Here is a 57,022-nt window from a genome sequence, read left to right as displayed (position 1 = left end):
ACGGGGCCTCGCTGGCGTATCTGGCCTTCCATCCGCGGCGCCGGGAACAGCGGGAGCACCCACGGGACCACGGGCTGCCCTGTACGGAGCTGAAGGTGCCCTTCGCGGCGCGGAAGCACCTGGACACCTGGCTGTGCCCGGCGTCCTCCGAGAAGGTGGTGGTGCTCGGGCACAGCATGGCCACGGCGAAGGACCACAGCCTGCGCCATGCGAAGTTCCTGCACGACGCCGGGTACACCGTCTGTCTGTTCGACCACCGCAACCACGGGGCCAGCAGCGACGACCGGGCGCTGTTCGGGCTGGGCGACCGGTTCGCGAGCGATGTCACCGCCGTGGTGTCCCATCTGCGCGACCAGCGGGGGTACGGCACGGCGCGGATAGCCTTCTACGGCTTCTCGTTCTCGTGCTTCTCGTCCATGTGGGCGCTGACGCACGACGGATTCGAACTTGACGCGCTGGTATGCGACAGCGGGCCGGGGCACGACGTCCCGCCGCTGCTGCGCAAGTTCCTGGAGGCGGAGGCGCTGCCGCTGCCCGCTGTGCTGAAGGGCGAGCCGGCCCGTTCGGTGGTGGCGCGGACGCTGTGCGCGGTGGGCCCGGCCATGCTCCGGGCCCAGTGGCCCCCGCCCGCGACGGGCAAGTTCGCCAAGATCCCCCTGTTGTTCATGTCGGGCGAGCACGATGCGATCGTGCCGCCTTCCTCGGTGGACGCGCTGGCCGAGCGCTATGCACAGGCCGAGACGCACGTCCTGCCGGGAGCCGAGCATCTGCTCGGGCTGGAGACCGATCCTGAAGGCTACGCGAGCGTGGTGCTGGATTTCCTCGAGCGGGCCCTGGGGTAGCAACCTTGACCGTCCCTCCCGGGACGGAACTTTTCGGAAGAGGAAAGAGAGAGCATGCAGAAGGTGCTCATCGCCAACCGTGGCGAGATCGCTGTCCGTGTTGCCCGTGCCTGCCGGGATGCCGGGATCGCGAGCGTAGCCGTCTACGCCGATCCGGACCGGGACGCATGTCATGTGCGCGCGGCCGATGAAGCCTATGCGCTGGGCGGTGACACCCCGGCGGCCAGCTATCTCGACCAGGCCAAGGTCCTGGCCGCGGCCGCCGAATCCGGCGCCGACGCCGTCCACCCCGGCTACGGATTCCTCTCCGAGAACGCCGAGTTCGCCCAGGCCGTCCTGGACGCGGGCCTGACCTGGATCGGCCCTCCGCCGCACGCCATCCGCGACCTGGGCGACAAGGTCGCCGCCCGCCACATCGCCCAGCGCGCCGGCGCCCCGCTGGTCGCCGGCACCCCCGACCCGGTCTCCGGCGCGGACGAGGTCGTGGCCTTCGCCGAGCAGCACGGCCTGCCGATCGCCATCAAGGCCGCCTTCGGCGGCGGCGGCCGCGGCCTGAAGGTCGCCCGCACCATGGAAGAAGTCCCCGAGCTCTACGACTCCGCCGTGCGCGAGGCCGTCGCGGCGTTCGGGCGTGGGGAGTGCTTCGTCGAGCGCTACCTGGACAAGCCCCGCCATGTGGAGACTCAGTGCCTGGCCGACACCCACGGCAACGTCGTGGTCGTCTCCACCCGTGACTGCTCCCTCCAGCGCCGCCACCAGAAGCTGGTCGAAGAGGCCCCGGCCCCATTCCTGACCCAGGAGCAGAACGACCAGCTCTACGCCGCCTCCAAGGCCATCCTCAAGGAAGCCGGCTACGTGGGCGCCGGCACCGTCGAGTTCCTCGTGGGCAACGACGGCACCATCTCCTTCCTCGAGGTCAACACCCGACTCCAGGTGGAGCACCCGGTCACCGAAGAGGTCACCGGCATCGACCTGGTGCGGGAGATGTTCCGCATCGCGGACGGGGAGAAGCTGGGGTACGACGATCCGCCGATGCGGGGGCACTCGTTCGAGTTCCGCATCAACGGCGAGGACCCGGGCCGCAACTTCCTGCCCGCCCCCGGCACCGTGACCTCCTTCGTCCCGCCCGCCGGGCCCGGTGTCCGGCTGGACGCGGGCGTGGAGTCCGGCAGCGTCATCGGCCCGGCGTGGGACTCGCTGCTGGCCAAGCTGATCATCACCGGTGCCACCCGCGCCCAGGCCCTCCAGCGCGCCGCCCGCGCCCTGGCCGAGTTCCAGGTCGACGGCATGGCCACCGCCATCCCGTTCCACCAGGCCGTGGTGGTGGACCCGGCGTTCACCAGCGAGCCGTTCACGATCCACACCCGCTGGATCGAGACCGAGTTCACGAACACGATCGCCCCGTTCGCTCCGACCGGAATGGACGAGGTCGACGAGCCCACCGCCCGCGAGACCGTCGTGGTCGAGGTCGGCGGCAAGCGGCTGGAGATCTCGCTTCCGGCGGTCCTCGGCCTGGCGGTGTCGCCCGGGGAGGTCGCGGGGACCAAGAAGCCGAAGCGCAAGGCGGTCAAGAAGTCCGGCTCCGCCGCCTCCGGCGACGCCCTGGCCTCCCCGATGCAGGGCACCATCGTCAAGGTCGCCGTGGGCGAGGGCGACACCGTGGCCGAGGGCGACCTCATCGTCGTCCTGGAGGCCATGAAGATGGAACAGCCCCTCAACGCCCACCGCGGCGGCATCGTCAAGAGCCTGAACGCGAACGTCGGCGCCTCGGTCAGCGCGGGCGCCGTGATCTGCGAAATCAAGGACTGACCCGGCGCGATGACACCCTTACGGCGGGCTCCGAGCGGAGCCCGCCGTCACGGTCAGCCCTTGGGCCGGTCCTTGAGACCAGCCCGCAGCTCAGTCCTTGAGCGTCCGCTCCAGGAAGCCCAGGACCGTCTCCGCGTAGGTCTCCGGCTGGGTCTTGATCCCCTGCAGATGCTCGGTGTCCGGCAGGGTGTGCACCTCGGCCAGCGGATAGCGCTCGGCCAGCGCCCGCACCCCGGACGCGGGGATCATGGTGTCGAGCTCACCGGTCAGAAAGAGCATCGGGGTGCGCTCGTACGCGCCGCCGAGCGGCGGCGGCCACTGCACCCGCAGCATCGCCACGGCGGCCGACGAGGCGACCGTCTCCACGACCGCGCGGGAGGGTCCGGTGCCCAGCGGGCCGGGGATGGGCACACCGCCGGCCGCGACGAAGTTCCGGAACAGCGGGGCCAGCTCCAGCGCCGGACCGCTGTCGAAGATCACCGCGTCGACCGGGCAGTCCTCCCTCTTGAGCATGTAGAAGGAGGGGAAGGTCGAGATGGAGAAGCCGTAGATCGCGATGCGCGCCGTGGCGTACGCGTCCATCGACCGCATATGCCGCACCACGGCGACCACATCGTCGGTGTGACGGTCGCTCATGCCCCAGCCCGCCCGGTCCGCGACGCTCTTACCGTGGTTGCGGTGGTCGAACATCGCGACCGTATAGCCGGCCTCGCTGAGCAGCCGCGCCTGCGCCAGGCTTGCGGACTTGCTCAGCCCCAGGCCGTGTCCGAGGACCACGACCCGCTCGGTGTCGCCGGGGATGAGCCAGACATGCAGTCCGCGCCCCTGCTGACCGTTCAGCGGAACGTTGACATCCGTGCTGGTCAGCCCCAGGTCGGCGGGCTTCTTGTGATGTGGCCTGCGGGGCGGGTGGTAGATCATGTACGAGAGGAAGGCGCCGTACAACGGTGCCACCGGGAGGGTCACCGCCGAGGCCGCCTTGGCCAGGAATCCCGTCGCCATGGTCGTCAAACCCCTATCACCGCTCGTGCCCGGACGTGCGCGATCGTAGTGCGGACGGGCAGGTGACCGCGTCGGCCGGGAGGCGAACGTGGCCGAAGTCACCGGGTGCCCGTGATCGGCAACGCCGCCGCGCGGCAAGGGCGTTGGGGGCGCGGGAACCGGCCTTGGAGGCGCGTTCGGACGGCGGGGGGTCCACGGCGCGCCGCGCGCGCCGCTGTACCGTCAATACGTCCACAGCGAGCGCATCATCGGCCGATAGCACGGGGGAAGCGAACAGTGTCCTTCACCAGCCCGGTTCAGCCCGCACAAGAACCCCGGCGATGGGCCCCGGTCGGCGCCCTGCCCACTCCCGGAGACCGCCCCGGCCCCGGTGAGGTGGCCGTATGGCTGCTGCGGATACCGCCCTATGCCGCCGCTGCCACCGCAGTCGCGGAGGGCGTGCTGGACGAGCGGGAGCGCGAGCGCGCGGGGAGGCTGCGGACCGACCTGCTGCGCGAGCGCTATGTGACCTCCCATGTGGGGCTGCGGACGCTGCTCGGCGGCTATCTCGGCATCGCCCCGGCCGAGGTCGCGTTCGTCCGGGAGACCTGCGGAATGCCGGACTGCGACAAGCCGCACGGCCGCCCGGCCCTGGCGGGCGAGGACTCGCTGCACTTCTCCCTCTCGCACTCCGGGGACGCCGCCCTGTGCGCCGTCGCCGGGGTGCCCGTGGGCGCCGATGTCGAGGAGCGGGACCCCGAGCGCACCGGGACCCGGCTGACGGGGCTGATCGGGCAGCTGCACCCGGAGGAGCGGGCGGCGATCGACGCGCTTCCGGAGGAGCTGCGGGCGGAGGCGTTCCTGGGCTGCTGGGTCCGTAAGGAGGCGTACCTCAAGGTTATCGGCACCGGGCTGCCGGGCGGGATCAGCGCCCACCATGTGGGTCTCGCCGAGGGGCTGGCCCCCGCCGGCGCGCCGTCCGGCCCCAGCGGCTGGGCCTTCGCCGACATCGAGGCACCGCCCGGCTACCACGCCGCGGTCGCCGTACGGAACGAGGCCGCGCCCGGTGGCCCGGCGCGGCCGGTGGTGACCGTGGCCGGTCTGCCCCTGGGCTGAGCGGCCCGGGTACAGTCGGCGCCATGCCGCATCTCGAGGTGGAACTCTCGGCAGGCACCGTCGAGTACGAGGACACGGGAGGCGAGGGGCCCGTCGCGGTCCTGTTGCACGGGGTCGCCATGAACGGCTCGCTGTGGCGCGATGTGGTTGCCGCGCTGGGCCCCGACATCCGCTGTGTCGTCCCCACCCTCCCCCTGGGGGGACACCGCCGCGCGATGCGGCCCGACGCGGATCTGTCGGTGCTCGGGGTGGCCCGGCTGGTCGCCGAGTTCCTGGAACGGCTCGACCTTACGGACGTCACGCTGGCCATGAACGACTGGGGCGGTGCCCAGGCGCTGATCGCCGACGGCCGCGCCCAGCGCATCGGCCGCCTGGTGATCACCTCCTGCGAGGCGTTCGAGAACTTCCCGCCCGGGCTGCCCGGCCGGAATCTGGTGATGGCCGCGAAGCTGCCGGGCGGGCTCAACGTCGCCTTCAAGCTGCTGAAGATGGAGCCCCTGCGGCGGCTTCCGATCACCTGGGGGTGGATGACCAAGCGCCCGGTGGACCGGAAGGTGATGGATGCCTGGTTCCAGCCGCTGTGGACCTCCCCGGAGATCCGCCGTGACCTGCGGAAATACGTTCTCGGGGTGCCACCGGTGGACGAGCTGCTCCGCTGGGCCGACGCGCTGCGCACCTTCGACCGCCCCGCCTTGGTGGCCTGGGCGTCCGAGGACCGCGTCATGCCCCCCGAGCACGGACTGCGCCTGGCCGGTCTGCTTCCGCACGGCAGCCTGGTGGAGATCCCCGACAGCTACACCCTGATCCCCGAGGACCAGCCGGGGCCGCTGGCCGACCTGATCCGCGCGTTCGTCCTGGGCGGCGCGCCCACGGCCTAGGGGTTGTCGGATCCCCGGCGTACCGTCGTCAGTATGTGCAGATCCATCAAGACACTCCGCCCGCCGTACGCCGAAGTGGTCACCGAGGACGATATGCGCGCCGCGGCGCTGCAGTACGTCCGCAAGATCTCCGGCTTCCGCCGGCCGGCCGCGCATAACGCGGAGGCGTTCGACAAGGCCGTCGAGGCGATCGCCGCAGCCACGGGCGAGCTGCTGGACTCGCTCGAGGTGCGGGGCGGGGCGGCACGCTGAATGGCCCGGGGCTCTTGAGCACCCGGGCCATCCGCTTGATCAGTTGTGCGCCGCCAGGGACTCGAACCCCGGACCCGCTGATTAAGAGTCAGCTGCTCTAACCAACTGAGCTAGCGGCGCCTGCTGACGAAGTAAATACTACCTGGTCCGGGAGGGTGGTTTTGACCATCGCTCTGCGGGGCATGGCGGGGCCCTCCGAGCGGCCGGGGCTCCCTCCGGGGGCGGCTGGGGCCGGGAGCGGGGCTCAGATGGAGAGGGAGAGCAGCATCGGGGCCGCCTCACGGTTGAGGGCGTCGGCGGCCTGGCGCAGCCGGTGGGCATGGGCCAGGGGGAGGGAGAGGGCCAGACACCCCACCGAGCGGCCGGCGCTGACCGGAACCGCCGCACAAACCGTGCCGATCGCGTATTCCTGCAGGTCAAGCACGGGCACAGTGGCGGGCTGGCTGTCCAGCTTGCGGAACAGTACCTTCTCGTTGGTGGTGGTCCGGGAGGTGAGCCGCACCGTCTTGTGGCGGGCGAGGTGATCGCGACGGCTGTCGTGGTCGAGCTGGGTGAGCAGGCATTTGCCGAGCGCCATCGCATGGGCGGCGGAGCGGAAGTCCACCCACTCGTTGACCTTGGGCGTCCGCGGTCCGTCCGCATACTGCGTGATCTTGATTTCGCCGTCCACATAGCGGCTGAGATAGACCGCCGCGCCCACCGAGTCGCGCAACGCGGTGAGGGAGCGCTGGAGCTTGTCCTGGACGGCATGGCCGCGGTCGGGGCCGGCGGAGCCCAGCAGGGCCAGGGAGATCCCGCCGACATAGGCACCGTCGGCGATCTGCTCCACATAGCCCTCACGGCGCAGCATCAGCAGCAGATCGGCGAGCTGGTGGGCCGGCAGCCGGGTCTCCCGGGCGATCATGATGTCGCTGACGCCGGACGAGTGTTTGGCGACGACCTCCAGGATCCGGAGGGCGTGCTGCACCGAGTGGAACGGTGCGGTCGGCTCGGGCCTGAGCGCCACGATTTCCCCCCTCGCAGGTTGGCGTGGCTTTGTATCACGATAACCGCCAAGGGGCTTATCCGGATCGGCTGTTGAGGATATTGCCAAGGTGCCGCACCCCGGCCAGCAGGGGCGTATATCCACGGCATATGACATAGGCATGCCCCCGCGGGTGGGTCGCGGGGGCAGTGCCGACAGGGGCCGGGTGATCTACCTGGCAGGGGGCGGATGATCTAGAGAACCGCGCTCAGGAACTCCCTCGTCCGCTCGTGCTCCGGCTCGGTGAAGATCTTCTCCGGCGGCCCGGACTCGATCACCCGGCCCGCGTCGAACATCAGCACATCGTCGGAGATGTCCCGGGCGAAGTTCATCTCATGCGTCACGCACAGCATGGTGATGTCCGTCGTATGAGCGATGTCGCGCAGCACATCCAGCACCCCGGCCACCAGCTCCGGGTCCAGCGCCGAGGTCACCTCGTCCAGCAGCATCACCTGCGGCCGCATCGCCAGCGCCCGGGCGATCGCCACCCGCTGCTGCTGCCCGCCGGAGAGCTGCGTCGGGTACGCGTCGCACTTGTCGCCCAGCCCGACCAGGTCGAGCAGCTCCCGGGCGCGGGTCTCGGCCTCGTCCTTGCTCAGGCCGAGCACATGCACCGGGGCCTCGGTGATGTTCCGCAGCACCCGCATATTGGGGAAGAGGTTGAACTGCTGGAAGACCATCCCGATCTTCTTGCGCACCTCACGGGTGTGCTTCTCGCCCGCCGGGACCAGCGAGCCGCCTCTGTCCTCATGGGTGAGGTAGTCGCCGTCGACCTTGATCGTGCCCTCGTCCGGCTTGATCAGCGTCATCAGCAGCCGCAGGATCGTGGTCTTGCCCGATCCCGACGGGCCGATCAGGGTGACGTGCTTGCCGGAGGACACCGAGAAGTCGAGGTTGTCCAGGACCGTATTGCTGCCGAAGCGCTTGGTCACCTGGTCGAAGCGGATCAGTTCACTGCCGTCCACGGCAGGATTCGTGTGGTCGGTTTCAGTGGCCAAGACGACGCTCCAGGGCTCGCATCAGAAGGGAAGCCGGATAGGCGATGACGATGAAGGCGATGCCGACCATCGTGTAGGGCTCGATGTACTGGAAGGACGACGCGCCTTCGGCGCGCGCCTTCTGCAGCATGTCGACGACGCCGATCAGCGCGAGCATCGGGGAGTCCTTCAGCATCGCGATGACGTAGTTGCCCAGGGCGGGCACCACCCGGCGGATGGCCTGCGGCAGGATCACCGCGGTCCAGGTACGGCCGCGGGAGAGGCTGAGCGCGGTCGCCGCCTCCCACTGCCCCTTGGGCACACCGTCGATACCGGCCCGGTAGACCTCGGCGGTGTACGTCGAGTAGTGCAGGCCGAGCGCGATCACGCCGGTGGTGAGCGCCGAGAACTTGATGTCCCAGGTCGGCAGCACGTAGTAGAAGAAGAAGAGCTGCACCAGCAGCGGGGTGTTGCGGATGAACTCCACGACCGCCGCCACCGGCCAGCGCACGAAGCGGGTCGGCGAGCGGAAGGCCATCGCCCACACCAGGCCGAGCGCGAACGCCAGGACCGAGCCCAGCGCGGTCGCCTCCAGGGTGATCAGCAGTCCGCGGCCCAGCTCGGGGAGGAAGTCCTTGGCCACATCCCAGTTCCAGGTCACTGGGCACCTCCCGTGATGATGTTGGACGACTGCTCGGACTCCTGGCGCGCGGACAGCTTCCGGGTGACCAGCGGGCCCTTGTCGGACTTCACCGGAGCCTGGCCGATGCCCGCCTTGGCGCGCCGTTCCAGCAGCCGCATCAGCCGGGTGAGGACGAAGGCCAACACGAAGTAGAGGACCAGGATGATCGCGTAGATCTCCAGGCTGTCGCCGGTCGCCAGCCGCGAGAGCTGGGCGGCGAAGGTGATGTCGGCGACGCTCACCGCGGAGACCAGGGCGGTCGCCTTCAGCAGCTCGATCAGCAGATTGTTGAAGGGCGGGATCATCTCCGGGATCGCCTGCGGCAGGATCACCCGGCGCATCCGCTGCGCGGGGGTGAAGCTGAGCGCGATGGCCGCCTCACGCTGCGCCGGGGCCACCGAGGCGATCGCGCCGCGCACGATCTCCGAGCCGTACGCCCCGTAGGTGAGGCCCAGCGCCAGCACCGCCGCCCACATCGACACCAGTTGGTACCCGAAGGCCAGCGGCATCACGAAGAACAGCCAGAACATCAGCACCAGGGCCGAGGTGCCGCGGAAGATCTCCACATAGAAGCCGGTCAGAAAGCGGACGATCCACAGCCGGGAGGTGCGGGCGATCCCGATGCCGAACGCCACGGCGGCCGCGAAGACCGCGCTGAACAGGGTGAGCTGGATGGTGATCCAGACGCCCGGAAGAAGCCAGTTTTCCCACAGTCCGGCCGTCATGAGCACAGCTCCTTGGCGGTCAGATCGGTCATCTCTTCCTTGGTGAAGCCGAAGGGCCGCACGATGCGCAACAGCTCGCCGCTCTTCTTCATCTTGTGCAACTCGACATTGAAGGCGTCCCGGAGCTTGGTCTCCTCCGGCCGGAAGGCGAAGCCGCCGGCGCCGATGTCCGGTTTGCCGTCGACGTACGCCTGGAACGGCTCGGTGGCCTCGGCCCGCCGGCTGTTCCGCTGCTTCACCACGTTGTGGACGGTCACGGTCGTACCCGCGAAGACATCGGCCCGGCCCTGTTCCACGGCCAGCAGCCCGGCGAGCTGGTCGGGGAGGATCAGCATGTCGCTCTGCTTGATCCCGACGGCCTCCGCGTAGCCGATCTCGGCATATGCGGTACCGGTGGCCATTTTGGCCTTCTGCTTGACGATGTCCTCGTAGTTGTGGATGTTCTTGGGGTTTCCCTTGCGCACGATGAACGCGTCACGCATGCGGTAGTCGGGGTCGGAGAAGATCACCTGGGCGCAGCGGTCCGGGTTGATGTACATCCCCGCCGACACCACGTCGAACTGCTGCGAGCGAAGGCCAGGGATGAGCGAGCCGAACTCGGTCGGCACCGGCTGGACCTTGGGCACCCCCAGCCGCTTGAAGATGACCTTCGCGATCTCCGGCGCCTCGCCGGTGAACTCACCGTTTTTGTCGATATAGCCGAATGGGATCTCCCCCGCTATTCCCAGTCGGACCGTGCCTTGCGACCGCAGTCGCTCCAGCAGATTGCCCCCGTCCTCGGCGCCGGAGCCGGACACCCGGCTGCAGCCGGCCGCGCCCAGCAGACCCAGGGCCGCGCCGCCGGCGAGAAGAGAGCGGCGGCTGGGTCCCATTTTCGCTATTTCTCTGCTATCGGTGTCTTTCTCACGTGGTGGAGCCATGGGCGCGCGGCTACCCGACTCCAGCAAATGTATGCAGGCTGTTTCCGGCCCTTGATACAGCCGATGCCTGGGTAGGCCCCCTACGGCAGGACTGGTTCCGAAGCGACCTGGAGGAAAGTCGATGGTTGACCGAGCCGACCGGTTCATCGAGGTCTCGCTCGAGAAGCGCGGGGTGAGCTGCACGGCCAAGCTCCTCGACGAGCGTGCGCCGATCACCTGCGAGGCGGTGTGGAACGCACTACCGCTGGGGGGTGACGTATATCACGCGAAGTACGCGCGCAATGAGATCTATGCGCTGCTGCCCCCCTTCGCGCCCGAGGAGCCGCCCCTGGAGAACCCGACGATCACCCCGATCCCCGGTGACCTGTGTTACTTCACCTTCACGGACACCCAGCTCGGGACCACGTCGTACGGATACGAGACCGACGCCAAGCACCAGGGGCGGCGGCAGGTCGTCGACCTGGCGCTCTTCTACGAGCGGAACAACCTGCTGATCAACGGCGACGCGGGCTGGGTGCCCGGGATCGTCTGGGGCTCGGTGGTCGACGGCCTGGACCGGATGGCCGACGCCTGCCAGGACCTGTGGCGCGCCGGGGCGCTGGGGGAGACCCTCAGCTTCCGCCGGGCGTAGCTCTCGGTTTCCGCCGGGCGGAGGCCCTCGGTTTCCGCCGGGCGGGGCCCTCGGCTTCCGCCGGGCGGAGAGCTTCGGCTTTCGCCGGGCGGGGCCGTTGGTTTCCGCCGGGCGGAGAGCTTCGGCTTTCGCCGGGCGGCGGCCCTCGGCTTCCGCTCGGCGTAGCGCACGGACCGGCCCGGGGCGGCTCCGCCCCGGGCCCGGCCGCGCGTGCCAGGCGCCTCAGGCCGCCGCGGGGCGCACCGCGTCCGCCAGCCCGGCCTCGAACAGCGCATGCGCCGCCCGGAGCACCAAGGCGTCCGCGTGGCGCGCGCCCACGAGCTGCACCCCGATCGGCAGGCCCGCGCCACTGAGGCCGCACGGCACCGACGCCGCGGGCTGCTGGGTCAGGTTGAACGGGTAGGTGAACGGCGTCCAGCCCGTCCACCGAGTGTGCTCCGAGCCCTTGGGCACCTCGACCCCCGCCTCGAACGCGGTGATCGGCAGCGTCGGGGTGACCAGCAGGTCGTACGCGGAGTGGAACCGTCCCATGGCATGGCCGAGGGCCATCCGCACATCCACGGCCGCCAGATAGTCCAGCGCGCTGTACGACGCCCCCTGGGCGCAGATCTCGCGCAGCCCCGGATCCAGCAGCTCCCAGTCCTCCGCCCCCAGCGGCTGCACCACCCGGGCCGCGCCGCTGAACCACAGCGTGTGGAACGCCTCCACCGGATCCTCGAACCCCGGGCCGATCTCCTCGACCACCGCGCCCAGCTCCGCCAGCAGATCCACCGCCCGCCGCACCGCCGCGGCCACCTCCGGGTCGACCACGGCCGTACCGCCGAGCGAGGGGCTGTAGGCCACCCGCAGCCCGTCCACCCCGCCCCCGCCGGGGGCGAGCGCCTCCTGGAAGCCTCCCCCGGAGGGTGCCAGCTGGGACCAGTCGCGCCAGTCCGGACCGGAGATCACATCCATCAGCAGTGCCGCGTCCGCCACGTCCCGGGTCATCGGCCCCACATGGGCCAGGGTGCCGAAGGCGCTCGCCGGATAGAGCGGAACCCGCCCATAGGTGGGTTTCAACGCGAAGATGCCGCAGAAGGACGCCGGGATACGGACCGAACCCCCGCCGTCCGTCCCCAGGCTCAGCGGACCCGCGCCCAGCGCGACCGCGGCCGCGCTGCCGCCACTGGAGCCGCCCGCGGTCCGCTGAGGGTCGTACGGATTGCCGGTGACCCCGTAGACCGGGCTGTCGGTGACACCCTTCCAGCCGAACTCCGGGGTCGTCGTCTTCCCCACGAACACCGCGCCGTGCTCGCGCAGCCGCGCCACCGAGGGCGCGTCCTCGTCCCACGCCTGGCCCTCGGGCCGTACGGTCCGCGAACCGCGCAGCGTGGGCGCGCCACGCAGCAGCAGGATGTCCTTCACCGACACCGGAACGCCGTCCACCAGGCCCGCGGGGGCCCCGCGCCGCCACCGCTCGGCGGACTCCTCCGCCTGCCGCAGCGCGCCCTCGGCGTCCACCCGGCTGAAGGCGTTCACCTCCGGCTGTATCTGCTCGATCCGGTGGAGGACGGCACGGGTCGCCTCGACCGGGGAGAGCTCGCCGGAGGCATAGCGCTCGATGAGTTGAACGGCTGTCAGGTTGTGAATGTCCGTCATCCGGCTCTCCGTTCAGGTCCTGCGATCAGTCCACCGGTACGTACCCGAGGCGTTTGTCGACGATGTTGAGCAGTGGCTCGCCCGCGCACCAGCGCTCGTAGTTGTCCTGGAACTGGTCGGCCAGATGGTCGCGCCACCCGACCGTGTCGCCGCTCATATGGGGTGAGATGAACAGCCCCGGCACGTCCCACAGGGGATCGTCCGAGGCCAGCGGCTCGTGTTCGAAGACATCCAGGGCCGCGCCGCCGATCCGACGGGCCACCAGGGCCGCCGTAAGGTCCTTCTCGACGACCAGGGGGCCGCGGCCGACGTTGATGAACCGGGCGGTGGACTTCATCCGGTCGAAGATCGTCCGGTCGAACATGCCGCGGGTGGCGTCGGTGAGCGGCGCTGCGCACACCACCCAGTCGGCCGAGGGAAGCAGCTCGGGCAGCTCGTCGCCGCCGCGCACGCCCGGCCGCGCGGTACGGCCGACCAGGTCGACCACCACGCCGAGCGAGGCCAGGGCGGTGTCGATCGCCCGGCCGATGGGGCCCGCGCCCACGACCACGGCGCGCGTACCGGCCAGCCGCATCGTCTCCCGGTGCTGCCAGCGGCGCTGCCGCTGCAGCTCCCAGGTGCCGTGGAAGTCCTTGGCCATGGAGATCACCAGGCCGGCCACATACTCGGCGATCGGCTGTTCGAAGACCCCTCGGGCATTGGTCAACACCGTGTCGGACGTGACGAGTTCGGGGCAGAGCAGCCGGTCGACCCCGGCGCTCGCGGTATGGACCCAGGCCGGCCGGGGGCCCTCACCGGGCCAGGCGTCGCGGACCGCGTCGGAGGTGAAATCCCAGACCAGGAGCACATCCGCGGCAGGGAGTGCCTGGGGGAGCGAATTCTCGTCGCAGACAAGTACCTTCGCCCGGTCGGCCACCCGGTCCAGGTGGACCGGCGGCCGGTCGCCGAAGACGACAACTGTGCTTTCGGACATAGGCGGGAAACCGTTTCGAAACGTGGATGGGTTTGCCTGAAGAAGGAGGGGGCAGGCGCCTCAGTTTGAGGATTGACCACGCTAGGCAGCGGAAACTACCGTCGTCAACAACGGCATCTGTCCCGGCGTCCCCGGCAGTAGGCCGGTCTCTCTCCATCGCAACCTCTGGCCAATGGTCCAGTCCCTCCGTTCCGTATTGGGGCTCGCTTTGGACGTCTCTTTTCTGGGTGGCCCACAGCCGCAGCGCGGCGTGGGTGTGGTGGCACCGTTCGACTTCGCACTCGATCGTGAACTATGGCGCTGGGTACCCGATGAGGTCTCCCTGCACCTCACCCGTACCCCGTTCGTACCCGTCGAGGTCAGCCTCGACCTGGCCCGGCTCGTGAGCGAGCACGAGACCTTGCACGACGCCGTGCAGGCGCTGGCGGCCGTCGCTCCGGAAGTGGTGGCGTACGCCTGCACCTCGGGCAGCTTCGTCGGCGGTGTGGCCGGTGAGCGCGCGATGTGCGCGGCCATGTCCCAGGCGGGTGAGATCCCGTCGCTGACCACCTCGGGCGCGCTGCTGGAGGCGCTGCGGGAGATCGGCGCCCGGCGGATCGCGGTGGTGACGCCGTACACCCGGTCGGTCACCGACTCGCTCGAGGAGTATCTCGCCGAGGGCGGGATGACCGTCACCGGACGGGCGTACCTCGGCCTGACCCGGCACATCTGGAAGGTGCCGTACCGCGACGTGGTCGACATGGCCCGGCAGGCGGTAGTCGGGGCGACCGACGCGCTCTTCATCAGCTGCACCAATCTGCCGACCTACGACGTGATTCCGCAGCTGGAGGCGGAGCTGCGGATGCCCGTGCTGTCCGCGAACCAAGTCACCATGTGGGCGGCGCTGCGGGCGATCGGCGCCGAGGCCGTCGGGCCGTACCAGGCGCTGATGGACCCGCTCGCCCGGTCCGGTCCGGCGGGGATGTCGGTGTCGCCGATGCGCCGCCCGCTCCCGGTGACGGACCCCGTCGTCGAATCGGTGATCGAGGCCGTGGAGGCGGTCGAGGCCGCGGTGGACGAGCCGGAGGCGGCGCTGGCCGGGGCGGCGTCGCCCGGGCTGGACGGCGATCCGGCCGACGGGCTCGACCCGGGCTTCGGAACCGGCCTCGGCGAGGGCCCCTACCTCGACGATTCGGGCGGCCCGTCGCCGGTGTGACGGCCGGCCCGTCGCCGGTGTGACGGCCGGTCTGTCGCCGGTGTGGCGGGCCGGTCTGTCGCCGGGCCGAGGGGCCGGTCTGTCGCCGGTGTGGCGGGCAGGTCCCTCGCCGGTGCGGAGGGCAGGTCCGTCACCTGCGCGAGGGGAGTTGTCCGGCGGGTGGGAACCCGCCGGGCCTCCGCGGTGTAGGAGAAGTAAGAGCAGTGCAGGGGGCGGCGCTCGCGGGGGCCGCCAGTAAGGAGGCAGTCATGGTGGACTCGACGCGCCCGGCCCCGGACACGGTCGGCTTTCTCTACCCCGGATACTCCGCCGAGGACGAATACCCCCGCCTGGAAGGCATGCTCGGCGGCGACAGCGGCGATGTCCGGCTTCCCCTCGTCCATACCGACATCGGGGAGGACGCCCATCGGGTGGACGCCCTGCTGGAGATGGGTTCCGCGGCCCGCCTCGCGGCCGGGGTCGCCGAGCTCGCCGAGCGCGGGGCCCGGGCTGTGGTCTGGGCCTGCACCAGCGCCAGTTTCGTCTTCGGCTGGGAGGGCGCGCATGAGCAGGTGCGCGAGCTGGGCGAGACGGCCGGATTGCCCGCCTCCAGCACCTCCTTCGCCTTCGCCCACGCGGTTCAGGCGCTCGACGCCGAGCGGGTGGCCATTGCCGCCACCTATCCGGAGGATGTCGCCGACTACTTCAGGGCATTTTTGAAGGCGGCGGGCGCCGAGGTGGTCTCGATGCGTGGCAGCGGGATCATCACGGCCGCGGAGGTCGGCACCTGGGGCCGGGAAGAGGTGCTGGAGCTGGCCCGCGCCGGGGACCACCCCGAGGCCCAGGCGGTACTCCTTCCGGACACCGCCCTGCACACCGCCGCCTGGATTCCGGATCTGGAGGCGGAGCTGGGCAAGCCGGTGCTCACGGCCAACCAGGTCACGGTCTGGGAAGGGCTGCGGCTGCTGGGCCGCGATCCGGTCCATGACCGGCTGGGCACGCTCTTCGCCCCGAGCGGCGGATAGCGGCGGCTGGTTCGGCCGCGCAGGGGCGCGGCACGGTGGCCGGGGGGCCGATGACGGAGAGCTGAATCCCGGCGGAATTCCATGTCGCTCTTTCGCCATCAGGGCATTCCGCTTATCGGACTGCGCCTAGCATGCAGCCGTGCGTCGCCAACATCTCTCCCCGGTCCCGCCGGCACGTTATCTGCTGGTCGCCGGTGCGGTGACAGTGGCCACGGCCGTCGGAATCGGCGTGCTGGCGGTCGGCGGGGACTCCTCGGACGGCCCTGGTGCGACCCCCTCCACGAGCGGAAGCGCGCCCGCGAAGGCATCGGACGGGCTTCGGCACACCTCCGTCGAGGTGTCCGAGGGCGGCTGCGGCCGTGGCTGGACCGATCCCACCCGTGGCAAGCAGGTCTTCGATCTGCGGAACACCTCCAGCAGACCGGCCGAGGTCTATCTCACCGATCCGGCGAACGGCGCCGTCTACGGAGAGGTGGAGGGCCTGGGCCCCGGCACCAGCAGACCGCTGAGCGTCACGCTCGGCGGCGGCTCCTACGCCTTCGTCTGCCTGCCCGAGGAGGTGGACGCGGTCACCGGACCCACCGTCACCGTCCCCGGACCGGCGCGGGGCGGTGGACCGGCCGCGGTTCCGGTCGGCCAGCAGGATCTGATCCCGCCGACCATCGCCTACCAGAAGTGGGTGACGGGCCGGATGGACGAGCTGGTGCGGCGCACGGACGCGCTGCGCTCGGCCATCCGCTGCGGTGATCTGGCCACGGCCCGTGCGGCCTGGCTGCCCGCCCATCTGGTGTACGAGCGGATGGGCGCCGCCTATGGTGCCTTCGGCGATGCCGACGGGGCCATCAACGGCACCACGGCGGGGCTGTCCGGCGGGGTCCATGACCCGGACTTCACCGGATTCCACCGCCTCGAGTACGGCCTGTGGCACGGCCAGTCCGCGAGCTCCCTGCGCCCGGTCGCCGACCGGCTCGTCAGGGGCGTCCGAGGGCTGCGGGACGACTGGCCGCAGGAGCGGATGGACCCGGCCGACCTGGGCCTGCGGGCGCACGAAATCATGGAGAACACCGTGCAGTTCGAGCTGACCGGCCGCACCGACTACGGCAGCGGCACCAACCTGGCCACCGCGCGGGCCAACCTCGACGGCACCCGGGCCGTGCTGACCCGGCTGGAGCCGCTGCTGAAGCCCCGTGCCCCGTGGCTGCCCGAGCTGAAGAGCGATCTGGACCGCACCGAGCGGACCTTGGAGCGCTCGCACCACGGGGACCGCTGGACCCCGCTGGACCGGCTGAGCCGCACCGACCGCCAGCGGCTCAACGCGGACGCGGGCGCGCTGGTGGAGCGGCTGGCGCAGGTGGCGGCGCTGATGGATGTGCGGAGGACCCGGTGAGCGAGGTGCTGCGCAGGGGCTTTCTGCTGGGCGCGGCCGCGGGCACGGTCGGCGCGGTGGCGGGCGTGGCCGGGGGCACGGCGGCCGCGAAGGAGGAGGAGCCGGGGAAGAGGCCCACCCGCGTTCCCTTCCACGGCGCCCATCAGGCCGGCATCCTCACCCCGCCCCAGCGGGCCACCGCGCTCATCGCCTTCGACGCCATGGCCGAGGGACGCGAGGAGCTGGCCGACGCCTTCCGTACGCTCACCGAGCGGTGCCGCTTCCTCACCACCGGAGGCACCCCCGACCCGGTCGGGATCACCGCGCCGCCCGCCGACTCCGGCACCCTGGGCTCTCAGGTGGCCGCCGACCGGCTGACCGCGACGGTCGGCGTGGGCGCCTCGCTCTTCGACGAGCGGTACGGGCTGCGGGACCGCAAGCCCCGGCGGCTGACCGCGATGCGGTCCTTCCCCGACGACGATCTCGACCCCGACTGGTGCCATGGCGATCTGAGCCTCCAGCTGTGCGCCGACAGCACGGACGCGGTGCTGCACGCGCTGCGCGACATCGCCCGGCACACCCGGGGCGCGCTGCAGATCCGCTGGCGCGTCGACGGCTTCGTCAGCCCGCCGCGCCCGTCCGGCACCCCGCGCAACCACATGGGGTTCAAGGACGGCACCGCCAATCCGGACACCGATGACGCCCGTGCGATGGACCGTCTGGTGTGGGTGGGCGCCCACTCCGCGGAGCCGGCCTGGACGACCGGCGGCAGCTATCAGGTGGTCCGGCTGATCCGGATGCTGGTGGAGTTCTGGGACCGGGTGTCGATCAGCGAGCAGGAGCGCATGTTCGGCCGCAACCGGGACTCGGGCGCCCCGCTGGACGGTCAGCACGAGTTCGACACCCCGCGCTACGCACAGGACCCCAAGGGCGACATCATTCCGCTGGACAGCCATATCCGGATGGCCAATCCGCGCACCGCCCGGACCGAGGACCAGCGCATACTCCGCCGTGCCTACAACTACGACCGGGGCATGGACGCCAACGGCAACTTGGACATGGGGCTGCTGTTCTGCTGCTATCAGCAGGATCTCGCGCGCCAGTTCGAAACGGTGCAGAAACGTCTGGCGGGGGAGCCGCTGGTGGACTACATCACCCCGTTCGGCGGCGGCTATTTCTTCGCGCTCCCCGGTGTGAAGGACCGCTCCGACTGGCTGGGACGGACCCTTCTGTCCTGACACCGCCCCACCATCCGGTCAAGAACACCTCAAGAGTTCCTTGGATTCTTCTGACCCTCTATTCACTCGGCCGCCTCCATGGATTCCATCGGAGAGTCCTGCCCGCGGCACAGGATCAGGCGCAGGCGTGAATCGCGAATCATGTGGAGGCATGGGATGGGCGGCACCGCAGGATCCGAAGGCGGCCGACGGCGTGGCCGGGTCGCGCGCTGGGGTGCCCTGGCCGGCGCCGCGGCCCTGGCGACCGTGGGCGGGGTGGCCCCCGCATGGGCCGCACCCACGAAGGGCGGCGACACCGCGACCCCGGTGAAGCATGTGGTGGTGATCTTCGACGAGAACATCTCGTTCGACCACTACTTCGGCACGTACCCGAAGGCGGCGAACACGGACGGCACGAAGTTCACGCCCTCCAAGCACACGCCCAAGAACATCGACACCCTGGCGCACGCCGGGCTGCTGAAGAAAAACCCCAATCTCTACAAGCCCAAGCGGCTGGCCAGTGACCAGGCCATGACCTGCGACCAGAACCACTCCTACGGACCCGAGCAGTACGCGGCCAATGGCGGCAAGGCCGATAAGTTCGTGGAGAACACCGAGGTCAGCAAGTGCACCGGGCTGTTCGGCGAGCCCGGCCTGGTGATGGACTACTACGACGGCAACACCGTCACCGGCCTGTGGAACTACGCCCAGCACTATGCGATGAGCGACCGCTCCTTCAGCTCGGCCTACGGTCCCTCCACCCCCGGAGCGCTGGAGCTGGTCTCGGGCCAGACCCACGGCGTGATCTCCACCGACCCCAAGTCCTCCACCGAGAATCCGAAGCAGACCGACAAGCCGGACGCGTACGCGGTGGCCTCGCCGGATGCCAAGGGCGTCGGCACGATGATCAACGACCCTGATCCGGCCTTCGACGACTGCTCCAACAAGGACCACACCAGCGCCAACGCCCTGGCCCGCATGCAGGGCAGGAACCTCGGCGATCTGCTCAACGCCAAGGGTGTGACCTGGGGCTGGTTCCAGGGCGGCTTCCGGCCCAGCACCGCCTGGGACGGCGAGCAGGACCACTACGCGAAGTGCTCCGGCACCACCCATAAGAACGTCGGCGGCGCCGAGTCGGTGGACTACAGCCCGCACCACGCGCCGTTCCAGTACTACAAGTCCACGGCCAACCCGCATCACCTCCCGCCGAAGAACGTCCAGGAGATCGGGCACAGCGGCCGGGCCAACCACAACTACGACCTCACCGACTTCGACGCGGCGCTCAAGACGGGCCATCTGCCGTCCGTCAGCTTCCTGAAGGCCGCCCAGTACCAGGACGGCCACGCCGGCTACTCCGACCCGGTCGACGAGCAGCACTTCCTGGTCAAGCAGATCAACGCGATCCAGAAGTCGCCGCAGTGGAAGGACACCGCGGTCGTCGTCGCGTACGACGACAGCGACGGCTGGTACGACCACGCCTACGCCAAGCCGCTCAACGGGTCGAAGGACAAGACCGCCGGCTCCAACGGCGAGGCCACCGACAGCCCCGCCTGCCAGTCCGGCCCCGAGCCCGCCGCCGGCTACCAGGACCGCTGCGGCCCCGGCCCCCGGCAGCCGCTGCTGGTGATCTCCCCCTTCAGCAAGGCCAACAAGGTCGACCACACCCAGACCGAGCAGACGTCGATCACCCGCTTCATCGAGGACAACTGGCACACCGGCCGGATCGGTGACGCCTCCTTCGACAGCCGGGCGAACACCCTCTCCGGGCTGTTCGACTTCCGCCACCCCAACAACACCCAGGTGCTGCTGAAGTCCGACGGTTCGGTCGCGTCGGTGCACAAGGCCGGTCACTACACGACCTCAGCACTGGCCGCCCACGCCCCGATCGTGAACGCGGCGGCCGCCAACGCGCTGACCACCCGGCGTCTCGCCGATGACCGGGGCGCCTCCGTCGCCCTGCCCATCGGCCTCACGGCGGGTGTGCTGGTGCTCGGCGGCGCCGGTACGGCGCTGGCCCTCCACCGCCGCCGCACCGTGCGGACCGCGGGCTAGGCCCGTCCGCGCGAGCACGGCACACCGCCGTCGGGTCCGCCGCCACACCTCCTCCCCAGGTGGCGGCGGACCCGGCCGTATACCGGGGGCGGGGAACCAGAGGTGGGACGTAGAGGGGAAACAGCGGCGGGGAATAAAGCGGAGCCTTTCTCCGGTTGAATGCACGCGGTAGACGTAGAGGCGTACCGAGACAGACGTACGCGCACCGCAGTGCGACCAGGGAGGCGGGCCACCGTGGCCGATGAGCAGGACCGGCGAGACGACCAGCACGACCCCATCCGGGCCCGGGCCCTCGGCAGCGCACCGGTGCCCCTGTCGGTGCTGGACCTCGCGACCGTCGGCAGCGGGGTGACGGCCGCCGAGGCGCTGCGGACCACCACCGAGCTCGCCCGGCTCACCGAGCGCCGGGGCTTCCACCGCTTCTGGGTCGCCGAGCACCACTCCATGCCCGGGGTCGCCAGCACCTCCCCGGCGGTGATCCTCGCCCACCTCGCCGCGTACACTGAGCGGATCCGGCTGGGCTCGGGCGGGGTGATGCTCCCCAACCACGCCCCGCTGGTCATCGCCGAGCAGTTCGGCACCCTGGAGGCGCTCGCCCCCGGCCGGGTGGACCTCGGCCTCGGCCGCGCGCCCGGCACCGACGGGGCCACGGCCGCCGCCCTGCGCCGCACCGAACGGCTGCGCGAGGGCGCCGACGACTTCCCCCAGCAGCTCGCCGAGCTGACCCGCTTCCTCGACGACGACTTCCCCGACGGCCACCGCTACGCCCGTATCCACGCGGTGCCGGGGCCGGTGCAGGGCACCGTGCCCGGCGGGGTCCAGTCCGCCGACCGGCCCTCGATCTGGCTGCTGGGCTCCAGCGGATTCAGCGCCCGGCTCGCCGGGATGCTCGGCCTGCCGTTCTCCTTCGCCCATCACTTCTCCGCGGCCAACACGGTCCCCGCGCTCGACCTCTACCGCGAGACCTTCCGGCCGTCCGCCGCGCTGGACCGGCCGTACGCCTCGATCGGTGTCTCGGCCTTCGCCGCCGAGGACGAGAAGGAGGCCCACCGGCAGGTGCTCACCGGCGCCCTGGCCATGATCCGGCTGCGCACCGGACGCCCCGGTCTGGTGCCGACGCCCGAGGAGGCGGAGGCGTACGAGTTCAACGAGATCGAGCGCGACTTCATCAACAGCTGGCTCGCCAACGTCGAGTACGGCACTCCGGACCAGGTCCGCGAGGGGCTCGACGGGCTGATCAAGCGCACCGGAGTGGACGAAATCAAGATCACGGCCAATGCGCACGGCCGTGACGCCCGTCTGCGCTCGTACGAGCTGATCGCGGACGCCTACGATCTCCCGACGGCGCAGACGGAGGCGTAGCCCCCACCGAGCCAGTCCTCACCGGCCCAGCCCTGACCGGCGTAGCCCTAACCGGACGCCGGGCAGGTGATCATCGTCTGTATGCGGTCCGGCGGCACCGGACGGGAGTAGAACCACCCCTGTCCGGTATCGCAGCCGATCCGCCTCAGCCGCTCCGCCTGCTCGGCGCTCTCCACGCATTCGGCCGTCACGGTCAGGCCCAGCCGGTGCGCGAGCTGCACCAGCGCCTCGACGATGGTCTCGTCGGCCGGATTCGGATGCTCCTCCGCCCGGAACCCCTGGACGAACGAGCCGTCCAGCTTGAGCGTGGAGACCGGCAGCCGGCTGAGATAGGCGAGGTTGGAGTAGCCCGTCCCGAAGTCGTCGATCGCGATGGGCACCCCCATATCGCTGAGCCGCTGCAGCGCCTGCAGTGGACGCCCCGTCGACCCCATCACCGCCGACTCGGTCAGCTCCAGTTGCAGCAGACGCGGCGGCAGCCCGGTCTCCGCCAGGATCGTGCCGACATCGGCGACCAGGTCGGAGTCCCACACCTGGCGGACCGCCACATTGACGCTGACCACCAGCGGATGGGTCGGATTGGCCAGCTGCCAGGCGCGGGCCTGGCGGCAGGCGGTGCGCAGCACCCACCGGCCCAGCGGCACGATCGCGCCGTTCTCCTCGGCCAGCGGGATGAACCGGTTCGGCGACAGCCGCCCGAACTGCGGATGGTCCCAGCGCACCAGCGCCTCCACCCCCCGGACGACCCCGTCGCCCAGCCCCACCAGCGGCTGGTAGTCGAGCACGAACTCGTCCCGCTCGACCGCCGGGCGCAGGGTGCTGGACAGCGCCTGCCGGGTCATCCGATGGGCGTTGCGCTCCGGGTCGAAGAGCGTCCAGCGCGCCTTGCCGTCCTCCTTCGCCCAGTACAGCGTGGTGTCCGCGGCCTGCATCAGCCAGGTGGTGTGGGTGCCGGCCGCGGGCCGCTCCACCACGCCGATGCTCGCCGACACCGACAGCCGCTGCCCGCCCACGTCGAACGGTTCCTGCAGGGCGGCCAGCAGCGTCCGGGCGAGGTCGCAGAGCTGCTCGGTGCCGGTGGAGTTGCGGACCAGCAGGGCGAACTCGTCCCCGCCGAGCCGCGCCACCAGATGGCCGCCGGGCGCGGCGCATTCGGTGAGCCGCTGGGCGACCGCGCCGAGCAGCCGGTCGCCGACCCGGTGGCCGAGGGTGTCGTTGACCGCCTTGAAACCGTCCAGGTCGAGATAGCAGAGCCCGATCCGGCCGGTGCCCCCGTGGTCGTAGGTGGCCGCCTCCAGCGCCGAGGTCATCCGCTCGAAGAACAGGCTCCGGTTGGGCAGCCGGGTGACCGGATCGTGCATCTGCAGATGGCGCAGCCGCCCCTGGAGATCCCGCTGATCGCTGATGTCGGCCATCGACAGCAGCAGACTGCAGCTGTCCGGCGCGGGCTCGATGGTGATCTCGGCCCACAGGGCGTGGCCGTCGGCGCGCAGCAGGCGCCGGGTGCGGCGCAGCCGCGCGAGACGGCCGCCCAGCACGTCCCGGTACTCCTTCCAGGTGCGCGGATCCTCGCGCAGATTGGCCAGATCCGCCGCGCTGCGGGTGGTCAGCAGGGCCGGATCGGTGCCGAGCAGGGCGCCGAGCGCGGGGTTGGCGTCGCGCACTCTGCCCTCGCGGTCGACGACGGCCATGGCGAGGCGCGCCACATTGAAGGCGGCGCGGTAGTCGCCGGGCGCGGGGCCCGGGGCCGGGCCGGCGCCCGGGGGCGCGCCTGGCGCCGAGGGCGCCTCCGGCGGTGGGGGCGCGCCCGCGACCGACGGCGCGTCGATGGCCGGGCGAGGTGCGCCGGCGTCCTCCGCAACGGGGAGGACGCTGGGGGCAGCATCACGCTCTGTGATCGTCGGCAGCGTCGCGCCCAGGGCGCGGCCCTGCCCGTCAGGGATTCCGCTCACCGCTCGCTCCCGCGTGGCGTTCGTTGTGTCCAGGTTGTTCGTACGCATCTTGTTGTCTCACACCGGGTGCCGGGCAGACCGTAATTTCCTGCCTGAAGGGGGATTCCCCGCTGGACATGTGCCGATCATAGGGGCTCGTACTCCGGGCGTTTCATCGACGTCATCGCGCTCACCGCCGCCTTGACAATGTGTTTGGTCGTATCTGTTCGACTCTGCGCGGGCCAACAGCCGCTCTGACCGATTGTGACCGTCTGTTACGTACCCGGATCGCGGCCTCTTCACTCGACCAGCCCATCCCAACAGGGCGTACCCCGCCAATTCACCTCAGGGTGGAGTGGGTGTTCGGACTACGCCCGGGAGGTCGACATGGTGCGTCCTCAGGTACCCGAGGGGGTGCACCGGCAGCCTCGGTTGCGTCGGACCGGGGCCCTGCTGACCTCGTTGAGCGCGCTCATCGCGACCACCGTGGTGGCGGGCCCCGCTGTCGCGGCCGGCCCCGGCGGCCCCTGTGACCTGGAACGTACCGACGCCCACCACTCGGAGGGCCTGGACACCTGGAACTCCCGCTATCCGCGCCCGGTGCGCCGATTGGACGCGGCGATGGTCTTCCTGTCGTTCCCGGACGCCAAGCCCAGAGTCACTCCGGCCCGGCTGGCCGCCGACCATGTCCCCGCGACCCCCGACTTCTTCAAGCGGGCGTCCTACGGGAAGTTCGCGCTGCGGGTGCATCCACTGCGGCGCTGGCTCACCATGCCCCAGCGCTCCACCGCGTACGCCATACAGCGCGACTGGAACGCCAAGCGCCGCGCCGCGTATCTGCGCGACGCCATCGCGTCCGCCGATCCGCACCTCGACTTCGGCCACTATGACCTCGTCTATCTGGTCGCCGACCCCGATGCGCCAGGTGTGGACGCCGACGCGACGAAAGTGGTCAACTTCGAAAAGCCACTGCGCGCCGACGGTGTTGATCTGCGCCGCCTGGTGACTGTTTTCGAACACCATCCGCCGGACCGCAATGTCCTGGCCCATGAGACCGGCCATGTCTTCGACCTGCCCGACCTCTACCACCGGCCGAAGGACACCGACGCCAGCGCCGAATGGGACACCTATGTCGGCGACTGGGACCTGATGGGAAGCCAGTTCGGCATGGCACCCGATCCGTTCGGCTGGCACAAGTGGAAGCTGGGCTGGCTCGGCGCGCGCCAGGTGGCCTGCGACCGCGCCCTCGGTCCGCGCCGATACACCCTCCACCCCCTCGCCGCCCCCATGGGACGGGGCAGGCCCGGCGCCGACACCCGCACCCGGCTGGTCGTCGTCCGCACCGGACCCACCACCGCACTGGCCATCGAGGCGCGCGGCGGCCGCGGCAACGACGCGGGCACCTGCACCGAGGGCGTGCTGGTCTACCGCGTGCACAACGACAAGGCGTCGGGCGACGGCCCCGTCCAGGTGCTGGACGGCCATCCGGCCACCTCCGCCTGCTGGAACGAGTCGGTCTACCCCGAACTCGCCGACGCCCCGCTCGGCGTCGGCGACAGTCTGTCGGTCAAGGAGGACTCCGTACGGATCACGGTGGCCGGCCGCGCCGCCGACGGGGGCTGGACCGTCCGGGTCAACCGCCGGGCGCGGTGATGACGGTGCAGCGCCGATCTCCTACGACCGGTCGGGCCGCTGACGAAGCCCCGCAGACGACCAGGTCGGGCCGCTGACGAAGCCGCGCCGATGGCCGGGGCGCCCTCCCGGACCGATGCCGAGCGCACCGCCTCGATCGTCCATGACGCCGCCGTGGACCTCGTCCTCACCGAGACCGCCCACGCCACCGAGACCTCCCGCAGGCTCTCCCGGGTCGGCCGCGCCGGTCTGACCTGCCTCGCCGTCGACGGACTCCGCCCCGACGGGTACGCCGGCGCGCCCCGGCAACCCGTCCGCACCACCGCCGACAGCCTCGCGCTGCTCGCCTACGACGCCGGGCCCGTCACCGCCCCACGCGGCGCCCTGCTCACCCATGGCAGCCTTACGGCGGCCATGGCCGGGCTGCGGCGAACGCTCGGCACCGACCGCCACTCCCGGATCGGCGGCTGGCCGCCCCGCCGCCACACATCGGGCTGATCGGGCAGGTGCGGCATCCGCTGTGGCTGGGCGCCACCGCCGTGACGCTTCCGGCGGAGCCGTTCCGCACCGATCCGCTCGGCTGGCTGCGGGCCATCAGCCGCCATGGCATCACCGAAACCGTCGCGCCCGACATCCTCCACGCCCGCTGCGCCGCCCTCCTCGGCGACGAGCCACCGGCCGGGCTCGACCTCTCCCGCTGGCGGACCTCGCTGAACGCCGTGGAGCCGGTCTCGGCCGGAACCATGGCCGCCTTCCCCCACCGCTGCGCGCCTCTGGGGCTGCGCCCGGGCACCCTGGCGGCCGGCTACGTCCCGGCCGAAGGGGCCCCGGTGGCGCCGGCCACGGGGCGCGCACCGGTGCCGGGTGCGGACTTCGCCGTCGTGGACCCGCTGACCGGGCGCCGGCTCCGTGACGCCCTCCTGGTGGACGGCCACACCCTGCATCCACAGGACGCGGAGCGCGAACTGCTGCGCTGCGCACGGGCGCTGGGGTGGGCCCGGGTGTTCTGCGCCGGGCCCGGTGCGGGGGCGCTGTGGTCGTCCAGGAGGTCGTCCGTACGGTCGGCGGGGCGCGCACCGGGCTGCCCCGGCTGGCGGCGCGGATCCGTGCCCTGATCGCGGAGGAGTTCGGTGTCATGACCGGCGCGCTGCTGCTGGTGCGCCCCGGCACCGTGCGCGGGGCGGGAACCGCCAAGGTGCGGCGCGCCCTGCTGCGCGAGCGCTATCCGCGGGGTGAAGTACACGCCCTGCACGCGGAGTTCGGGCCGGAGATCGGTGAGCCGTGCCGGGGTGGTGCGGCATGACAAGGGGGCGCGCGGTCGCGCTCGCGCAACGAGATATGCGTTCGACGGGCGCATTTGCCCGCGAATCTATGGAAAGGCCGGGAGAGCGGGGGAATAATCGGCATGCGGGGTGATGACGGGGCCGGGGAAAGCAGGGGGCGGGATGGTCAGGGTGCTGATCGCGGAAGACATGCATATGTTGCGCAAGGCCCTGGTCGCCCTGCTGGAGTTCGAACCGGACATCGAGGTGGTGGCCGAATTCTCCAGCGGCGCCGATATCCTGCCGCGCGCCCGTGAGCTGCGCCCGGATGTCGCGGTGCTCGATATCGATCTGCCGGGTATGGACGGGCTCACCGCCGCGGCCGAGTTGAGCACCACCGTTCCCGAATGCCGCACCATGATGCTCACCAGCCTCGGCCGCCCCGGAAATCTGCGCCGGGCGCTGGCGGCCCATGTCTCCGGCTTTCTGCTCAAGGACAGCAGCCCGGACAAGCTGAGCGACGCCATCCGCGCCGTCGCCCGGGGTGAGCGGGTGATCGATCCACAGTTGGCGCTGGCCGCGCTGGACGACGGTCCGCAGCCGTTGACCCCGCGTGAGCTGGAGGTCCTGCGGTTCGCCGCGAAGGGGGAGGAGTCCGCGCAGATCGCGGCCAAGCTGTTTCTGTCGGTGGGCACGGTGCGCAACTATCTGACGTCCGCCGTGACCAAGCTGGACGCCCGCAACCGGGTCGACGCCATCCGGATCGCCCGCGAGGCGGGCTGGCTGTAGAGCGCGTCGGGCCCTCACCCCCGTCCCGCCGTCACGCCCCTCATGCCGTCACGGTCGGCCCCGGGCCGTACTCCTCCTTCGAGTCCTTGTCCTTCGAGTCCTTCGAGCCGCGCTCCCGGCCGCTCCGCGGCGGCGCGTCCACGGACACATCCAGCTCCGCCCGTAACTCGAACCAGCCGTCCGACCGCACGCCCGCGCGCAGCCGCCCGCCGAGGTTCTCCACCCGGACCCGGAGGTTGCCGATTCCGCTGCCGCCGTCCGTGCTGTCGGTGCGCAGGATCGTGGACGGCCGTCCGACCCCGTCGTTGACGAGGGTCAGCCACACCTGGCGCCCGCTGCGCCGCGCCTCGATCGCGCAGTGGTCGGCCTTGCTGTGGCGCAGCACATTGGTCAGCCCCTCGCGCAACACGCTGGCCAGCACCGTGTCCACCAGCTCCGGCAGCGGTCCGCAGTCGATCTCGGACGTGGCGCTGATACCCGCCGCGGCCAGCATCGAGCGGGCCGTCGCCGACTCCGCCGACAGCGACATCTTGCGGTAACCGCTGGCCACCGCCCGTACGTCGGCGAGGGCCTGACGGGAGGTCTGCAGGATCTCCGAAAGCTCCTGCTGGGCCCGGGAGTTCTGGCGGGGCACCAGCCGGTGCACCAGCTCGCATTTGAGGGTGATCGTGGACAGGCTGTACCCGAGCAGATCGTGCACATCCCGGGAGAACCGCAGCCGCTCCTGGGCGACCGCCAGCCGGGCCAGCTCCGCCCGGGACCGGGACACCTCGGCGACCAGCCCGGACAGCCGTGAGAGCCCGAAGACCACCAGCCCGGTCAGCGCGGTGGAAACCGAGGTGTACGCGACCTGGCCCCAGCCGAAGCCGACCTGGAACAGCAGCACATCCGTGCACAGCAGGATGGCCGCGAACGCGGGCCACGCCAGCGCCGGTGCCAGCACCAGCAGCGAGGAGCCGGCCAGAAAGCCCGGCATGCCCAGCCAGGCGTGCTTGAAGACCGCGAAGGGGGCGAAGGTCAGCACCGCCTGGAGCGCCAGCGTCCGGCGCCGTGCGCCGCTGAGCCGGGGCGCGAGGCCGGGGAAGGAGTGCAGCATCTGGAGGCAGAGCAGCATGGTCATCGGCAGCAGCGCCAGCCCGAGCATCGCCGCGTCGATCGTCCTGCCCGAACGATTGCCGTCGACCACATAGGTGACGGCCACGGCGAAGTAGCCCACCAGTACCAGGACCGTGATGACGACGGCCAGGCGCGGCGCCAGATTGTCGTGGTGGCGCGGTGAGTGGTTCCCGGCATCGTCGGGCAAGAGGCTCCCCTGCACTCGTCCTCCGGATGGTCGGGCCGGATTGGGCGGCTTGCCCGAGAGTATCCGATCTTTACTCGGGGTGGAGAGGCCACGTGAAAGGCTCATGGTGTACGCAGAGTTACGCGTTATCACGGGGGATCACAGGAAAAACGGAATCGGGTTGAGATCCGCGTAGGGCGTGGGCCCCGGCAGCCGTCCGAGCGCGACCGGGACGTCGAAGAGCCGGCCGGGCGCGAACCGGGCCCAGTGCGGGCGCATTCCGGGCACCAGCACCTTGGCCACCGGCAGCCCCACATCCGGCCGGGTCTGGTCCAGCACCAGCAACTCCATCCCCCGCTGCCGCACCAACTCCCTTACGGCGGCCAGTGCGCCGCCCTCCGGGGGCCCGGATATCCCCGGGGGCGGTACGGCGGCCGGATCGGGCGTCAGATACGGGTGGTCGGCCAGGGTCGCGGTACGGAACCAGCGCAGCGCCTCGGGCTCGGCGGTGCCGTAGCCCCCGCCGTCGGCGCGGGCCTCGACCACCGCCGGGAGCATCTGGTTCAGCTCGGCGAAGGCGTGGCACAGCGCGGTGTGCCGGTCGAAGTGGGCGCCGAAGCCGAGGGTGATGTCCTCGGCGGGCTTGTCGAGGCGCCGGGAGAGCGCGGCGACCACCGGGATGCCGAAGTCCGTGGCGAGGTCCAGGGCCCACACCTCGCGCCGCAACCCCCGGTGGGCGGTGCGCACTTCGGCCAGCCACGGGTCGTCGAAGGCGTCGAGGGCCACGGCGGGCTGCCGGGTGCGGTTGTACCACCACAGGGCGACCGCGTCCCGCTCCACCAGCTCCAGGAAGCCCCGTACGACGGCGTCGGCCAGCGTGCCGCCCGCCGCCGCGCCGTTGGAGTCCGCCCGGCAGCAATGGCGGCCCGGGGGCTGCGGGGCGCCGTAGTACAGCAGCGCGGTGGGCAGCAGCCGGTGGCGCTCGGCGGTGAGTGACCACACCGGGGTCCAGTCCAGCTCCGCGCCCTCGTCGAACGGATCGTGGATCCGGTGGCGCGCGGGGAGGGCGGGGTCGCGGAACTGGCGCGGGTCGAAGAGTTGGACGGTGTCCGGGTGCACCGTGTCGTCCGGGTGCAGATCGCGGTAGCGGGCGCGCTGCCGCGGCTCGTCACCCTGGAAATGGCCGCTGTAGTGCTCCAGGGCCTCGCACAGCGCGCTCGCCCGCGCCTGTTCGGCGGTGCGGCCCTTACCGTGGGCGGCCGCCCGCAGTCCCGCCCTTACGGCGTCCAGGCCGCCGTGGGGACCCGCTCCCGCGTACGAAGGGTGGCGGGCGTGGAAGCAGTTGAGGACGGCGGGGCCGCGTGGATCGCGCCGGATCTCGGTGACCAGCCCGGTGACCGGGTCCACCAGATGTCCGTAGCGCTCCATGATCCGGCGCGGGGAGGTGTCGGTGCCGCTCTCGGCCAGCGGATCCCGTGGCGACGGCAGCGCCAGGGGTGCCCGTATCCGGGCCGCGACCAGCGCCGGATCGCCGCAGCCGGGGCACTGCGGGCGGCGGGAGAGCGGATGGCGGTCCACGGTGGCGGTGAGGCTGTCCAGGGTGCGCAGCTCCCTCTGGCCCGGATGCCGGTGCCCGGCCAGCCACTTGGCGGCCTCCAGGGCGGCGAGCTGGAGCGCGGCGGCGCGGCTCGCGGGCAGGGAGGCGGGTGGGCGCGGCACCGGTCCGGGCCGGCCGAGCCGGCGTTGGAGATAAGCCTCGGCCTGCCGTCCGCGCCACAGCCGGTCGGCCAGACAGACCCAGCAGGGGTCGTCGGGGGCGCCGAGGAACGGGCCCAGCCACGCCTGGGTGCCCACCGGTTTGACGGGGAGCCAGCGACGGCCGGCGGCGCGGTGGGCGGCGTCCACGGCGGCGAGCCGCGGATCGAGGTAGTCATCGCACACCACAAGGGTGAGTTCTGCGTCGTCATGTTGACGGGGGGTGATTTGACATATTTCTCGCCGAGGGCTAGGGGCCCCGGAAGCCGGATCGCCATCCGCCGCCTCGCCGTCCGTCGCCTTCCCGTCCACGGTCCTCAGGTCCGCGATCCGCAGCCCCGCGGCGCGCAGCGCCCGGACCACCTCGCCCGGGTCGGCCGAGCCGAGGACCAGCGGGGCCACGGCGGGGCGGGACGGCGGGGGTGCGGAGGGCGGGGCGGAGCCGCCCGCGGTGTGCAGCCCGGCCAGCTCCCAGTACGCCTCCTCGGGGGTCCAGGCGTGGTCCCGCTCGGAGACCAGCCCGGCCGCGCGGAGGCGGGCGATCACGCGCTCGGCCTGCCCGGCCGGGACCGCACCGGGCGGCCCCGCGGCGCCGGCGGGCGCGGCGGCCTCGGTGAGGATGTGGGCGAGGTCCCGCGACCCGTCGAGCAGCGGCGCAAGCGCGGCGATCGCCCGCCCGTGCAGCGCCGTGACCCCGTGCTCGGAGACGAGATACACGGCCTCGCCCGGCACCGGCTCGACCCGCAGATGCGGTGTGAAGCCCAGTTCGCCGGTCATCGGCCGGTCATTCGGCGCCGACGGTGCAGATGCAGATGGCGGGCGTGCCGAGGGGCCAGGCGGCGTCGGAGAGGTCTTCGATGACCAGGTCGTCGTCCTCGGTGGGCGGCTGAACGGCCTCGGCGGCGGTCCCGGCGGCCCCGGCGCGCTGGGGGATCCTGGCGCGCTCGGTGATCTCGACGACCCCGGTGACCCCAGTGACCCGGGTGACCTCGGTGTTCTCGGCGGAATGAGTCAGGACGGCGGGGCTCGTGGACTCATGTGGGACGGGCGTATCGGTCATCGCGGACTCTCTCATCGCCAGGGTGTGAATTTGTCATGGTGCGGCGCTCTGGAACTCATATCGAGCTCGTTACTCCGGCACTGGCCGCACAGGTCGCCCACAAGCGAGGCTCTTAAATGCCTCGGTGGCAGGCCGCGCGGCCAGGAGGCACTTGACGGACCGTTGACGGAGGTACACGACCATGGACATCAAGGTGTTGGGGCCGCTGAGCGTCGAGGCGTGCGGTCAGTCGATCGTGCCCAGCGCGGGCAAGCCGCGCCAGATCCTTGCACTGCTTTCCGTCTACGCCAACCAGATGCTGCCGGTGCCCACTCTTATGGAGGAAATCTGGGGCACGCAGATGCCGCGCAGCGCGCTGACCACTTTGCAGACCTACATCCTGCAGCTGCGCCGCAGGCTGGCCACGGCCTATGGCCCGCAGGCCCCGCAGGCTTCCAAGGACGTCCTGGCCACGCGCTACGGCGGATATGTGCTGGAGGCCCAGCCGGGCGCGGTGGACATCCATGAGTACGACCGGCTGGTGGCCGCGGGGCGGGACGCGCTGGACGCCGGCGACGATGTCCAGGCGTCCCTGCTGCTGCGCGAGGCGCTGGCCGTCTGGCGCGGCCCCGCGCTGGTGGATGTGAAGGTCGGGCCGGTCCTGGAGATCGAGCTGGCCCGTCTGGAGGAGAGCCGGCTCGGCGTCCTGGAGCGCCGTATCGAGGCCGATCTGCGGCTGGGCCGCCATGCCGAGCTGCTCACGGAGCTCACCGAGCTGACCGCTCGTCATCCGCTGCACGAGGGGCTGCACGCCCAGTGCATGGCCGCTCTCTACCGCGCGGGCCGCCCCTGGCAGGCGCTGGAGGTCTACCAGGGTCTGCGCGCCAGACTGGTCGAGGACCTCGGGCTGGAGCCGTCGCCGCGGCTGCAGAAGCTCCAGCAGGCGGTGCTCGCCTCCGATCCTGCGCTCGATCTGGACCTGGACGGCCACTGGCGCCGCCCGGTGCTGGACCTGTTCGCCGCATAGACCAACGGCCAACAGCCCACAGTCCACAGCCCACAGCCGATAGCCCCACAGTCCCGACACCGCCCCTCGACCGGAGCCCCGTAAGTTCCCCGACCAGCCCTCCCCGTCCGGCGAACCATCCCCCCAAGAACGCCCGGCGCCGCCCTTCAGCCGGGCTTGCTACGGCTCCGCTGCCCGATCCCCCCGCGCGGGCAAGCGGAGCCGTAGTGCGTCCAGGGGAGGTCACAGGCGCCCGATGCCCATGCCCCGGAGCTCGACCAGCAGGAGGCGCGATGACGCGCGAGATCGACACCGATGTGTGCGTCGTCGGCGGCGGCCCGGCCGGTCTGGTGCTGGCACTGCTGATGCTGCGGTCGGGGGCCCGGGTGACCGTGGTGGAGTGCGCCCGCGCACATCAGCGCGTGTTCCGCGGTGAAATCCTCCAACCCGGCGCGATGGCGCTGCTGGACGCGCTCGATGTGCTCGTCGGCGCCCGCGCCCGCGGCGCCCATGAGCACGACCGATTCCTGGTGATCGAGGGCGAGCGAGTACTGCTGGAGGCCGACTACCGGCTGCTCGCGGCCCCGTACGACCACCTGTTGAGCGTTCCGCGCCCCCATCTGCTGGATGAGCTCCTCGCCCGCTGCCGCCGCTCGCCCGGCTTTCGCTATCTGCCCGGACGGCGGGCCGGGGCGCTGCTGCGGCGGGAGCGGCGGATCGCCGGGGTCATCGCCGAGGGACCGCCGGGCCGCTGTGCCGTACGGGCCCGGGTCGTCGTCGGCGCGGACGGCCGGTTCTCGCGGATCCGGCGGCTGGCGGGCATCGGGGCGGGCCGCGCCGACGCGTTCGCCCAGGATGTGCTGTGGTGCACGCTCATCGCGCCCCGGGAAGAGCCGCCGCTCCGCGATGTGCGGGTGTTCCGCACCGGCGGCGGCCCGGTGCTGGTCCACGGCTCCTGGCCGAACCGGATCCAGATCGGCTGGACCCTGCCGCACCGGCGCTACGGCCATCTCGCCGCCCTCGGCCTCGACCATGTCAAGGAGCGGCTGGTGCGTGCCGTGCCGGGGTACGCCGCGCTGATCCGCGATCAGCTCCGCACCCCGGCCGACCTCGGCGCGCTCGAGGTCTTCTCGGCACGGGCCGAGCGCTGGGTCGCCGACGGGCTGGTGCTGATCGGCGACGCCGCCCACACCCACAGCCCGATCGGCGCCCAGGGCATCAACCTCGCGGTGCAGGACGCGGTGGTGCTGCACCCCCTGCTGGCCCGCGCCCTGGCCGAGGGCGACACCAGCGCCGAGCGGCTGGCGGAGTTCGAGCGGCGGCGCGGGCCCGATATCGCGGCGGTGATGCGGATGCAGACCCTGCAGAGCCGGGCGATCCTCTCGCAGGGCGCGTTCACCACCCGGGTGCGCCCCCGACTCGCGCGGGCCCTGCGTCGTACGCCGCTCTACCGCAAGATCCTGCAGCGCATGGCCTACGGCAACCCGTCGATCCGCATCGCCGACGCCGGAGTGTGCGGCCGGGCATGACACCCCCGGAGCGGGATGGCTGGAAATAACCTCTGCACCGGCTTCTCGCCACCCCGGCTTCGACCCCGTATGCCGCACCGCCTAGGTTGAGGCCATGCACACTGTCGTGATCCTGGCGCTGGACCAGGTGGTCCCCTTTGATCTGGCCACCCCGATCGAGGTGTTCAGCCGCACCCGGCTGCCCGACGGCCGGGAGCCCTACCGGGTCCGGGTCTGCGGCCCCGCCCCCAGCGTGGACGCCGGGGTGTTCGCCCTCCAGGCCCCGTACGGGCTCGAGGCGCTCGCCGAGGCCGACACGATCGTCGTGCCCGGCCGCAGCGACGCCCTGCTCCCGGTTCCCGACGAGGTGATCGACGCGCTGCGGAACGCCGCCGACCGGGGCACCCGTATCGCCTCGATCTGCTCCGGGGCCTTCGTCCTCGCCGCCACCGGGCTGCTCGACGGACTCCGCGCCACCACCCACTGGCTCGCCGGTGCGCTGCTTTCCGAGCTCCATCCGAAGATCCAGGTCGACCCGGATGTGCTCTATGTGGACAACGGTCAGTTCCTCACCTCGGCGGGCGCCGCGGCCGGGCTCGATCTGTGTCTGCATATGATCCGGCGCGACCATGGCTCCGCCGTGGCCGCCGACGCCGCGCGACTGTCCGTGATGCCCCTGGAACGGGAGGGCGGGCAGGCCCAGTTCATCGTCCACGACCAGCCGCCGGTACCGCGCGGATCGCTGTTCGAACCCCTGCTGAGGTGGATGGAGGACAACGCCGGACGGGACCTCACCCTCAACGAGATCGCCGCCCACATCGGCATGAGCACCCGCACCCTCAACCGCCGCTTCCGGGAGCACACCGGCACCACCCCGCTGCAGTGGCTGCACCGCGCCCGGATCCGGCAGGCGCAGTATCTGCTGGAGGCCACCACCCACCCGGTCGAGCGCATCGCCAGCCAGGTCGGCTTCGGTTCGCCCACCTCCTTCCGGGACCGCTTCAAGCGCGTCGTCGGCACCAGCCCGCACAGCTACCGCTCCGCCTTCCAGCGAAACGCCGGATAGCCGCCGAGCGGTCCCCTGGGCAGCCTCGGGCGCGGGTCGAGGCGGACTCGAGTCACGGCGGCGACCATGTCCTTCTCAGTGGGAACGACCGCGAGGAGCGCCCATGCTGGACCTTGGCCTGGAGGGGCGCACGGTCCTGGTCACCGGGGCCACCGGGGCCATCGGCCGGGCCGCCGCACGCGCCTTCGCGGAGCAGGGCGCCCGGGTGGCGCTCGCCTTCCGGCACCAGCGCGAGGCCGCCGAGGCGCTGGCCGCCGAGCTGTCCGGACCGGACGGCGGCAGGGCCTTCGCCGTGCCGTACGCCCTGGACGACGCCGCGTCGCCGCGCTGGGTCGTGGCCGCCGTGGAGGAGCACTGGGGCGGGCTCGACGTGCTGGTGGCGGCCGCCCGGCGACGGGGCGCGCGACGCGATTCGCACACCCGGTTCGAGGACGTACCGGAGGAGCATTGGCGTCCGCTTGTCGCCGACGGCTTCGTGCCCGCGGTCCGCACCGTCCAGTGGGCCGTCGCCGGGATGCGCAAGCGCGGCTGGGGCCGGATCGCGCTGGTGGCCTCGGCGCAGGCACCGGACGGCGCGGCCGACGGGGAGTTCCACGCGGTGGCGCGGGCCGGGCTGCACGGTCTGGTCCGCGGTCTGGCGGGCGAAGTGGGCGGCGACGGAGTGCTGATCAACGCCGTGTGCCCCGGGCCGACCCCGCCCGACCGGCCGCCGACTGTGTCCGACCGGCCGTCCACCCCGCCCGGCCGGCCGTCCACCCCGCCCGGCCGGCCGTCCACCCCGCCCGGCCGGCCGCCTACTCCGCCCGACAGACCGTCCACCTCGCCCGACCGGCCGCCCACCACCCCCGAGGACATCGCCCGCGCCCTCCTCTTCCTGTGCTCGGCGGCCAACGGCACGATCACCGGCGAAGCGCTGACGCTCGCGAGGTGCCGCTGAGCCCGGCGAGGGATGCGAGGGGGCGGCTCGGTGTCATGTCCATCGGCCGGACGGGGCGATCCGGCCGGCTCGACCTCTGCGGGAGGGGAACCGTGCGCGTCCTGTTCACGACCTGGGCCTCCGGCGCCCATCTCGTTCCCATGGTGCCGCTGGCGCGCGCCCTGCTCGGGGCCGGGCACCAAGTGCGGGTCGCGGTGCCGTCCGAATGCGCGGCGGCCGTCGCCCGGACCGGCCTGGTGCCGGTGCAGATCGGTGCCCTGCCCATGGCGGTGGTCAGGGCGCCGGAGGCGACGCGGCGCCCGCGCGGCATCTGGCCGACGGACTGGCCGGTGCGGCCGGCCGCGCTCACCCCGGAGCAGCACGGCGTGCTGCGCGCGTTGGGCGATCGGCAGGTGCGGATCGCCGAGGCGATGGCCCAGGGCCTGGTGGCGTTCGCCCGCTGCTGGCAGCCGGAGCTGGTGGTGCATGACGCGAGCGCGTATGCGGGCACGGTGGCCGCGGGGGCGCTGGGGGTGCCCGCCATCGGCCAGCTGTGGGGGAGCGCGGCCGTGCTGCGGCTGGACCGGCAGCGGCTCGAAGGCCCGCCGCTGCCCGGCTACGCCCGGCTGATGCGGCGATACGGCGCCGACCCGGCACGCGAGCCTGACCTGTGGCTCGACCCCTGCCCGCCGAGCCTCGCGCTGCCCTCGCGGGCGCGGCGGCTGCCGGTGCGCCTCGTTCCGCAGGACGGGCCGTCGCCGCATGAGACGCCGTCGCCTTACGAGGCCCGCCGCGCCGGGCCGTACCCCGTGCGCCAGGCCGCCGCGTCGAACGGGCGGCGCGGGCCGGGCGGCCCCAGGCGCTCCGGGCCGGTGCGGGTGTGCGCGGCCTGGGACGACGCCAGTGGTCCGCCGGACGCCGTAAGGGCCGCACTGTGGGCCGCCGAGGCGCGGGGCGTGGAGGTCGTCCGGGTCGGCAGCGCCGCCGAGGGCCGCCCGCCCGCCGGGCCGCTGCACCGGGTGCTGCCGGGCTGCCGGGCCCTGCTCCACCAGGGCGGGGGCGCGGCGGTGCTGGCCGCCGCCACGGCCGGGGTGCCGCAGTTGGTCGTCGCGCCCCGCCTCGAGCAGCAGCTGAACGGGGCGCGGCTGGCCCGGGCGGGCGCCGGGATGTATCTGCCCGCCGACGCCCTCGACGGCACCCGGCGCGGGGCGCGGGCGGTGGGCGGCCGGCTGGCCCTGGACCTGTTCACCCTGCTGGAGCAGCCCTCGTACGCGGCGGCGGCGCATGCCCTGCGGCGGGAGGCGCTGGCGATGCCCGGCCCGGACAAGGCGGTCCTGGCGGTCACCCGGCTCACGGGCCCGGCGATGTGAGGGCCGTCGTACGCGGAGGGCCCCGTCCTGGGGAGAAGGCCACGCGAAAGGCCCCCCACCGAAGTGAGGGGCCTTTCGCTGTCTGTGCGCCGCCAGGGACTCGAACCCCGGACCCGCTGATTAAGAGTCAGCTGCTCTAACCAACTGAGCTAGCGGCGCCTGCTGACGTAGGAGACCTTAGCACCCGGACGCCACGGAGTGAAAATCGATAACTTTCAGCCCGGAAAAACGGCGGGTGTGCTGGTCACAGCCGTGCCGACAAGATCACAACCGGCGGCGCGGGCCGCCCTCACACAGGCCCACAGCAGCACCTCGGGACCGGGCAGCCAGGGCTTGCGGACATCGGGCGCGACCAGCCAGCGCGGCGACGGCACGGGGGTGGACTCGCGGGCGCCGGTCTCCGGGGTCCCGGTCTCCCGGGCCTGGTGCTCCAGGGGCGCCGCCTCCGGCTGATCGGGGTCCGGCGGGAACAGCGGCGGCACGGTCACCGCGTCGCCCCGTCCGTAACAGAGCAGCGGGGGAGCGGTCGCGCCCCACTCCTCCCAGCCGAGCAGCGCCGGCAGCCGCTGGGCGGTCCCCGGGGTGGCGAAGAGTAAGACGCGGCCGCCCCGGGCCGCGACCGGCCCGGTGCCGGGGCCGTCGGTCCATAACCGGCCCACCACCCGGCGGCCGAAGAGCGCGTCCATGCTGATGACGTCGAACGCCGTACCGCACGGCAGCGTCACCGCGGCGGTCGGGGCCCCGGCCCACAGGGCCTGCACACCGCGCGGCGAGGCGCTGGCCGAGGCGAGCCAGTCCGCGCCCGCCGGGGTGACGTAGGCGGCCGTGTGAAGTGCGTCCTGCGGCGTTCTGGTCATGTTTCCACCTTTACCGTCGGCGATGACGGTGTAGAGAGATGCGGCGAAGCCGGGACATCGGGTGTTGGCATCGGGTATCTTCCGCCCGCATATGCCCCAGGCTCACGCCTGCCGTCAGTCCGGCAACTCGCCGCTCCGCATCAGCTCACGGCCGAACTCGACCATCTTCTTGGCGTAGTCCTCGGTCCACTCGGCACGCTCGGCGATCACGGCGGGGGTCAGCCGATCGAACCGCCTCGGGTCGGCGAGCTGGGCGGCCGCCATCGCCTGGAACTCCATGGCCCGGTCCGTCGCCGCGCGGAACGCCAGCACCAGCTCCGTCGAGCGGGACAGCAGCTCACGCGGGTCCTCGATCGACTCCAGGTCGAAGAAGTGCGCCTCGTCCGAGGCGGCGGCGGCCGGTTCGAAGAGCAGGGGCGCTGGTTTCAGCCGCCGGGGCGCGGAGCCGTGCCGGCCTTGAGCCGAATCCGGCTCGGGCATGTGATCTCTCCTCCTGGGTCGTGAGGCACCTACGGTTCGCGGTGGTCCTGTTGTCTCCATTGTCGCGCGTAGGGCAAGGGCGCCCCCGCCGTACGCCGCCGACCTGGGGTCTCTCCCCACCCCACCGCCCCCTGAACCATGGCCGGACCGTCCTCCCTGGTGACGCACCGTACGGCCACCGGTGACGCGTCGCCCTTACGGCCGCCATCGACACGCCGCCACGATCGCCGCACAAGCCCTTACGGCCGCCATCGACACGCCGCCACGACCCGCGCCGACAAGCCCTCACAGCCGCCGCCGACCCGTCGTGACGACCTTACGGCGGTCACCGATTCGCCCTTACGGCAGCGCCGAAACGACCCTTACGCCAGGCCAAGGCGCCCCCCAACGCGCCCATGCGCCAGCCAAGGCCGCCGCCAACGCGCCCCTTACGGCCGCCATGTCACGCGGTGCTCGGCCAGATGCGCCAGCACCGCGTGGTTGGCCTCCCAGCCGTCCGGGAACTTCACCGTCACGCCGAGCTGCACCGGCTCCGTGGACGGATGCTCGTCCAGCAGCTCGGCCACCCCCGCCCGGCACACCACCACGCATGCCTGCCGGTGCCGCGACGTCAGCACGCACAGCCGCCCCGTCTCCAGATGGAAGGCCGTGGCGTCCGGCCGCCCCGACAGCGGGTGCAGAACGACCGTGACCTCGAACTCACGCCCTTGGAGTCGATTGGCGGTGTCGACGGTGACGCCGGAGACCCCGAGCCCCGTCAGCGCCGCCCGGACCGCCGCCGCCTGGTCCCGGTGGGCCGTGCCCACCGCGATCCGGTCCGCCGCGACCGGCAGCGGTTCGTCGGACCGCTCGCTGACCGCCACCGCGCCCCGGTCCAGCAGCCGCCGCACCACCTGGGCCACGGCCGCCACCGCCTCCGGGTCGGTGCGCGGGGTGCGCCGGGCGGGCAGCTCCAGCAGGCCCCAGCCGGACGCGGCAGCCTCGTCCAGCACCCGGTCCGGCCCCGAGCCGTCGGAGGCCACCCCGAAGCTCAGCCGCCGCTCGCCGTGGCCGGTGCCGCTGCGGAAGGGGGTGTACGGATAGAACGCGTCCGAGACCAGCGGCGCGGCCGAGGCCGGCAGCCGCCAGGACACCGGCAGCCGGTGCTGCGGAAGCCGCGGATTGTGCGCGAGCAGGGTGGTGACCGCGCTCGCCGAGGGGTCGTACGAAAGCCCCGCCCACTGGTCGGCGCCCACCACGCTGAACGGGTCAAGCTGCCCCGGGTCGCCCACGAACAGCGCCCGCTCGAACAGCCCGGCGACCGCCAGCAGCGCGTCGGAACGCATCTGGTACGCCTCGTCCACGATCGCGTGCCGCCACGGCTCGACGTTCTTGATGTGCGCCCACTTCGCGGCGGTGGAGACGACGATGTCGAGCCCGGCGAGGTCGCCGATCTTCGCGGAGGCCCGGACCGACGCATGACCGTCGAGCACCGGGTCGTAGGGATGCGGATCGCTGCTGTGCAGCCGCCCCACCGGAAGCTCGGGGTCCGCCGTGGCCAGCCGGTCCACCAGATCGTCCACCTGGGCGTTGGTCTGCGCGACCACCATCAGCGGCCGCCCGGCGGCCGCCAGCTCCCGCGCCGCCCGCACCACCAGTGTCGACTTGCCCGCACCGGGCGGGGAGTCCACGACGACGCCGCGGTCCGCTCCGTGCAGCGTGTCCCGCAGGATCGCCTCGGTCGCGCGCGCCGCCGCGGCCGAGGCGTCGAACGGCTCGCCCGCTCGGGCGCGGCCGGCGTGGGCCGCGCCGGCGGCCGGGTCCGCGGCGATCACAGATAGTCCTCCTCGGTCATCGGGTCGGGCTCGGGGCCCTGGGCCGGCGCGGCGGCGTCCGGCGGGCCGCCGTGGGTCCACGGAGTGCTCTCCGCGTCGGGCAGCTCCGGGCCGCCGCGCGGGGCGTGCTCGAACAGCGTCCAGCACACCCGGTCGCCCTTCTCGGGCACCGAGCCCGGCTCCGGCTGCTTGCCGCGGCCCATCCCGCCGGTCAGCCGCACCACCAGCGCGTGGGCCGGGTCCTCCGGAGAGCCCGAAGCGTCCGCGCCGCCGACTCCGCCAACCTCGTCATCTCCACCCGCCTCGTCGGTGTCCGCGAAGCCGGCGAACTCCCCGCTCTGCGCTCTGCCGTCGGCCATGACCCGGTGCAGCTTGACGCGCTCGGCCAGATGCGGACGGTCCTCGGTGCGGACCGTGACCAGCGGGCGCGGACGGGGCACCTTCGTGTCCGACCAGGCCATCTCCACATCGATCACCTCGCCCGCGAACGCCTCACCGGCCAGCCGCCGCCCCGCCATGACCAGCGGATCGTCCAGCGCCTCATGGGCGTCGAGCTGGGCCTGCGCGGTCTCGCGCGCGGCGAGCTTCTGCGCCGCCGTCACCGCGTCGTCCCGCTTGGGCTGCGGCGGCTCCCCGGCCCGGACCCGGTCCCGGTGGCCGGTGTAGGACCAGCGGTCCCGCTTCCAGCGGTCCGCCACCCGCGCGCCCTCCGGGAGGGAGCGCAGCAGATCCACCCCGCGCCACAGCGCGTCCCAGGTGGGCCGCAACTGCGACTCGATCAGCCCGCGCAGCTCCGCCTCGGCGAGCCGCAGCCGCGCCTCGCCCCGGCCACGCCCTGGGACGTCTCGGCACGCGCCGCGTCATAGCGGGACATCGCCGGTGCCAGCAGCTTGTTGTCGAAGGCGGGGTCGGTGGCCGGACCGGCGGGTGGGCAGCGCAGCCGGCCGTCCTCGTCCCGCTCCGACTCCGCCCGCAGCGCCGCCTCCGCCCCCGACAGGCCCTCCGGGGGGTCGATCCAGGCCAGCAGCGAGCCCAGGTGCTGATCCTCCAGATTGCTCTGCCCGGTCGCCCAGTGACGGCTCAGCAGCTCGGTGAGCGACAGCAGCAGACATGAGCCGGGCACCCGCGACCGCTCCCCGTAGTGGGTCAGCCAGCGGCCGAGCAGCGGCACCCGCGCGGGCGCCGGGAAGGGCGTCTCCGGGTCCTGCTCGGCGGTCCGCCGGAACCGCATCGACCGGCCCAGCAGCCGGACGAACGCCACGCCCGCGGCGCTGGGCACCAGCAGCTGCGGCGCGTCCTCGCACAGCTCGACCTGGACCGGGACCTTCTTACCGGTCTCCGGATCGGTCTCCTTGCGCTCCTCCAGCTCGACCTGGTCCGCGTACGAGTCCAGGTACGGCTGGATCTCCTCCGCGAGCGCGGCGAGGAACGCGAACCGCAGATCGCGGTCGCGCGGCTGGGCCACGATCAGCAGCCGCGGCGCCTCCCGGTCGGTGCCCACCAGCGCCCCCAGCGGCGCCCCCGCCTCACCGGCGGTGGTGAGCGGGACGAACGCCAGCGGGCGCTCCGACAGATGGCGGTGGCGCACGGTGGTCAGGGGCTGGGCCCGCCCCTCCCGGACCGCCTCCATCCGGGCCAGGGTGGTGATCAGCGACATGCCACCGCCTCGGGCCGGGACGCGAGTGCCTCGGCGCGCAGGGCCGCCGCGCGGCGCAGGGCGTCCACGGTGGGGTCGCCGGTGGGGGTGTCGTCGGCGGGACGTCCCATGGCGGCCGTAAGGACGGCGTCCATGGTGGTGAGCCCGCCCAGCTCGCCGCGGACGCCACGGCCCAGCGCCTCGACCCGGCCCGCGGCGCGGGATCGCGTCCGGCAGTGGGCGGCCAGCTCGCAGGTGGACAGGCACTCCGGGGCGTACGCCGCGTCGACCGCCTCGACGGCGGCCGTCAGCTCCTCGACCGGCCGGGTCGGGGTCCGGCCGTCGTCGGTGAGCCGCAGGTCGAAGGTGGTGCCCTCGGGGAGGGCGGCGGCGATGTCCTCGATCCGGGTCAGCCGGTCGAGCTGCCGCCGGGTGACCGCGAGCTGCTTGCGCACATCGACCATTTCGGCGGTCGGCAGGTTGGAGAAGTCCTTGGGGCAGACGAGCAGCACATGATGGCGCACCCGGGCCCACACGGAAGCGCCCTTTGCCGGAGTCGCCGAGCCCTCCCGCGCCGCCGTGTCGTCCCCGCCCTCCGGCGGCCGGCCGATCATCGACGCCACCCGCTCCAGCGCCAGGGTGTAGACCGCCGACTGGCGGGCGGCCGCGCCCACCTTGGCCGGGTCGGCGGAGCCGTCCACCATGGGGAAGGACTTGATCTCCACGACCGTCCACGACCCGTCGGGGTGGACCACGACCGCGTCCGGCTCCAGGAAGGCGGGCGAGCCCGCGACGTCCAGGCTCACCATCGGATGGTCCAGCAGCGCCCAGCGCCCCGCCTCGGTGGCCTCGCGCAGCGCGAGCGCCGTTCGGGCCGTGCGGCCCTGCGGACCGGGCGCGGTCAGATCGGGGGTCGCCACGGTGCCGGGACCGGGCGCCTCCGAACCGTCACGCAGCCGCTCGTGCAGCAGCCGCACCAGATCAGCGCCGCCGTCCGCCTTGACCCGGGCCTCGAAGGAGTTGCCGCGCTGATGCGCGAACTGCGACTGCCCGAAGTTCGCGGGAGCCCCCAGCGCCGACGCCAGCGCGCCCTTGTCGACCCCGGCCCCGTCCAGCAGCGCGCGGCGGCGGCAGCCCGGGTTGGCGGCCAGCGCCGCCAGCGCGCGGGCGTCCATCGGATGGGGAACGGTGGCCGGGCCGCGCAGCTCAGCGAGCCGCTGCCGCAGCCTCGTCACCTGCCGCGGGGGCCGAGCCGCCCGCAGTGGCTCCCCGGCCGCCTCCGGCACTGGCACCGGCTCCCCGGCCGCTGGTACCGGCACCGGCTCCCCGGCCGCCGTCGTCCGCGGCACCCTCGGTGCGTTGCCTGTCCGCGCCCCTGCCCTGCTGTCGGGGGATCCGTTCCCGTTCACGCGCCGAAGTCTCGCACTTGTCACCGACATTCGCGGGCACACCCGCGTTTCGGGAGGCGGTGACGGTCTCGCGGGCCGGACGCAGGCGGCTGCGCAGCGACTCCGCGAGCCGCAGCGCGGGCCTCGTCAGCAGCGCCCCGAGCGCCATGGCGGCGGCGCCGGCGACCGCGTCCAGGAAGTAGTGGTTGGCGGTGCCCATCACCACGAGGGTGATCGCCAGCGGATAGCCGACCGCGCCGACCTTGGCCCAGGTCGAGCGTCCGTGCCGCCACAGGGCGACCCCGCACCACAGCGCCCATCCCACGTGAAGGCTGGGCATCGCCGCGTACTGGTTGGTCAGCCCGCCCAGTCCGCGCGGTGCGCTGGCGTCCCCGCCCCACCAGCCGTATGAGCGGTACTGCGCCATGGTGTCGACGAAGCCGTGGCCCGCCTCCAGAAGCCGCGGCGGGCAGGTCGGCAGCAGCGTGAAGCCGATGAGCCCGATGATCGTGGAGACGAGCAGCCAGGTGCGCAGAAAGCGGTAGTCCGACGCCTTACGGCGCTTCCACATCCACAGCAGGATCGCGGGGTCAGGACGTAGTGCAGCGAGGCGTAGGCGAAGTCCGCCGGTATGCCTATCAGCGCGTGGGCCGTGAACAGATCGTTCAGCGGCGACTCGAAGTCGATGTTCAGACGCTGTTCGAAATGGAGGATCGCCAGACCATGATCGACGGCGGTGGACACGTCGCCGCGGGCCAGCAGCCGACCGGCCGAGTAGGCGGCGTACACCACCGCTATGAGCGGCAGTTCGGTCCACCAACGGGGCCGACTGCCCTGTGCTGCTCCGGCACGGGGCACCGTATGGGGCATTCGGACGCTCTCCAAAGTTCAGGCGGCCACGAAAAGGCGCGCGGTCAACCGTACGGTGTAGGCGAAGCGACCAACGCACCGCCCCCGTCCGCGAGCGGCGCCCACTGTCGGAACCCCTGGCGGACCCGCGCGCAGACAGGAAGACGCCAGGAGTGACCCGGAGGTTGCCTGCCGATCACATGCGCGATGATGGAGGGATGGCGATCGGCCATGTGCCGGTCCTGAAGAGTGCATGAAACCGCAGGCAGCGGCGTGTAATGGCGCACGGCGGCGCAGCGGTGCGAAACCGGTGAAGGAAGGCAGTACGCATGCCCCCACGCATCCTCCTGGCCCGGCACGGACAGACGCGGTGGTCGCTCTCCGGGAAGCACACCGGCCGTACGGACATCCCGCTGCTGGACGAGGGGCGGCGCGGCGCCAAGCTGCTCGGCGAGCGGCTGCACCACGGCCCCTGGGCGGGCCTTCCGGACGCCGAGGTGTGCACCAGCCCGCTGTCCCGGGCGAAGGAGACCTGTGGGCTGGCGGGCTTCGGCGACCGGGCGCGGGAGTGGGACGCGCTCCTGGAGTGGGACTACGGCGCGTACGAGGGGATGACCCCCGCCGAGATCAAGGCCACCCGGCCCGACTGGCTCATCTGGCGCGACGGGGTGCCCGAGGGCGAGTCGATCGCCTCCGTCGAGGCGCGGGCCGACGAGGTCGTGGAGTGGGCGCGCTCGGCCGACCGCGATGTGCTGGTCTTCGCCCACGGCCACATCCTGCGGACGCTGGGCGCCCGTTGGCTCGGCCATGACGCCTCCTTCGCCGCCCGGATCCGGCTCGATCCGACGTCCCTGTCGGTGCTCGGCTGGGCTTACGGCGAACCCGCCATCGAGCGCTGGAACGACACCGGCCATCTCGACTGAGAGCCGAACCGGCGTCAGACCGGGCAGGCGCGGCCGGCCGCCTCAGGGTGGGTGACGGCCGCCTCATGGCGGTCGAGGAAGTCCGCGACCGCCTCATCGCGACCGTAAGGACGCAGTATCCGGGCCGTGTCGTCGAGCATCCGGCGGATCCGCGACGACTTCACCTGGTCCAGCAGGCCCAGGGCCCGGCCGGCCGCGGCGGCGGCCGCGTCCGGCGCGCCGCCGGCCACCAGATCGCTCGCCAACTCCGTGGTGAACAGCGCGATATTGCGCGTGAAGTGCGGGTTCTGGAGGGCGACCGCGCGCCGGGCGTGCTCCACGGCGCGCTTCCAGTCGCCGAGCGCCGACCAGCACTGTGCCTCCAGCCCCTCCAGTTCGGCCTCCCCGAAGAAGCTCATCCACTCGGGGTCGGCGTCGCAGGGCCCGCGCCCGAACTGCGTCCGGGCGCGCAGCAGCGCCCGCTCACAGCCGCCCCGGTCAGGCAGCCAGGCGAGTCCCCCGGCCTCGCGCAGCGCGAGCAGCGACATCAGTCGCGGCGAGGCGAGCCGCTCGGCGACCCGCTGGGCCGCCTGCGCCGCCCTTACGGCCTCGCGGGGGCGGCCGGCGTCGCGGGCGAGGAAGGCGGTGTTGCAGAACGCGTGGGTCTCCAGGGCGGCGTCGCCGGAGACCCGCGCGGTGGCCAGGGCCTCGGCGTAGTGGGACCGCGCATCGGACAGCCGCTCGGAGTCATGGGCCAGCCAGCCCACCGAGATGGCCAGTTCACCGGCGCCCGCGAAGAGCCGCTCGGCGATCGAGCGGCTGTAGCCGCCCGCGTCGAGCAGTGCGTAGGCGGCGCTCAGTGGCTTGGCGGTGTGCGCATAGAGGGGATCGGCGCCGTGCCGGTCGTCCAGTAACCGGATCCGCCGTACGGCCTCCTCCACGGCGGCGGCCTCGGCCTCCCCCACCCGTCGCCCCGCCCGCCGGGGCGGCGTTCCGGTCCGGGGCGCGGCGGCCACGGCGGCGGCCGCCGCCCCACCGGCCATGAACGAGCGCCGTAGCAGTTCGCTCTCCTCGAAGATGTCGACGGTCCCCCTGCCCTGGGGCCCGGGAGGCCCGGGGCGCGGGCCGGGAACGGATACGGGGACCGACAGGGGTACGGGTACGGGAGGGCCCGCGGGGCCGCGGGCCTGGTGGCCGCGCACCGACTCACGGGAGGCGAAGCCGAGATCCGTAAGGGTGCGGCCGGGGAACATATGGCGGAAGACCCGCTCGTACGCGTAGTTGGGGCAGCGGATCGCCCCCGACTCGACACGGCCGATATAGCGGGCGTCGCAGGAGACCTGCTCGCCGATCTCGAGGGCCGCGCGGCGCACGGACGCCGCGAACTCGGCGGGCGAGAGCTGTCCGCGCAGTCGGCGGAACGCGGTGTTCGGCCGTGGAGGCGAGGGCTCCGGAAGCGGCGTCATGCTGTGCCTCTCCCTTGGTGATGCCAGGTGGGCGGGGGAGAACCGTACCGGCTGCGCGATCTCCGACACTCGGAGATTCCCGGCAAACGTTATATACCGCCCATGATCTGCCATGAACTGCCATCCTTTACGGCGGCATTCGGCCGTAGCCGTTGACACCGCCGCGCGTTGAATGGGGTGCGACCCGATGAAGAGGGAGGCCGGAGTGGACATCAGCCGCTCGCGGACTACTGCCCAGCACCCCCAGCGCCAGGACTGCGATCTCGTCACCGTGCCCGCCCGCCAGGGGCTGGAGGCGGTGGACATCCTGCGCCGTGCGTGCGACGGCCTCGGTCCCGTCCTGCATGACAACGCCTGCGACACCCTCGGCTTCCTGGTACCGCCCGGAACGGCGGACGGCTGGGATCTGCCGGGCTCGGCGTGCACCCAGACATCCGGGCGTGGAATCCGGATAAATATCGGCTCCGGCACCGGCGCACCCGCCGAAGCCGGAGACACCCCATCCGCAGAGACCCGAGCCGGGGACATCCCGTCCGGAGACGCCGCCCACGGGGACACCGAAGCCGGAGCCACCGAAGCCGGAGCCACCGAATCCGGAGCGGCCGGGGACGACGCGCCGCCCGGCATCGGCACCGGCTGGCTGGTGCCGCCCGACGCGGCGTACACGGTCGCCACCGACCCCGCCGAGCTCCGGGCGGCGCTCGGCGAGGCGGCCCGCACGATCGAGGCCGTCGACCGCTGCCAGTGAACCCAGTCCCCGGGTGACCGCTGCCAGTGAGGCGGTGACCATCCGCCCCTCCCGGCCGGCGACCGGCTGTCAGTGGTCCGCCGCATACTGGGACACATGGCGAAAGGCACGAACAAGCGAGCCGCGCGCGGGCGCGGAGCGGCGCGAGGGCGCAGCCCCGAGCCGGTCACCGCATCCGTCGACGGGGGGCTCGCCGAGCTCGTGCCGGACCGGGACCGGCCGCGCGGCTGGACGCTGCTGCTCGACGGCAAGCCGCAGTCGCATGTGGATCTCGACGATCCCGGGTATCTCGACTTCGAGTACCAGCGCAGATTCGGCCATCTCGCCGATCTCGTCGCCCCTCCCGGCCGCCCGCTGCACGCGGTCCATCTGGGCGGCGGCGCCTTCACCCTCGCCCGCTACATCGCGGCGACCCGCCCCCGCTCCACCCAGCAGATCATCGAGATCGACGCCCCGCTCGTCCAGTTCGTCCGCAGTGAGCTGCCGCTGGACCCCGGCGACCGGATACGGGTGCGCGGCGCCGACGCCCGGGCCGGGCTCGCCAAGGTGCCCGACGGCTGGGCGGATCTGATCGTCGCGGATGTCTTCAGCGGGGCCCGTACGCCCGCCCATCTCACCAGTGTGGAGTTCCTCGCCGAGGTGCGGCGTGCCCTGCGCCCGGACGGGTGGTACGCCGCGAATCTCGCCGACGGTCCGCCGCTGGCCTATCTGAAGCCCCAGATCGCCACCGCCCGTGCCGCGTTCGCCCAGGTGTGTCTGACCGCCGACCCCGCCCTGCTGCGCGGCCGCCGCTTCGGCAACGCCGTGCTGCTGGCCGCCGATCGCGACCTGCCGCTGGCCGAGCTCACCCGCCGGGCCGCCGGAGATCCGCACCCCGCCCGGGTCGAACACGGGCGCGGGCTCGCGGACTTCACCGGTGGCGCGGCCCCGGTCACCGACGCGACCGCAGCCCCCTCCCCGGCCCCGCCACCCGCCGTCTTCACCTGAGCCGAGCGGACCGGCAGCCGGCCGGCCCCCCGTCAGTGCTCGTCGATACGGACCTGCGGCGGGCCGTCATGCCACGTGCAGAAGATCGTGGTGGTGTCGGCCCCGGAGACGAAGTCCACCCGGATCCACTCGGTCTGCTTCCACACCTGCATCTGCCATCCGCCGTCCGGTGTCGCCGAGACCAGATCCGCCGATGCCGCCCGGATGTCGAAGACCGCCCGGCCGCCCTTGGCCGGATAGCTGCGCACCTCTCCGCTCTCCTCCGGCCGCACCGTTTCCTTCCGGGGCGGCGCCTGCGTCGGCTTCCGGCTGCGCCCGGCCGAACCGGACTCCTTGTCCCTGTCCCCATCGGATCCCGCGTCCGCCCCCGGACGTGAAGGCGAGGACGACGAAGAGGGTGAAGTCGCGGACGGCGACGGCGGTTTGGGCCGGTGCGTCGAGGAGGACCAGGCCCCGTTCGCCGAACGGGAGCCGTCCGCGATCGGCAGTGCGCGCGGCGGATCGTAGGCCGTTCCGGTCAGGACGGTCCGCACGCCGTACCACGACAGCGTGACCGCGGCGCCGGTCGCGAGGACCCACGCCAGACATTGGACCAGACCTCTTCGCATCTTCCCCATCTTGCCTCACCCGAATGGCGTACGGTGCCGCTCATGGCAAGTGTGCTCGTCGTCGAGGACGACCAGTTCGTACGCTCAGCCCTCATCCGGCAGTTGACCGAGGCGTCCCATACCGTGCGCAGCGTCGGCACCGCCCTGGAGGCGTTGCGCGAGGTGGCACAGATCGGATTCGACGTCGTCATTCTGGACCTCGGCCTGCCCGATCTGGACGGGGCGGAGGCACTCAAGATGCTGCGCGGCATCACCGATGTGCCGGTCATCGTGGCCACCGCCCGTGACGACGAGGGCGAGATCGTCCGGCTGCTCAACGACGGCGCCGACGACTACCTGGTCAAGCCGTTCTCCGTGGCGCATCTCTCCGCCCGGATGACCGCCGTGCTGCGCCGTGTGCGCGGGGGCGGGGCGGGCGAACCGGGCCGTGCGGCGGCGCCCCCGGCGGTGCTCCGGGTCGGCGGGCTGGCCGTCGATCCGCTGCGCCGCCAGGCCCAGTTGGACGGGGTGACGCTCGATCTGACCCGGCGGGAGTTCGATCTGCTGGCCTATCTGGCCGGGCGGCCCGGCGTCGTGGTGCCGCGCCGGGAGCTCCTCGCCGAGGTCTGGCGGCAGGCGTACGGGGACGACCAGACGATAGACGTCCATCTGTCCTGGCTGCGCCGCAAGCTGGGCGAGACGGCCGCCCGGCCGCGCTATCTCCATACGCTGCGCGGGGTCGGCGTCAAACTGGAGCCCCCGGCGGAGCCCACGTGAGATGGGCCCTGGTCAAGGTCTGCCTGGCGGTCACCGCGATGGTGGTGGTCGCCTTCGCCGTACCGCTCGGCCTCGTCGTCAAGGAACTGGCCCGGGACCGGGCGTTCGCCGACGCCGAGCGGCAGGCCGCCACCATCGGCCCGGCGCTCGCCATCACCACCGAGCGGTCGCGACTGCAGCGCGCGGTGGCCAGCACCCAGGCGGGCGGGGACGGCCGGATGGCGGTGCATGTCCCCGATGAGCCGGGCGAGCCGGGGAGCGGCTACGACCTCGGCAAGAGCCGTGCGCCCAAGGGCGAGCTGGCCACCGCGCGGCGGCTCGGCCGCGCCTCGGTGTCCGCCGCCCCCGGGGGCTACGCACTGCTCCAGCCGACCGCGCTGAGCGGCGGTCAGGTCGCGGTCGTGGAGGTGTTTGTCCCGCGTGGGGTGGTCACCAGCGGGGTGACGACGTCCTGGCTGGTGCTGGCGGGGGTGGGCCTGGCGCTGATCGTCGGCGCGGTCGCCACCGCCGACCGGCTCGGCACCCGGCTGGTGCGTCCGGCCGGGCGGCTCGCCGACGCCGCCCACGACCTGGGCCATGGCGAACTCGGGGTGCGCGTGCCGGAGGACGGCCCGGCCGAACTCCGGGCGGCCGCCGCCGCGTTCAACTCCATGGCGGACCAGGTGGTCCAGCTCCTGGCCGGTGAGCGCGAGCTGGCCGCCGACCTCTCCCACCGGCTCCGTACGCCGCTCACCGTGCTGCGTCTCAACGCCGCCTCGCTGGGCGAGGGACCGGCGGCCGACCAGACCCGCGCCGCCGTCGCCCAGTTGGAGCGCGAGGTCGACCAGATCATCCGTACCGCGCGCCAGCACAAGACGCACACCCCGTCCGGCTGTGACGCCTCCGAGGTGATCCGGGACCGGATGGAGTTCTGGTCCGCGCTCGCCGAGGACGAGGACCGTACGGTGCGGCTGGCCGGGGTCGACCGGACCGTACGGGTGCCGGTCGCCCGCCCCGAACTCGGCGCCGCGCTGGACGCCCTGCTCGGCAATGTCTTCCGGCACACGCCCGAGGGCACGGCGTTCGCGGTCGACGTCCACGAGGGTGGGGACGCCAGCAACTCAGTGATCATCCTGGTCTCCGACGCGGGCCCCGGTATCGCCGACCCGGCCGCGGCGCTCCGCCGCGGCCACGGCGACGGCGGCCCCGGCTCGACCGGCCTCGGCCTGGACATCGTGCGCCGGGTCGCGGAGTCCACGGGCGGCGATCTGCGGATCGGGCGGTCGGTGCTGGGCGGCACCGAGGTGCGGGTGTGGCTCTCGCTGAACGGCGTCGGCTCCGCGGACCCGGGGCAGCGGCGGCGCGGCCGTAAGCGGAAGACCCGGGGCCGCACCCGGCCCAAGGAGCCCGCGGAGCATTAATCGCCGCCCATGGGTTCCTTAAGGCAGCCATAAGATCCATGGCCGGTGCACGGATCCTGCCGTTTGTCCGACTTCCCCTCGCTAGCGTGGCGCCCGCACCATCACCCCCCACACCCGCACAGCGAAGGCAGGGACCTGATGAGCAGCACGCACCGTCGCAAGGCGAGCCGGACCACCAAGGTGATCGGCGCGACCGCCGCCGCCGTCGTGGCCGGCGGCACGGCGTTCGCGCTCAGCGGGGCGGCGAACGCCGGCACCGTCTCCGAGAAGCCCGCCGCGTCCGAGAAGGCCGCCGCGGCGGCGAGCGGCGGCTTCGCCCCGTACATCGACACCTCGCTCTACCCCGCCTACGACATGGTGGGCACCGCCGAGAAGACCGGCGTCAAGCAGTTCAACCTCGCCTTCATCACCTCCGGTGGCGGCTGTACCCCCAAGTGGGGCGGCGTCACCGAGGTCGGCGACAACGAGGTGGCCAACCAGACCGAGAAGCTGCGGGCGGCCGGCGGCGACGTCCGGGTCTCCTTCGGCGGCGCCTCCGGCTCCGAGCTGGGCCTGGCCTGCACATCGGTGGACGAGCTCGCCGCGGCCTACGGCAAGGTCGTGGACACCCTCAAGCTCACCAAGGTCGACTTCGACATCGAGGGCAGCGCGCTTCCGAACAAGGAGGCCAACACCCGCCGCGCCCAGGCCATCGCCAAGCTGCAGCAGAGCAACCCCGACCTGGACGTCTCCTTCACCCTTCCGGTGCTCCCGACCGGCCTCACCCAGGACGGTGTCGACCTCGTCGCCGACGCCAAGAAGAACGGGGTGAAGGTCTCCGCCGTCAACATCATGGCGATGGACTACGGAGCCTCCTTCGACGACGACATGGGCCAGTACGCCATCGACGCCGCCACGGCGACCCAGGGCCAGATCAAGGGCGCCCTCGAACTGAGCGACGACGAGGCGTGGAAGGCCGTCGCGGTCACCCCGATGATCGGCGTCAACGACGTCAAGAACGAGATATTCAAGGTCGACGACGCCTCCCAGGTCGTGGAGTTCGCCAAGTCCAAGGGGCTGGCCTGGCTGTCGATGTGGTCCGCGACCCGCGACAAGCAGTGCCCCAGCCCGCAGGACACCGCGTCGCCGACCTGCAGCTCGATCGACCAGGAGGAGCTCGCCTTCACCAAGGCGTTCGGCGCCTACAACGGCTGAACGGCTGACGTCGGCTGACACCGGCGGGCCCCACACCGCCCGTCAGCCGCATAGGACGCGGGGCCTGACAGCCACATGAGCCGCGGGGCCCCTCAGCCCCGTAAGCCCCACCACCACCCCCCACGGCACCCCCCACACGGCGGGGCGCGGACGGAATCCCCCACCCGCCGCGCCCCGCCGTTTCCGTCGTCCTAGGGGCGCTGGGGCTCCTCGGCGCGCTCCGCCTCCTCATGCTCCTCGTGCTCCGCCACCTGCTCCCTCGTGGGCTTGGCGATCTGGCCGTTGATACCGAAGTAGCTCCGGGACAGCGAGACGCGCAGCCTCTCCATGACGGAGAGCCTGCGGGCGACTCCGGCCTCGTCGACCGTCGGCGGCAGCTCCAGCGGCTCGTACTGTTCGTACGCGGTCATCGTGTACTTCTCGGCCGGTGACAGCGGCTCGTGCACCTCGACGAACTCGCCGTGCGGCAGCCGCTCGATGATGCCGGTCTCGCGGCCGTGCAGCAGCAGCTCCCGGTCCTTGCGCTGGAGGCCGAGACAGATCCGTTTGGAGATGATGAAGACCACGACGGGCACCACGAAGAAGCCGATGCGGCAGGCCCAGGTGATCGCGTTGATCGACAGATCGAAGTGGGTGGCGATGAGGTCGTTGCCGCCACCCAGCAGCAGGACCCCGTAGAGGGCGACCCAGGCGTTGCCGAAGGCGGTGCGGGTGGGGGCGTTGCGCGGGCGCTGGTTCAGATGGTGCTCGCGTCTGTCGCCGGTGATCCATGCCTCCAGGAAGGGATAGAGCCAGATCACCAGCAGCACCGTGGGGAAGATCAGGAAGGGGATCAGCACGCCGAGCACCAGGGTGTGGCCCCAGAGATTGATCTCCCAGCCCGGCATCAGCCGGATCAGCCCCTCGGAATAGCCCATATACCAGTCGGGCTGGGCGTCGGTGGACACTTGGTCGGGCCGATAGGGGCCATAGGCCCACACCGGGTTGATCTGGGCGATGGCCGACATCAGCGTGGTGACGGCGAAAACGAGGAAGAAGAAACCGCCGGACTTGGCCACATAGACCGGCCAGAGAGGCGGCCCCACGATATTCATGTTCTTCTTTCCGGGCCCCGGGAGATGCGTGTGCTTGTGGTAGACGAGCAGGATCATATGGAGCGCCAGCAGCCCGAGCATGATGCCCGGAATCAGCAGTACGTGCACGGTGAACAGCCGTGGCACGATCGCGGTCCCCGGGAATTGGCCGTCGAAGAAGAAGAACGACAGATAGGTGCCGACGATCGGGATCGACAGGATCGCGCCCTCCATGAAGCGCAGACCGGTGCCGGACAGCAGATCGTCGGGCAGTGAATAGCCCATGAAGCCGTCGAACATTCCGAGAATCAGCAGACCGGCGCCGGAGAGCCAGTTGATCTCGCGGGGTTTGCGGAAGACGCCGTTGTAGAACGTCCGCATCATATGGGCGAGCATGCTGGCGATGAAGATGATCGCCGCCCAGTGGTGGACCTGTCGCATCAGCAGTCCACCGCGCACATCGAAGCTGATGTGCAGGGTGGACTCGTACGCCTGCGACATGCGGATGCCGTTCAGCGGCGTCCACCGGCCGTCGTAGACCACCTCGTTCATCGCCGGTTTGAAGAACAGGGTCAGATAGACGCCGGTCAGAATGATGATGATGAAGGTGTAGAGGGCGATCTCGCCGATCAGGAAAGACCAGTGGTCGGGGAAGACCTTGCGCAGATTGGCCTTGCCCATCTTGAAGAGGCCCACCCGGCCGTCGAACCAGTCGGCGAGGGCCTCGCCTTTTCCGGCGGGCGCGCGCCGGCCGGATCCCTCATCGCGGAACCTCTGGCGGCGCTCCGGAAATGCTCTCATGTCTCAATGGGTTTACCAGGCATTCTCAAGGGATGACGGCGCTCTTCGGCCGGGTGGATCAGGGTGTAACCCCTTTGAAGGAAGAACGCACCGGCCCGGTTGCGCCCCTGTGCGCCGCCTCGACTGCCATCCGCGGCGCCGCCCGCCCCCCAGCGGGCGGCGCCGCGGACGCAGGTCCTTACGCCGGAAGCTCTCCGGTGCGGGCCACCTGGGCATACCAGCGGGCGCTGGACTTCGGCACCCGGGCCTGCGTCTGATAGTCGATGTAGACCGCGCCGAAGCGCTTGCTGTAGCCGTACGCCCATTCGAAGTTGTCCATCAGCGACCACAGGAAGTAGCCGCGCAGATCGGCGCCGTCCGCGATGGCCTGGTGGGCGACGGCCAGATGGTCCCGGAGGTAGTCGATCCGCCGCGGGTCGTGGACCGCGCCCTCCGCGTCCGGCTTGTCGTCGAACGCGGCGCCGTTCTCGGTGATGTACAGCGGTACGCCCGGCGCCTCGCGGGTGTAGCGCATCAGCAGGTCGTGCAGTCCGGTCGGGTCGATCGTCCAGCCCATCTCGGTGCGCTCGCCCGGCGTCTGGTGGAAGGCCACCTGCTCCGAGCCCGGCCAGGGGGAGTGGGCGCTGGCGCCGTGGCCGTCGTGGCGGGCGGGCGAGCCCTCGTTGTCGGTGCCGGCTGCTACCAATGACGGTGTGTAGTAGTTGATGCCCAGCGCGTCGAGGGGGTGCTTGATGACGGCCAGATCGCCGTCCCGGACGAACGACCAGTCGGTGATCGAGGCGGTGTCCTTGATCAGGTCGGTGGGGTACGCCCCGCGCAGCAGCGGCCCGGTGAAGACGCGATTGGCCAGCGCGTCGATACGCCGCGATGCATCCAGGTCCTCGGGCTTGTCGCTGAGCGGCCGGACCACGGCCGGGTTGATGCTGATGGCGATCTGGGCACGGGCGGGGAGCGCGGCGCGCAGCGCCTGGGCGCCGAGGCCATGGGCGAGGTTCAGATGGTGGGCGGCGCGCAGCGGGGCCAGCCGCTCGGTGCGGCCCGGGGCGTGCACCCCCGAGCCATAGCCCAGGAAGGCGCTGCACCACGGCTCGTTGAGGGTGGTCCAGAACTCGACGCGGTCGCCGAGCGCCCCCGCCACGATGCCCGCGTACTCGGCGAACCGCTCGGCGGTCTCGCGCTCCGGCCACCCGCCCGCGTTCTCCAGCTCCTGGGGGAGGTCCCAGTGGTAGAGGGTGAGCACCGGCTGGATGCCCGCGCCCAGCAGCTCGTCCACCAGCGAGCGGTAGAAGTCGAGCCCGCGCTGGACGGCCGGTCCCCGGCCGGTGGGCTGCACCCGTGACCAGGACACCGAGAAGCGGTACGCCGCCAGGTTCAGCTCCGCCATCAGCCGGACGTCCTCGCGGAAGCGGTGGTAGTGGTCGACGGCCACATCACCGGTGTCACCGGCGAGCACCTTGCCGGGGGTGTGGCTGAAGGTGTCCCAGATGGACGGGGTGCGGCCGTCCTCCTGGGCGGCGCCCTCGACCTGATAGGCGGCCGAGGCAGCGCCCCACAGGAATCCGGGCGGGAAGGTAAGGGTCATGGAAGCGCTCCCATTCGAGGTCGTGGGGAGGGGGTAACGGGGAGGGAGGACGGAGTGGTGGTGGCGGGCCGCTCAGCCCTTGACCGCGCCCTGCATGATGCCCCCCACAATCTGCTTGCCGAAGAGGACGAAGGCGATCAGCAGCGGCAGGGTGCCCAGCAGCGCCCCCGCCATGATCAGTGATTGATCCGGGGTGTACCCCCGGCTCAGACCCGTCAATGCCACCTGCATGGTCGGGTTGCCGTTCTGCGTGAGCGCGATGAACGGCCAGAAGAAGTCGTTCCACGATTGGACGAAGGTGAGCATTCCCAGCACCGCCATCGCCGGGCGCGCCGCCGGGAAGACGACATGCCAGATGATCCGCAAGCTGCTCGCGCCGTCCATCCGGGCGGCCTCGATCAGCTCGGTCGGCAGCGCCTGGGTGAGGTACTGCCGCATGAAGAAGACCCCGAAGGCGCTGACGAGGGTCGGCACGATGACCGCCTGGAGCTGGTCGGTCCACTCCAGCTTGGCCACCATCATGTACAGCGGCACCACGCTGAGCTGGGGCGGCACCATCATCGTGCCGATGGTGAGCATCAGCAGGATGTTCTTGAAGCGGAAGCGCAGCTTGGCGAAGGCGAAGCCCGCGACGGTCGAGAACAGCACGGTCGACGCCGCGACCGTGCCCGCCACCACCGTCGTGTTGAGCAGCGCGGTGCCCATGTTGGCGCCGTTCCACGCCTTGTCCAGGTTGTTGAAGAGATTGCTGCCGAACCACAGGGGCGGGGGCGTCTGGGCCAGCCGGGTGTTGGTGCGGGAGGCGGCGATGGCGGTCCACACCAGCGGGAAGAGCGAGCCGATGGTGAACAGGATCAGCACGGCGTAGGTGATCTTGCCGCCGTGCAGTTGCCTGCCCGCCCGGTTGCGGCCCTTTCCGTCCCGCGGAGTGGTGTGCGCGGGAGCTGCCGGATCGAGTGTCTGCCGGGAAGAGACAGTGGCGCTCATGGTTCTCCTCGTCTCCCTCACTGGCTCTTTCGCAGCCGTCGCGCGAACAGCGCGTTGGCCGCGGCGATCAGCAGCAGGATCAGGAACATCGTCCAGGCGATGGCGGAGGCCCGGCCGAGGTGCAGGTTCACCCAGCCCTGCTCGTACATGTACAGGCCGAGCGTCTGGTACTGGTGATCGGCGCCGCCGGTGGCCGTCCCCGCGGTGTTGAACAGCAGCGGCTCGCCGAAGAGCTGGGTGGCCCCGATCGTGGAGACGACGACCGTGAAGAGGATGGTGGGCCGCAGCGACGGG

50 protein-coding genes, 2 tRNA genes and 2 pseudogenes (2 of these 54 running past the window's edge) are annotated in these 57,022 nt (G+C 71.9%); 28 read left to right on the top strand and 26 right to left on the bottom strand.

What is annotated here, in order from left to right; genetic code table 11:
* Both BLV72_RS11810 and BLV72_RS11805 read left to right on the top strand, forming a co-directional pair.
* Positions 1-842: the 3' portion of an alpha/beta hydrolase gene (locus BLV72_RS11810; protein WP_093462080.1), read on the top strand. The gene continues 88 nt to the left of window position 1, outside the view; the window shows 842 of its 930 coding nt (coding positions 89-930); the start codon falls outside the window, past its left edge; it ends in the stop codon at positions 840-842.
* Positions 843-896: 54 nt separating this feature from the next.
* Entirely contained in the window at positions 897-2,651 is a 1,755-nt protein-coding gene (locus BLV72_RS11805) for an acetyl/propionyl/methylcrotonyl-CoA carboxylase subunit alpha (protein ID WP_093462078.1), read from the top strand.
* A 90-nt stretch (positions 2,652-2,741) separates the two neighbouring features.
* Here the strand turns inward: BLV72_RS11805 and BLV72_RS11800 are convergent, their stop codons facing one another.
* Complete coding sequence (locus BLV72_RS11800; RefSeq protein ID WP_093462077.1) at positions 2,742-3,653, bottom strand: alpha/beta hydrolase; 912 nt, start codon at positions 3,651-3,653, stop codon at positions 2,742-2,744.
* A 276-nt stretch (positions 3,654-3,929) separates the two neighbouring features.
* Here BLV72_RS11800 and BLV72_RS11795 point away from each other — a divergent pair, with 276 nt between their 5' ends.
* From BLV72_RS11795 to BLV72_RS11785, 3 genes are read left to right on the top strand one after another with little or no spacing between them, the layout of a single operon-like run.
* The gene (locus BLV72_RS11795) at positions 3,930-4,748 is read left to right on the top strand and encodes a 4'-phosphopantetheinyl transferase family protein (protein ID WP_093462076.1); all 819 of its coding nucleotides are present in this window, start codon (positions 3,930-3,932) and stop codon (positions 4,746-4,748) included.
* A 23-nt stretch (positions 4,749-4,771) separates the two neighbouring features.
* On the top strand, positions 4,772-5,626 hold the full coding sequence (locus BLV72_RS11790) for an alpha/beta fold hydrolase (protein ID WP_093462074.1): 855 nt from the start codon (positions 4,772-4,774) through the stop codon (positions 5,624-5,626).
* Positions 5,627-5,659: 33 nt separating this feature from the next.
* Positions 5,660-5,878, top strand: coding sequence for a DUF2277 domain-containing protein (locus BLV72_RS11785; protein WP_093462073.1), 219 nt, complete (start codon positions 5,660-5,662; stop codon positions 5,876-5,878).
* A gap of 46 nt (positions 5,879-5,924) precedes the next feature.
* Here the strand turns inward: BLV72_RS11785 and BLV72_RS11780 are convergent.
* The 6 genes from BLV72_RS11780 to ehuB all read right to left on the bottom strand — a co-directional run bounded on the left by BLV72_RS11780 (position 5,925) and on the right by ehuB (position 10,206).
* Positions 5,925-5,998 (bottom strand) — tRNA-Lys (locus BLV72_RS11780).
* Positions 5,999-6,122: 124 nt separating this feature from the next.
* Complete coding sequence (locus BLV72_RS11775) at positions 6,123-6,884, bottom strand: IclR family transcriptional regulator domain-containing protein (protein WP_093462071.1); 762 nt, start codon at positions 6,882-6,884, stop codon at positions 6,123-6,125.
* A gap of 212 nt (positions 6,885-7,096) precedes the next feature.
* Positions 7,097-7,867, bottom strand: a complete 771-nt coding sequence (ehuA, locus tag BLV72_RS11770) for an ectoine/hydroxyectoine ABC transporter ATP-binding protein EhuA (protein WP_059142026.1) — start codon at positions 7,865-7,867, stop codon at positions 7,097-7,099.
* Between the two features lie 22 nt (positions 7,868-7,889).
* Positions 7,890-8,540, bottom strand: coding sequence for an ectoine/hydroxyectoine ABC transporter permease subunit EhuD (gene ehuD / locus BLV72_RS11765; protein ID WP_093462070.1), 651 nt, complete (start codon positions 8,538-8,540; stop codon positions 7,890-7,892).
* Positions 8,537-9,286 carry an ectoine/hydroxyectoine ABC transporter permease subunit EhuC gene (ehuC, locus tag BLV72_RS11760; RefSeq protein WP_093462068.1) on the bottom strand — a complete coding sequence of 250 codons (750 nt, stop codon included), beginning with the start codon at positions 9,284-9,286 and terminating at the stop codon, positions 8,537-8,539. The genes ehuD and ehuC overlap by 4 nt, the downstream gene beginning before the upstream one ends.
* On the bottom strand, positions 9,283-10,206 hold the full coding sequence (ehuB, locus tag BLV72_RS11755) for an ectoine/hydroxyectoine ABC transporter substrate-binding protein EhuB (RefSeq protein ID WP_093462067.1): 924 nt from the start codon (positions 10,204-10,206) through the stop codon (positions 9,283-9,285). The genes ehuC and ehuB overlap by 4 nt, the downstream gene beginning before the upstream one ends.
* Positions 10,207-10,327: 121 nt before the next feature.
* On the opposite strand from ehuB, the gene BLV72_RS11750 reads away from it, so the two are divergent.
* Positions 10,328-10,837: a DUF3830 family protein gene (locus BLV72_RS11750; RefSeq protein WP_093462065.1), complete on the top strand. Its 510-nt coding sequence runs from the start codon at positions 10,328-10,330 to the stop codon at positions 10,835-10,837.
* A gap of 222 nt (positions 10,838-11,059) precedes the next feature.
* Here the strand turns inward: BLV72_RS11750 and BLV72_RS11745 are convergent, their stop codons facing one another.
* Positions 11,060-12,475: an amidase gene (locus tag BLV72_RS11745; protein ID WP_093462064.1), complete on the bottom strand. Its 1,416-nt coding sequence runs from the start codon at positions 12,473-12,475 to the stop codon at positions 11,060-11,062.
* A 25-nt stretch (positions 12,476-12,500) separates the two neighbouring features.
* On the bottom strand, positions 12,501-13,448 hold the full coding sequence (locus BLV72_RS11740; protein WP_093462062.1) for a D-2-hydroxyacid dehydrogenase: 948 nt from the start codon (positions 13,446-13,448) through the stop codon (positions 12,501-12,503).
* A gap of 208 nt (positions 13,449-13,656) precedes the next feature.
* On the opposite strand from BLV72_RS11740, the gene BLV72_RS11735 reads away from it, so the two are divergent.
* The 6 genes from BLV72_RS11735 (at position 13,657) to BLV72_RS11710 (ending at position 21,644) form a co-directional block, all read left to right on the top strand.
* Positions 13,657-14,643, top strand: a complete 987-nt coding sequence (locus BLV72_RS11735; RefSeq protein ID WP_093462061.1) for a maleate cis-trans isomerase family protein — start codon at positions 13,657-13,659, stop codon at positions 14,641-14,643.
* 248 nt (positions 14,644-14,891) lie between these two features.
* Positions 14,892-15,647: a maleate cis-trans isomerase family protein gene (locus BLV72_RS11730; protein WP_093462059.1), complete on the top strand. Its 756-nt coding sequence runs from the start codon at positions 14,892-14,894 to the stop codon at positions 15,645-15,647.
* Between the two features lie 139 nt (positions 15,648-15,786).
* Positions 15,787-17,034 (top strand): EfeM/EfeO family lipoprotein, encoded by a 1,248-nt coding sequence (locus BLV72_RS11725; protein WP_093462058.1) that lies wholly within the window; start codon positions 15,787-15,789, stop codon positions 17,032-17,034.
* Complete coding sequence (efeB, locus tag BLV72_RS11720) at positions 17,031-18,251, top strand: iron uptake transporter deferrochelatase/peroxidase subunit (RefSeq protein WP_093462056.1); 1,221 nt, start codon at positions 17,031-17,033, stop codon at positions 18,249-18,251. Before BLV72_RS11725 ends, efeB begins: the two co-directional genes overlap by 4 nt.
* A gap of 156 nt (positions 18,252-18,407) precedes the next feature.
* On the top strand, positions 18,408-20,282 hold the full coding sequence (locus tag BLV72_RS11715) for a phospholipase C (protein WP_093462055.1): 1,875 nt from the start codon (positions 18,408-18,410) through the stop codon (positions 20,280-20,282).
* A 234-nt stretch (positions 20,283-20,516) separates the two neighbouring features.
* The gene (locus BLV72_RS11710; RefSeq protein WP_093462053.1) at positions 20,517-21,644 is read left to right on the top strand and encodes an LLM class flavin-dependent oxidoreductase; all 1,128 of its coding nucleotides are present in this window, start codon (positions 20,517-20,519) and stop codon (positions 21,642-21,644) included.
* A 47-nt stretch (positions 21,645-21,691) separates the two neighbouring features.
* Here BLV72_RS11710 and BLV72_RS11705 read toward each other — a convergent pair whose 3' ends face one another.
* Positions 21,692-23,644 carry a putative bifunctional diguanylate cyclase/phosphodiesterase gene (locus BLV72_RS11705; RefSeq protein ID WP_093462052.1) on the bottom strand — a complete coding sequence of 651 codons (1,953 nt, stop codon included), beginning with the start codon at positions 23,642-23,644 and terminating at the stop codon, positions 21,692-21,694.
* Positions 23,645-23,962: 318 nt separating this feature from the next.
* On the opposite strand from BLV72_RS11705, the gene BLV72_RS11700 reads away from it, so the two are divergent.
* The 5 genes from BLV72_RS11700 (at position 23,963) to BLV72_RS11680 (ending at position 27,258) form a co-directional block, all read left to right on the top strand.
* The gene (locus BLV72_RS11700; RefSeq protein WP_093462050.1) at positions 23,963-25,228 is read left to right on the top strand and encodes a M6 family metalloprotease domain-containing protein; all 1,266 of its coding nucleotides are present in this window, start codon (positions 23,963-23,965) and stop codon (positions 25,226-25,228) included.
* A 90-nt stretch (positions 25,229-25,318) separates the two neighbouring features.
* Entirely contained in the window at positions 25,319-25,705 is a 387-nt protein-coding gene (locus tag BLV72_RS47880) for an acyl-CoA synthetase family protein (RefSeq protein ID WP_093462049.1), read from the top strand.
* An 8-nt stretch (positions 25,706-25,713) separates the two neighbouring features.
* Positions 25,714-26,322: an acyl-CoA synthetase family protein gene (locus BLV72_RS11690; RefSeq protein ID WP_093462047.1), complete on the top strand. Its 609-nt coding sequence runs from the start codon at positions 25,714-25,716 to the stop codon at positions 26,320-26,322.
* Positions 26,241-26,510 carry a hypothetical protein gene (locus BLV72_RS11685; RefSeq protein ID WP_093462046.1) on the top strand — a complete coding sequence of 90 codons (270 nt, stop codon included), beginning with the start codon at positions 26,241-26,243 and terminating at the stop codon, positions 26,508-26,510. The genes BLV72_RS11690 and BLV72_RS11685 overlap by 82 nt, the downstream gene beginning before the upstream one ends.
* A gap of 142 nt (positions 26,511-26,652) precedes the next feature.
* Positions 26,653-27,258 carry a response regulator transcription factor gene (locus tag BLV72_RS11680; protein WP_093462044.1) on the top strand — a complete coding sequence of 202 codons (606 nt, stop codon included), beginning with the start codon at positions 26,653-26,655 and terminating at the stop codon, positions 27,256-27,258.
* 40 nt (positions 27,259-27,298) lie between these two features.
* On the opposite strand, the gene BLV72_RS11675 is transcribed toward BLV72_RS11680, so the two are convergent.
* The 3 genes from BLV72_RS11675 to BLV72_RS11665 form a co-directional block, all read right to left on the bottom strand.
* Entirely contained in the window at positions 27,299-28,561 is a 1,263-nt protein-coding gene (locus BLV72_RS11675; RefSeq protein ID WP_244320730.1) for a sensor histidine kinase, read from the bottom strand.
* 138 nt (positions 28,562-28,699) lie between these two features.
* On the bottom strand, positions 28,700-31,072 hold the full coding sequence (locus tag BLV72_RS11670) for a TOMM precursor leader peptide-binding protein (RefSeq protein WP_093462041.1): 2,373 nt from the start codon (positions 31,070-31,072) through the stop codon (positions 28,700-28,702).
* Between the two features lie 7 nt (positions 31,073-31,079).
* Positions 31,080-31,355 carry a hypothetical protein gene (locus BLV72_RS11665; protein ID WP_093462040.1) on the bottom strand — a complete coding sequence of 92 codons (276 nt, stop codon included), beginning with the start codon at positions 31,353-31,355 and terminating at the stop codon, positions 31,080-31,082.
* 181 nt (positions 31,356-31,536) lie between these two features.
* Here BLV72_RS11665 and BLV72_RS11660 point away from each other — a divergent pair, with 181 nt between their 5' ends.
* The 5 genes from BLV72_RS11660 (at position 31,537) to BLV72_RS11640 (ending at position 37,200) form a co-directional block, all read left to right on the top strand.
* Positions 31,537-32,361: an AfsR/SARP family transcriptional regulator gene (locus BLV72_RS11660; protein ID WP_059142046.1), complete on the top strand. Its 825-nt coding sequence runs from the start codon at positions 31,537-31,539 to the stop codon at positions 32,359-32,361.
* Between the two features lie 272 nt (positions 32,362-32,633).
* Entirely contained in the window at positions 32,634-33,869 is a 1,236-nt protein-coding gene (locus BLV72_RS11655; RefSeq protein ID WP_093462038.1) for an FAD-dependent monooxygenase, read from the top strand.
* Positions 33,870-33,963: 94 nt separating this feature from the next.
* Entirely contained in the window at positions 33,964-34,914 is a 951-nt protein-coding gene (locus tag BLV72_RS11650; RefSeq protein WP_093462037.1) for a GlxA family transcriptional regulator, read from the top strand.
* Between the two features lie 103 nt (positions 34,915-35,017).
* Positions 35,018-35,851 (top strand): SDR family NAD(P)-dependent oxidoreductase, encoded by an 834-nt coding sequence (locus BLV72_RS11645; protein WP_093462035.1) that lies wholly within the window; start codon positions 35,018-35,020, stop codon positions 35,849-35,851.
* Positions 35,852-35,943: 92 nt separating this feature from the next.
* A complete protein-coding gene (locus tag BLV72_RS11640) occupies positions 35,944-37,200 on the top strand; it encodes a nucleotide disphospho-sugar-binding domain-containing protein (protein ID WP_093462034.1) in 1,257 nt (418 codons plus the stop codon).
* An 85-nt stretch (positions 37,201-37,285) separates the two neighbouring features.
* Here BLV72_RS11640 and BLV72_RS11635 read toward each other — a convergent pair.
* The 7 genes and pseudogenes from BLV72_RS11635 to BLV72_RS11605 all read right to left on the bottom strand — a co-directional run bounded on the left by BLV72_RS11635 (position 37,286) and on the right by BLV72_RS11605 (position 44,245).
* Positions 37,286-37,359, bottom strand: a tRNA-Lys gene (locus BLV72_RS11635).
* 56 nt (positions 37,360-37,415) lie between these two features.
* Positions 37,416-38,057: a bifunctional DNA primase/polymerase gene (locus tag BLV72_RS11630; protein WP_093462032.1), complete on the bottom strand. Its 642-nt coding sequence runs from the start codon at positions 38,055-38,057 to the stop codon at positions 37,416-37,418.
* Between the two features lie 114 nt (positions 38,058-38,171).
* Positions 38,172-38,537 (bottom strand): hypothetical protein, encoded by a 366-nt coding sequence (locus BLV72_RS11625; protein ID WP_059142052.1) that lies wholly within the window; start codon positions 38,535-38,537, stop codon positions 38,172-38,174.
* Between the two features lie 428 nt (positions 38,538-38,965).
* Positions 38,966-40,348, bottom strand: a complete 1,383-nt coding sequence (locus BLV72_RS11620; RefSeq protein WP_244321395.1) for an AAA domain-containing protein — start codon at positions 40,346-40,348, stop codon at positions 38,966-38,968.
* Positions 40,348-42,008: pseudogene (locus tag BLV72_RS11615) on the bottom strand (hypothetical protein). Before BLV72_RS11615 ends, BLV72_RS11620 begins: the two are co-directional and overlap by 1 nt.
* Positions 41,999-43,162 (bottom strand): hypothetical protein, encoded by a 1,164-nt coding sequence (locus BLV72_RS11610; protein WP_093470305.1) that lies wholly within the window; start codon positions 43,160-43,162, stop codon positions 41,999-42,001. The pseudogene BLV72_RS11615 and the gene BLV72_RS11610 overlap by 10 nt, the downstream one beginning before the upstream one ends.
* A 31-nt stretch (positions 43,163-43,193) precedes the next feature.
* A pseudogene (locus tag BLV72_RS11605) lies at positions 43,194-44,245 on the bottom strand (phosphatase PAP2 family protein).
* 308 nt (positions 44,246-44,553) lie between these two features.
* Here BLV72_RS11605 and BLV72_RS11600 point away from each other — a divergent pair.
* On the top strand, positions 44,554-45,147 hold the full coding sequence (locus BLV72_RS11600; RefSeq protein ID WP_093462031.1) for a histidine phosphatase family protein: 594 nt from the start codon (positions 44,554-44,556) through the stop codon (positions 45,145-45,147).
* Positions 45,148-45,161: 14 nt separating this feature from the next.
* On the opposite strand, the gene BLV72_RS11595 is transcribed toward BLV72_RS11600, so the two are convergent.
* Positions 45,162-46,592 (bottom strand): NsdA family TPR-like regulatory protein, encoded by a 1,431-nt coding sequence (locus BLV72_RS11595; RefSeq protein ID WP_093462029.1) that lies wholly within the window; start codon positions 46,590-46,592, stop codon positions 45,162-45,164.
* Between the two features lie 211 nt (positions 46,593-46,803).
* On the opposite strand from BLV72_RS11595, the gene BLV72_RS11590 reads away from it, so the two are divergent.
* Together BLV72_RS11590 and BLV72_RS11585 are read left to right on the top strand one after the other, a co-directional pair.
* Positions 46,804-47,340: a hypothetical protein gene (locus tag BLV72_RS11590; RefSeq protein ID WP_093470304.1), complete on the top strand. Its 537-nt coding sequence runs from the start codon at positions 46,804-46,806 to the stop codon at positions 47,338-47,340.
* A gap of 96 nt (positions 47,341-47,436) precedes the next feature.
* On the top strand, positions 47,437-48,327 hold the full coding sequence (locus BLV72_RS11585; protein ID WP_093462028.1) for a spermidine synthase: 891 nt from the start codon (positions 47,437-47,439) through the stop codon (positions 48,325-48,327).
* Positions 48,328-48,359: 32 nt separating this feature from the next.
* Here the strand turns inward: BLV72_RS11585 and BLV72_RS11580 are convergent, their stop codons facing one another.
* Positions 48,360-48,935, bottom strand: coding sequence for a hypothetical protein (locus BLV72_RS11580; RefSeq protein WP_093470303.1), 576 nt, complete (start codon positions 48,933-48,935; stop codon positions 48,360-48,362).
* A gap of 42 nt (positions 48,936-48,977) precedes the next feature.
* Here BLV72_RS11580 and BLV72_RS11575 point away from each other — a divergent pair, with 42 nt between their 5' ends.
* From BLV72_RS11575 to BLV72_RS11565, 3 genes are all read left to right on the top strand, one after another.
* Entirely contained in the window at positions 48,978-49,691 is a 714-nt protein-coding gene (locus tag BLV72_RS11575; RefSeq protein ID WP_208905609.1) for a response regulator transcription factor, read from the top strand.
* On the top strand, positions 49,688-51,091 hold the full coding sequence (locus BLV72_RS11570) for a HAMP domain-containing sensor histidine kinase (protein ID WP_093462026.1): 1,404 nt from the start codon (positions 49,688-49,690) through the stop codon (positions 51,089-51,091). Before BLV72_RS11575 ends, BLV72_RS11570 begins: the two co-directional genes overlap by 4 nt.
* Before the next feature lie 138 nt (positions 51,092-51,229).
* On the top strand, positions 51,230-52,285 hold the full coding sequence (locus BLV72_RS11565; RefSeq protein WP_107417398.1) for a chitinase: 1,056 nt from the start codon (positions 51,230-51,232) through the stop codon (positions 52,283-52,285).
* Positions 52,286-52,476: 191 nt separating this feature from the next.
* Here BLV72_RS11565 and qcrB read toward each other — a convergent pair whose 3' ends face one another.
* From qcrB to BLV72_RS11545, 4 genes are all read right to left on the bottom strand, one after another.
* On the bottom strand, positions 52,477-54,159 hold the full coding sequence (qcrB, locus tag BLV72_RS11560; protein WP_093462025.1) for a cytochrome bc1 complex cytochrome b subunit: 1,683 nt from the start codon (positions 54,157-54,159) through the stop codon (positions 52,477-52,479).
* 178 nt (positions 54,160-54,337) lie between these two features.
* Complete coding sequence (locus tag BLV72_RS11555; protein WP_093462023.1) at positions 54,338-55,741, bottom strand: GH1 family beta-glucosidase; 1,404 nt, start codon at positions 55,739-55,741, stop codon at positions 54,338-54,340.
* Positions 55,742-55,813: 72 nt separating this feature from the next.
* Complete coding sequence (locus BLV72_RS11550) at positions 55,814-56,728, bottom strand: carbohydrate ABC transporter permease (protein WP_093462022.1); 915 nt, start codon at positions 56,726-56,728, stop codon at positions 55,814-55,816.
* 17 nt (positions 56,729-56,745) lie between these two features.
* Positions 56,746-57,022, bottom strand: partial view of a carbohydrate ABC transporter permease gene (locus tag BLV72_RS11545; protein WP_093462020.1) — the 3' end only. The gene runs 749 nt beyond the window's last position; only the last 277 of its 1,026 coding nucleotides appear in the window; the start codon falls outside the window, past its right edge; it ends in the stop codon at positions 56,746-56,748.

This window comes from Streptomyces melanosporofaciens (assembly GCF_900105695.1).
In the GTDB taxonomy this organism is placed as follows: domain Bacteria; phylum Actinomycetota; class Actinomycetes; order Streptomycetales; family Streptomycetaceae; genus Streptomyces; species Streptomyces antimycoticus.
This window is presented reverse-complemented; position numbering and strand designations above follow the sequence as displayed.

Coding starts and splice junctions, on each gene's coding strand:
- BLV72_RS11645 (WP_093462035.1), top strand. CDS start 35,018: ATGCTGGACCTTGGCCTGGAGGGGCGCACGGTCCTGGTCACCGGGGCC.
- BLV72_RS11650 (WP_093462037.1), top strand. CDS start 33,964: ATGCACACTGTCGTGATCCTGGCGCTGGACCAGGTGGTCCCCTTTGAT.
- BLV72_RS11745 (WP_093462064.1), bottom strand. CDS start 12,475: ATGACGGACATTCACAACCTGACAGCCGTTCAACTCATCGAGCGCTAT.
- BLV72_RS11700 (WP_093462050.1), top strand. CDS start 23,963: ATGGTGCGTCCTCAGGTACCCGAGGGGGTGCACCGGCAGCCTCGGTTG.
- BLV72_RS11670 (WP_093462041.1), bottom strand. CDS start 31,072: ATGACCGGCGAACTGGGCTTCACACCGCATCTGCGGGTCGAGCCGGTG.
- BLV72_RS11575 (WP_208905609.1), top strand. CDS start 48,978: ATGGCAAGTGTGCTCGTCGTCGAGGACGACCAGTTCGTACGCTCAGCC.
- BLV72_RS11595 (WP_093462029.1), bottom strand. CDS start 46,592: ATGACGCCGCTTCCGGAGCCCTCGCCTCCACGGCCGAACACCGCGTTC.
- BLV72_RS11600 (WP_093462031.1), top strand. CDS start 44,554: ATGCCCCCACGCATCCTCCTGGCCCGGCACGGACAGACGCGGTGGTCG.
- BLV72_RS11585 (WP_093462028.1), top strand. CDS start 47,437: ATGGCGAAAGGCACGAACAAGCGAGCCGCGCGCGGGCGCGGAGCGGCG.
- BLV72_RS11680 (WP_093462044.1), top strand. CDS start 26,653: ATGGTCAGGGTGCTGATCGCGGAAGACATGCATATGTTGCGCAAGGCC.
- BLV72_RS11565 (WP_107417398.1), top strand. CDS start 51,230: ATGAGCAGCACGCACCGTCGCAAGGCGAGCCGGACCACCAAGGTGATC.
- BLV72_RS11750 (WP_093462065.1), top strand. CDS start 10,328: ATGGTTGACCGAGCCGACCGGTTCATCGAGGTCTCGCTCGAGAAGCGC.
- BLV72_RS11610 (WP_093470305.1), bottom strand. CDS start 43,162: ATGGACGCCCGCGCGCTGGCGGCGCTGGCCGCCAACCCGGGCTGCCGC.
- BLV72_RS11550 (WP_093462022.1), bottom strand. CDS start 56,728: ATGAGCGCCACTGTCTCTTCCCGGCAGACACTCGATCCGGCAGCTCCC.
- BLV72_RS11715 (WP_093462055.1), top strand. CDS start 18,408: ATGGGCGGCACCGCAGGATCCGAAGGCGGCCGACGGCGTGGCCGGGTC.
- BLV72_RS11705 (WP_093462052.1), bottom strand. CDS start 23,644: ATGCGTACGAACAACCTGGACACAACGAACGCCACGCGGGAGCGAGCG.
- ehuC (WP_093462068.1), bottom strand. CDS start 9,286: ATGACGGCCGGACTGTGGGAAAACTGGCTTCTTCCGGGCGTCTGGATC.
- BLV72_RS11625 (WP_059142052.1), bottom strand. CDS start 38,537: ATGCCCGAGCCGGATTCGGCTCAAGGCCGGCACGGCTCCGCGCCCCGG.
- BLV72_RS11555 (WP_093462023.1), bottom strand. CDS start 55,741: ATGACCCTTACCTTCCCGCCCGGATTCCTGTGGGGCGCTGCCTCGGCC.
- BLV72_RS47880 (WP_093462049.1), top strand. CDS start 25,319: ATGGCCGGGGCGCCCTCCCGGACCGATGCCGAGCGCACCGCCTCGATC.
- BLV72_RS11665 (WP_093462040.1), bottom strand. CDS start 31,355: ATGACCGATACGCCCGTCCCACATGAGTCCACGAGCCCCGCCGTCCTG.
- BLV72_RS11660 (WP_059142046.1), top strand. CDS start 31,537: ATGGACATCAAGGTGTTGGGGCCGCTGAGCGTCGAGGCGTGCGGTCAG.
- BLV72_RS11580 (WP_093470303.1), bottom strand. CDS start 48,935: ATGCGAAGAGGTCTGGTCCAATGTCTGGCGTGGGTCCTCGCGACCGGC.
- BLV72_RS11630 (WP_093462032.1), bottom strand. CDS start 38,057: ATGACCAGAACGCCGCAGGACGCACTTCACACGGCCGCCTACGTCACC.
- BLV72_RS11805 (WP_093462078.1), top strand. CDS start 897: ATGCAGAAGGTGCTCATCGCCAACCGTGGCGAGATCGCTGTCCGTGTT.
- BLV72_RS11655 (WP_093462038.1), top strand. CDS start 32,634: ATGACGCGCGAGATCGACACCGATGTGTGCGTCGTCGGCGGCGGCCCG.
- BLV72_RS11785 (WP_093462073.1), top strand. CDS start 5,660: ATGTGCAGATCCATCAAGACACTCCGCCCGCCGTACGCCGAAGTGGTC.
- BLV72_RS11740 (WP_093462062.1), bottom strand. CDS start 13,448: ATGTCCGAAAGCACAGTTGTCGTCTTCGGCGACCGGCCGCCGGTCCAC.
- ehuB (WP_093462067.1), bottom strand. CDS start 10,206: ATGGCTCCACCACGTGAGAAAGACACCGATAGCAGAGAAATAGCGAAA.
- BLV72_RS11800 (WP_093462077.1), bottom strand. CDS start 3,653: ATGGCGACGGGATTCCTGGCCAAGGCGGCCTCGGCGGTGACCCTCCCG.
- BLV72_RS11790 (WP_093462074.1), top strand. CDS start 4,772: ATGCCGCATCTCGAGGTGGAACTCTCGGCAGGCACCGTCGAGTACGAG.
- BLV72_RS11730 (WP_093462059.1), top strand. CDS start 14,892: ATGGTGGACTCGACGCGCCCGGCCCCGGACACGGTCGGCTTTCTCTAC.
- qcrB (WP_093462025.1), bottom strand. CDS start 54,159: ATGAGAGCATTTCCGGAGCGCCGCCAGAGGTTCCGCGATGAGGGATCC.